We start from the raw sequence: 57671 nt of genomic DNA, 5'->3' as shown, positions 1-57671 counted from the left end.
CTCGGGAGGCGGCCCCGGACCCGGCCCTGGCCCCTGTCGCCGTCGTCGGCGGACGCGGCGTGGTCGCCGCCTCCGCGCCCGCGCGCGCCGCCGGCGTCGCCACCGGGATGCGCCTGCGGGTCGCCCGCGCCCTGTGCCCCGGCCTCGTCGCGGTCCCCTCCCGCCCCGGCCACGAGGCCCGCGGCTTCGAGGCCGTCATGGAGGCCCTGGGCTCCCTGCTGGCCGACCCGCTCGTCGCCCGGCCCGGCCTGGCCCTGTCCGGCGCCCGCGGCCCCGCCTCCTGGGCCGGGGGCGAGGAGGCGCTCGCCGCGGCCCTCGTCGAGGCCGTGGCCGAGGCGCCGGGGGCGGAGTGCCAGGTCGGAATCGCCGACTCGCTGCTCGGGGCGGTGCTCGCGGCGCACGAGGGGATCATCGTCCCCGCCGGGCGGGCGCCCGCCTTCCTGTCCCCCTGGCCTCTGGAGGCCGTCCTGGCGGCCCTGCCCACGCACCGGCTGCGCCACGAGGCGCGCGGGCTGCTGGAGATCCTCGCGCGTCTGGGCCTGCGCAGCCTCGGGGACCTGGCGGCCCTGCCGGCTCGCGACGTCGCCGCCCGCTTCGGGGCGGCGGGGGAGCGGCTGCACGGCCTCGCATCCGGCGCCTCCTGGCGGGTGCCGGAGACGCGGCGGCCGGAGGCCGAGCTCACCGTGGAGGCTCCCCTGGACCCGCCCGTCTCGCGGGCGGATGCCGCCGCCTTCGCCGCGCGCGCGGCGGCCGAGGACCTCGCGGCCCGGCTCGCGGCGCACGGCCTGGCCCCGGGACGGCTGCTCGTGGAGGCCCGCTGCGAGGACGGCACCGGCCTCGCCCGCTCCTGGATGCTCCGGGCCGTCCCCACCCCCGCCGAGCTGACCGACCGGGTGCGCTGGCAGCTGGAGGGGTGGCTGTCGGGGCGCGCGGGGCGTCCGCCCGCCGCCCCGCTGGAGCACCTGCGCCTGAGCGCCCTCGAGCCGGCCCCCGAGGGGGCCGGCCTGTGGACCGCGCCCGGGGAGCAGGGGGAGAGGCGCGCCCACCGGGCGGCCGAGCGCGTCGAGTCGCTCCTGGGCGCCGGCGCGCTCCAGGTGCCCGGTCTCGCGGCCGGACGCGACCCGCGCTCGCGCTCGCGGCCGGCCCCCTGGGGGGAGCGGGCGCCGTCGGCCGCGGGCGCCACCGGGACCGGTGCGCCCTGGGCGGGGTCGCTGCCTGCGCCGTCCCCGTCGGTCGTGCCGGAGCGTCCCGCCCCCGCCGTGCTGGTGGACGCCGAGGGCCGGGACGTCCTCGTCGACCGGCAGGGGCAGCTCGAGGGCGTGCCCGCGCGCCTGGAGGTGGACCGGCCCCAGGACGGCGGCTGGGGCGGCGGCCGGTGGGAGGGGCGCCGGCGGGTCGTGTCATGGGCCGGACCCTGGCCCGTTGACGAGGGCTGGTGGCGCCCCGAGGGGGCGTCGCGCCGGGCCTACCTCCAGGTGGTCGCGGATCCCGGCCCGCCGCTGCTGCTCGTGCGCGCGGGGCGCTGGTGGCTCGACGCGGTCTACGACTGAGGTGAGGCAGAGGCCCGGCGGCGCGGGCCCCGGCGAGGCCCCGGTGCGGAGGAGGCCGAGGGTATCCCGGGTGCGCCAGGCGGCGGGAACGGGCAGGTGCGCGGGGCAGCCGGACGGCGGCGGCAGGTGCGTCGGCCATAGCAGCCTCCGCCTTCTACCCGCTGGAATACAAGTATATGACTTGTTAAAGGGGCGGTGTTGATCAAATTTAATACTTGTATTTGCTGGGTTATGAGGAATATTCTTGAGTATGCTCATCCGTTATGCCGTCATCGCCGACATCGTGGGCTCGCGTGCTCTGCCCGACCGCGTTCAGGCCCAGCGGACCTTCACCGACGTCCTCGTCCGCGCCGGTGAAGGGCTCAACCTGCCTCGGAGCCCGTACGCGACTGTCGGCGATGAGTTCCAGGCGGTCGCGGACAGCCTCGGCGCGGCCCTCACCCTCACCCTGCGCACCCAGCTGCTCCTCCCCGGGGTCCTGTCGCTGCGCTTCGGCGTGGGCGCGGGCGAGGCCCGGGACGTGGGCGCTAACGACGGCGCCCCCGTTCAGGACGGCCCCGCCTGGTGGCTGGCGCGGGAGGCCATCGACTGCGCGCACGCCGCCCAGGACGCGGGGCTCGGCTTCGTGCGCACCCGGGTGCGCCTGGGCGCTGGGGCCCCCGAGGACCCGGCAGGGCCCGCGGCCTGCGAGAACGTCCGGGAGCACGAGCGGGTCACCAATGCGATGCTCACGCTCAGGGACCAGGCCGTTCAGCGCATGCGCGAGCGGCCGCGCCGACTGATGGGGCGCCTTCTCATGGGGGCCACGCAGGTGGAGGCGGCCGGTGCCGAGGGCGTCACCCAGTCGGCCGTCTCGGCGCTGGTGCGGGGCACGGGCGCGGGGCTGCTCGAGGCGCAGGCCCTGCTCGCCGCGGTGACGGACGACAGGCGCGGAAGGAGGGTCCTACGGTGACTGCTGCTCTGGTTCTTCTGCTCGGCGTCACGGCTGCTCTCTTCCCCGCGGGCGGCCGTCCCGCCGCCTGGCGCGGCGCCGGCGGTCGGCTGGGGGTCGCGCAGGTCGTCGTCCTGGTCCTCGGGGCGCTGCTCGGCGCTCCCGTCCTCGGCCTGCCGTGGTGGCAGGCCGCCGCCGCGGCGGGGCTGGCCGGCCTGTGGACCGCCGCGACCCGGCTGGCCCCCGCTCCTCGCGCGACTCTCTGGCGCTGGGGCGCGGCAATCGCGGTGATCGCCCTGTGCGCGGTGCTTCAGGGTGAGCCGCAGGCCGCGGCGGGCCGCGCCGCCCGGCTGTGCCAGGGCGCAGGCTGCCTCCTCCTGCTGACGACGCCGGCCAACCGCGCCGTCACCGACCTGCTGGCCATCGCCCGCGGGCGGGTGCGGCCCGACGGCGAGACGCGGCCCGGCCGGGACGGCGAGACGCGGCCCGACTGGGCGCCCCTGCGCGGCGGGCGGTGGATCGGGCCGCTGGAGCGGCTCCTCCTGCTCCTGCTCGCCTCCATGGGCGTACACGCCGCCGTTGCCGCAGTCATCGCCGCTAAGGGCGTCATCCGCTTCCCTGAGATCAGCAGGGACGAGCGCGGCGACAAGGCCGAGGAGTTCCTCATCGGGTCCCTCGCCTCGTGGGCCCTCGCCGTGCTGGCCGCCATGCTCCTGACCCGCCCCTGAGCACGCTGAGATGATCGAAGTCTGGGGTCTGTGGCCTCTTCCCTCGTGGAGATCGGTTCGAGGCGGGCCGGCGCCGACGTCGGGCGGGGCCTCGACATCGACTGCGAGGGTATGTTCACGTTCCGACGCGCCCCGCCCGGAACCAGCCATCTGAGGCTCCCGGCGGCTCTCGGCGTCGCCGGTCCTCTCCCCGGAGCCTCTCAGCCCCGTCCGAGGTCCGCCGTCGCCGGATCCACCTTCGGGGCCCGCGTGGCCAGCTTGTGGCCCCACCACAGGGCGAAGAACACCGGCACGCCCACGTAGGACATGAGGATGCCGCCCAGCGGCTCCCCGGAGGTCGCCGGCTCGTAGGCCTGACCCACGATGATCGCCGCACAGGCGACCAGGGCGACGACGGCGCCAGCGGGGAAGAGGCTCGCCCGGTACGGCAGCTCATCCAGGCTCCTCCCCTGGGCGCGCATGGCCATGCGGAACTTCCAGTGGCACCAGGAGATCCCCGCCCAGGTGATGAAGCCCGCCAGGGCCGAGACCGTCAGCAGCAGCTCGTATGCCCGCCCGTCGCCCACCAGGGACGTCAGGAAGCCGGCCAGGCCCACGAGGGTGGTGGCCAGCAGGGCGTTGAGCGGCACCTGGTGGCGGCTCAGCCGGGTGAGGAAGCGCGGGGCGTGGCCGCGCTCGGCCAGGGCGAAGAGCATGCGGGTCGAGGAGTACAGGCCCGAGGTCCCCGCCGAGAGCACCGAGGTGAGGATGACGGCGTTCATGAGGCTGGCCGCCCCCAGCACGCCGGCGCGTTCGAAGATCAGCGTGAAGGGGCTGATCGAGACGTTCTCCTCCGAGGTGTTGAGCAGGTTCGGGTCGGTGTAGGGGATGAGGAAGCCGATGACGGCGATCGCCCCGATGTAGAACAGCAGGATGCGCCAGAAGATCGTGCGGATCGCCCGGGGGATCGTGACCTCCGGGTGCTCGGCCTCGCCGGCGGCGGTGCCGATGAGCTCGGTGCCCTGGAAGGAGTAGCCGGCCACCAGGAGCACCAGCAGGACCCCCTTGCCGCCGCCCACGAAGGGCGCCTCGCCCCCCGTCCAGTTGCTGGTGCCCGGAGACGTCCCCAGGATCCCGACGATCATGATCACGCCCAGCACGAGGAAGACGATCACCGTCATGACCTTGATGGCTGCGAACCAGAACTCGCTCTCGCCGTAGGCGCGCGTGGACAGCGCGTTGATGCCGAACAGGATGAGCAGGAACAGGCCCGACCACACGATCGAGGGCACCTCCGGCAGCCAGTACTTCATCACCAGCGCCGCCGCCACCAGCTCGGCTGCCACCGTGATCGCCCAGTTGAACCAGTAGTTCCAGCCGATGGCGAATCCGAAGGACGGCGAGACGAAGCGGGTCCCGTACTCGCCGAAGGAGCCGGCCACCGGCAGGTAGGCCGCCATCTCGCCCAGCGACTGCATAATGAGCCACACCATGACACCGATGGCCGCGTAGGCCACCAGCGCGCCGCCGGGGCCGGCCGTGGAGATCGTGGCGCCCGAGGCCACGAACAGGCCGGTGCCGATCGCCCCGCCGATGGAGATCATCGTCAGGTGGCGGCTGCGCAACGAGCGGCGCAGGCCCTCGTCGGAGGCGGGGCTCGGGGGCGCGGGACGGTCCTTCTGAGCAGTTGATGTGGTCATGATGCGTTCCGGGATCGGGGGCAAGGGCTGGTCGCATGGATGCGACTCGCGCACGCGGCGGCCTCACCCTAGCCGTGATCGGCGGCGGGGCGGTACGGCGGTCCGAGCGCCGAGCAGAGAAATGCCGTAGTATGTACATATGTTCGATAATGTGGGGCGCGCAGCCGCGGGCCGCACCTACCGCTACGCCGAGCTCCATGCCCACTCCGCCTACTCCTTCCTCGACGGCGCCAACGAGCCGGAGGACCTCATCGGCGCCGCCGCCGAGCTGGGCCTGGAGGCACTCGCCCTGACCGACCACGACGGCCTGCCCGGCATCGTCAAGCACGCCGAGGCCGGGCGCGCCCACGGCCTGCCCACCGTCCACGGCGCCGAGCTCACCCTGGACGACGGCGCCCGCCTGCCCGTCCTGGCCCGCGACCCGCGCGGCTACCGCCGCCTGAGTGCCGCCATCTCCCGCCACAACCTCGACGCCGGCCGCCGCGCAGAGCCCGCCCACCGGCTCCCCGAGCTCGCCGCCGCCCTGCGCGGCACCGGCGCTGGCTGCTCCTGCCTGGTCCTGACCGGCACGGTCAACGGGCCCCTGCGCCGCTCCCTGGGCGACCCGCGCCGCCCGGCCGCCTGGGACCGCCGCGCCGCCGACGCCGCCCTGGGCGGGCTCGTGGACGCCCTCGGCCCCGACTCCCTCGCCGTCGAGCTCGTCCTCGACGGCGGTCCCACCGACGCCGCCGTCACCGACGCCCTCGGCGCCCTGGCCGCCGCCCACCGGCTCCCGCTGCTGGCCACCGGTGCGGTCCGCTGCGCGCGCCCCGCCGACTCCCGCCTGGCCGACGTGCTGACCGCCACCCGGCTGCGCACCGACCTGGAGGGCGCCCGCGGGCACCTGCCCGCGCTCGGGCGCTGGCTGCGCGGGCCGACGGACATGGCCCGCCTCCACCGGCGCGCGCCCCGCGCCGTCGACGCCGCGGCCGAGATCGCCCAGGACCTCGCCTTCGACCTGTCGCTGGTCGCCCCCGACCTGCCCGCCGTCGATGTGCCGCCCGGACACACCTCCGCCACCTGGCTGCGCGAGCTCACCCGCCGCGGGGCGCTGGAGCGCTACGGCCCGCCCGAGGAGGACCCCGAGGCCTGGAGGGCTCTCGCCCACGAGCTCGACGTCATCGAGTCCCTGGGATTTCCCGGCTACTTCCTCATCGTGCGCTCCATCGTCGACTTCTGCCAGGCCTCGGGGATCCTGTGCCAGGGGCGGGGGAGCGCCGCCAACTCCGCCGTCTGCTACGCGCTGGGCATCACCGCCGTCGACGCCGTGCGCCGCAGGATGCTCTTCGAGCGCTTCCTGTCGCCCGGACGGGCCGGCTACCCCGACATCGACCTCGACATCGAGGCCTGCCGCCGCGAGGAGGTCATCCAGCACGTCTACGCCCGCTACGGGCGCGAGCGCGCCGCCCAGGTCGCCAACGTCATCTCCTACCGGCCCCGCTCCGCCGTGCGCGACGCCGCCCGGGCCCTCGGCCATCCCCCCGGCCTGCAGGACGCCTGGGCCGCCCAGATGGACCGGTGGGGGAGTGTGCGCACCGACGGTGCCGGCTCCGTGTCGGCCGACCGCTGCCCGCACCCGCCGGCCGAGCCTCCGGAGCAGGTCCTCGGCATCGCCGAGCGCCTGCTGAGGCTCCCGCGCCATCTCGGCATCCACCCCGGCGGCATGGTCCTGGCGGACCGCCCCGTCACCGAGGTCTGCCCGGTGCGGTGGGCCGCCACGGAGGGGCGCACGGTCCTGCAGTGGGACAAGGACGACTGCGCGAGCGCGGGCCTGGTCAAGTTCGACCTGCTGGGCCTGGGCGTGCTCACGGCGCTGCGCCTGGCCTTCACCGGTCTGGCCGAGCGCGGCGAGCGAGTGCCCGGGCCGGGCGCCGGAGAGGCCGGCGCCCTGCGCCGCGCCCAGGCCGGCAGGGCCTGGGGGCTGCACACCCTCCCTGAGGAGGACCCCGCGGTCTACCGGCTGCTGAGCGCCGCGGACACGGTCGGCGTCTTCCAGGTCGAGTCCCGCGCCCAGATGGCCACCCTGCCGCGCCTGCGCCCGCAGACCTTCTACGACATCGTCGTCGAGGTCGCCCTGGTGCGCCCCGGCCCCATCCAGGGAGACGCCGTCACCCCCTACATCCGCCGCAGGCTCGGCCGGGAGGAGGTCGACTACCTCCACGACTCCCTCAGGCCGGCCCTGGCCAAGACCCTCGGGGTCCCCCTCTTCCAGGAGCAGCTCATGCAGATCGCCGTCGACGCCGCCGGCTTCAGCCCCGCCGAGGCCGACGCCCTGCGCCAGGCCATGGGCTCCAAGCGCTCGGCGGAGCGCATGGAGGCCCTGCACCTGCGCCTGGTGGAGGGGATGACCGCCCGGGGGATCGACGCCGGCACCGCCGAGACCGTCTTCGACAAGCTGCGGGCCTTCGCCGGCTTCGGCTTCCCCGAGTCCCACGCCCTCTCCTTCGCCCACCTGGTCTACGCCTCGGCCTGGCTCAAGGCCCGGCGTCCCGAGGACTTCTACGCGGGGCTGCTGGCGTCCCAGCCCATGGGCTTCTGGTCCCCCCAGACCCTGGTCGCCGACGCCCGGCGCCACGGCGTGCGTGTCCTGCCCGCCGACGTCAACGCCTCGCGAGAGGAGGCCCGCGTGCGCACGCGCGGGCAGGAGGCCGGGAAGAGGCCTTGCGAGGAAGGGGACGGGGGCGCCGGCTGGGGGCCGCTGCGCCCGTCGCCGAGCGCCCTGAGCCCCCTGGAGACCCACCCCGACCTCGCGGTCCGCCTCGGCCTGGCCCGGCTCAAGGGGCTGGGAGGGCGGGGCGCCTCCGCCATCGTCTCCGAGCGCCTCGCCCACGGCCCCTATGCTGACGTCGCCGACCTCGCCAGGCGCGTGCGCCTGAGCCGCCGCCGCCTGGAGACCCTCGCCGCCGCCGGGGCCCTGGCCTCCCTGGGGGTCGGAAGGCGGCAGGCCCTGTGGGCCGCCGGGGCGCTCTCCGAGGAGCACGGCCGACCAGGGCCCCGCCGCCCGGCCGGCCAGGCAGGCGGCCGGTGGTACCAGCCGCCACTGCCCGGGACCGCCGTCGGCGCGCGCGCCCCGCGCCTGCCCCCCATGACCGACCGCGAGCGGCAGGCGGCCGACCTGCGGCTGACGGGCACGTCCACCCGCGGCTTCCCGACCGTCTTCGTGCGCCCGGACCTGGCGCGTTCCGGGGTCCTGCCCATCGCCGAGGCCGCCCGTCGCGGCGCCGGTGAGCGCGTGCGCGTCGCCGGAGTCGTCACCCACCGCCAGCGGCCCGGCACGGCATCCGGCACCGTCTTCCTCAACCTTGAGGACGAGACCGGTCTGCTCAACGTCGTGTGCTCGGTGGGCCTGTGGAGGCGCTACCGCCGCGTCGGCCGGCGTGCGAGCGCACTGGTCGTGCGCGGCCGGGTCGAGTCGTCCGACGGCGCCACCTCCCTGATCTCCGAGCGCCTCGAGGCCCTGGAGGGCGTTGAGGCGCTCGGCAGCCGCGACTGGTGCTGACCGCCTCGAGCCGCTCAGTCGCCCTTCCCGTTGGAGTAGGAGGGCAGGTCGCCCACCACCGGGGCGTCCTTGACGTGCAGCTCGGAGTAGACCGACCACAGCACGCTGACCAGCGGGACGGCGACGATCGCGCCCAGCAGCCCCGCGGAGTAGGTGCCCACGGCCACGGCGATAATGACGACGACCGGGTGCATGGAGACCTGGCGCCCCATAATGAGCGGCTGCAGGATGTGCCCCTCGATCTGGCCGATCCCCGCCACACCCAGCCCCACCACGATCATGGTGATGAAGCCCTTGGAGGCCAGTGCCACCACCATGGCGATGCCCATGGCGATCGGCGCGCCGATCATGGGGATGAAGGCGCCGATGAACACCAGCACGGCCAGCGGCGCGGCGAGCGGGACGCCCACGACCTGGAGGAAGACGCCCGCCATCATGGCGTCGGTCAGCGCCACAATGACCGTGCCGCGCGCGTAGCCGGCGAAGGTGTACCAGCCCGCGCCGGCCGCCCGGTGCACCGACTCGCGCATGGTGGCCGGCAGCTCGTTGAGGAACCAGCGCCACATGCGCCCGCCCGAGGCGAGGAAGAAGATCGTGGAGAAAAGAGCCAGTGCCAGTACCGCGAAGACGTCGGCGACGGTGCCCGCGTTCGACAGCACCTCGGTGGCCAGGGTCGGGGCGTTGGACTGCACGTAGGCCTGGCCCTGCTCGACCAGGAGCTGGACCTGCCCCATGACCTCGGCCTCGGTCAGGTGCATGGGCAGGGGCCCGTGCTCCACGAAGTCCAGGATCGTGTCCACGCCGTTGGAGAACTGCGTGCCCAGGGTGGCCCACTGGCTGGTGACCGAGGTGACCACGTAGAAGACGAGCCCGGCCACGACGCCCACCGTGGTCAGCAGCGCCAGGAAGGTCGCGGGGTAGCGCGGCATGATCCGGGCGAACAGGTTGACCAGGGGCTGGAGGAGCGAGGTGAAGACCAGGGCTATGAACAGCCCGATGAACACCGGGACGATCTGGGAGGTGATGTAGAAGACCAGGGCGATGACGATGAGGATCCCCAGCAGCAGCCAGGCGCCGACGCCTCCGTGCACCATCCAGGAGGGCAGTGCCTCGAAGACCGTGGCGCGCGTGGTCACGGTGGAGGGGACCACGGGGACCACCGTCGTCGAGGCCGGTGCGTCGCCGGCCTCCGTCGCGCCCGCGGTCTCGGTACGCGTCGTGGTGCTGTCCTCGTAGCGCAGCTGCTCGGCTCGCGCGGTCCGCCTGGCCTCTTCGGCCCGGTCGATGGCGCGCGACAGGGCGTCGCGCCCGTCGTGCAGTCGGGCCCCGAGCCCCCGCCAGTGGGGCTGGTGGGGGCTCGCCGCCCCGTCGGCCGTCCTCGTCGGCGTCTCCTCGTGCGCGCTCGCGGGCCGCTCGCGGGCCTCGGCGGAGGCGGCCTGCGGGCGGTCCTCCCGCTCCTGCTCCTCCTGCGCCATGCCTCAGACCTCCGCTCCCAGCAGCGAGGCCAGCTCGGGGACGTCGGCGGCCAGCCACTGCGCCCCCGCCAGCTCGTCCGCATCGCCGTAGCCCCACAGCGCGCCGATGCACTCCACGCCCGCCTGCCGGGCGCCCTCGACGTCGTAGCTGCGGTCGCCGACGTGCACTACTCGGCTCGTGTCCGCTCCGGCCGCGGACAGCAGCACCAGCGCACGGGCGATGACCACGGCCTTCTCCCCGCCCCGGTCGTCGTCGGCGGCTCCCGTCACGGCGTCGAAGCACGGGCCCAGGCCGGTGTGCTCGATGATCAGCCGGGCCAGGGACTCCCGCTTGGATGTCGCCAGGGCCAGCGGCACCCCGCTCTCGTGCAGGGAGCGCACGAGAGCGGGCACCCCCTTATAGACCGGGGCCCGGTACATGAGCTCACGGTAGTGCGATCTGTAGGCCGCCACGGCGCGGGCATTGGCCCGGCCGGTGAGCCCCGCGTAGCGCGCGAAGGTCTCCGCCAGCGGCGGCCCGACGAAGCTCATGAGCCTCGCCCGGTCGGGAACCGCGATGCCCAGGTCGTCGAAGGCCGCGCAGAAGGACGCCAGGATGACGGGGGCCGAGTCCGTGACGGTGCCGTCCAGGTCCAGCAGGACGGCCGAGAACTCGCCCGCTGAGCCTCGTGCGGGACGGAATGATGATCTCGTACTCAAGGATGCTCGCTCTCGGCCGGAAAACTCGGACAGGACCCGGCCAGCCTACTAGCGTGGCCCCATGAGCGCCGACGCCACCCGCCCCCGTCTTCCGCACACCGCAGCCCTGAGCGCCGGCCGGGGGGGCCAGCCCCGCCTGCTGATCGACGCGCCCGCCGGCAGCGCCGAGATCTACCTCTTCGGGGCGCACCTGACGGCCTGGACGCCACGCGGCGGCAGGCCGGTCCTGTTCCTGTCCCGACAGGCCCGATTCGACGGCGAGACCGCCATCCGCGGCGGGGTCCCCCTGTGCCTGCCGTGGTTCAGCGTGGGGCCTCAGGGCACATCCCGGCCCAAGCACGGCTGGGCGCGGATCATGAGATGGGAGCTGCGCTCGGTCGAGCCCACGCCCGAGGGCGGGGTGCGCGCCCTGCTGACCCTGGAGCACGACGCCGTCTCGGCGCTCTACGAGGTGACGGTGGGGGAGACGCTGACCATGGGCCTGTCGCTGCGCAACACGGGGGCCGAGCCGCGCCTGGTCGAGGCCGCCCTGCACGCCTACCTGGCGGTGCACGACGTCACGGCCAGCGTCCTGACCGGCCTGGAGGGCGCCGAGTACACCGAGGACGGCCTCTCCGGGCAGGTGCAGGCCGGGCCGCTCAGGCTCACCGGACCCATCGACCGCATCTACCGCTCCGAGGCGCCGGTGCGCGTGAGCGACCCGGGCAACGGCCGCGCGATCGTGGTGCGGGGGACGGGGTCGCCGACGACCATCGTGTGGAACCCCTGGTCCCGGGGCGCCTCGCAGATCGACGATCTCGCCGACGACGAGTTCGCCTCCTTCGTGTGCGTCGAGACCGCCGCGGCGCGCCAGGACGCGCCCGTGATCGACCCCGGGGCGTCATGGTCGATGAGCTCCGTCATCGCCACCGAGCCCGCCGCACCCCTGTGACCGAGCGCACCGGGGCGGAGTTGCCCCGCCTTGCGGGAGGCGTGCTAAGTTTCTCTCCGTCGCTGCGGGAGGTGCGCCTCCCGACGGCGGAGACGCGGTGACGACAGCGTCCGAGTGGCGGAATAGGTAGACGCGCTAGCTTGAGGTGCTAGTGCCTTATTAAACGGGCGTGGGGGTTCAAGTCCCCCCTCGGACACCAGGAGCGCGGGCCCCGGTCGAAGGACCGGGGCCCGCGACGTGCCCGGTGCGCCGGAGCCCGCGAGAGCCCGACACCGCCTTTTATTGTCCCTTCGGTCGTTTGGTCTCGTATGCTCGTGCCCACCGCCAGCACCGCCTCTGCTCACGACTCGTCACGACTCGTCACGACTCGCAAGGACACACCTCTGTGACCAGCCCGGACACCGGCCCCGCCGCCCCTCCCACGAGACACCCGGCTCCCGTCATCAAGGCCCGCATCGCCGTCTACCTCACCTTCCTGGCCAACGGCCTGGGCTTCTCCAACCTGGTGCCCCGCTACCCCGAGGTGCTCGCCCACCTGGGCATCACCAAGGCCGCCTTCGGCCAGGCCGTCATGTTCTCCTCGGTCGGCGCGCTCGCAGCCGGGCTGGCGGCCTCCTGGTGCATTACCCGCTTCACCTCGGCGCGGGTGGCCTCGGCGGGGATGATCGTGCTCGGGCTCGGGCTGCTCGGCGCCGGAGCGGCCGGCTCCTGGCTCGTCTTCGCGCTGTGCATGGCCTGGGTCGGCGGCACCGACGCCGTTATCGACGTGGCCCAGAACGCGCACGCCCTGCGCGTGGAGCGCCGCTGGGGGTCCAGCATCATCACCAGCTTCCACGCCGCCTGGAGCCTGGGCGCGGTGCTCGGGGCCGTCGCGGGGCAGGCCATGGCCGGCGCGGGCGTTCCCATCGGGCTGCACATGGCGGGCGTTCTCGTGGTGCTGACCGTGGTCTCCGCGGCGGCGGCGCCGTGGACGATCAAGGGGCCCGACTCCGACGACCGGCCCGAGACGGCGCCCGAGGGCGGCCCGGCCGGCTCCCAGGGCCCCGCCGGCGCGCGCCCGGGGCGGCCGGGGGGCCGAGCCCGCCTGCTGACAGTCGGCGCCGTCGTCGTGCTGGGCCTCATGTGCGCCGCCGCCATGTTCCCCGAGGACGTCACCGCCAGCTGGTCCTCGCTCCTGCTCGCCGAGCAGGGCGCCGCTCCCGGCACGGTGGGCATGGGGCTGGTCTGCCTGCAGACGACCATGATCGCGGGGCGGCTGGTGGGCGACGCCGTCATCGACCGCTTCGGGGCGCGCGCGGTGATCGCCGGGGGCGGCGCGCTCGTGGCCGCGGGCATGGGGACGGCCCTCGCGGCCGGCTCGGTGCCCGGCACCCTGGCCGGCATGGTGGTCGCCGGAGCCGGCTGCGCCGTCGCCGTGCCCGTGGCCTACGCCGCCGCCGACGACGTGCCCGGCATGAGGCCGGGAGCCGGCCTGACGATCGTGTCCTGGCTCGCCCGGGTCATCATGCTCGTCTCGCCGCCGGTCGTCGGCTGGTTCGCCGACGCCCACGGAACCTGGGTGGCCCTGGTCTACGGCCTGCTGGGCGGCGCGATCCTCACGGCGAGCTGGCCGGTGCTGCGCACGGGCGCACGCGCGGGCCGGTGAGCGCTCAGGGCACTCCGGCGGCGGCCCGCCGCGCGGCGTCCCGGCGACGCACCCGGGCCGCGCACCACCACGCGCCCACCGCTCCCGTCAGCGCGAAGGCCGCCAGCGGGACCGCCGTGGCCGCCGGCCCGATCCCCGGCCCGCCGGCGACCCGCGACTCGCCGTTCAGGACGACGGCGACCAGGACCTGGCAGGCCAGCACAGCCCCCGCGAGGCCGCCGTGCAGAAGAGCCAGGGCGTTCCACCGGTCCTCCCGGCGGCGGGCCCGGCACCACGAGGGCAGGGCGGCCACGTCGACGCGGTCCAGGTCGATCCTGACGGGCTCGCGGTCCCCGGGCGCCGTGCGCGGACGGCTCAGGACCACCGGGTCGGAGCGCCTGAGGCGCACGCAGACGAATGCGCCCAGGATCCCGTAGGCGAGCAGCGGCGCGGGCGCGGGGGAGAACAGCCCCATGGACACCGGGATGACGAGGGCGAGCCCGGCGAGGGCGAGCCCGGCGACCAGGACGACGGCGAGGCCCGCCGTACCCCGCCTGGCGCGGCGCGCGGCCCGCGCCACCTCGACACGGTCCGGCCAGGCCGGGCCCGGCAGCCCGCTGCGGGTCAGGCCGCGCACGACCCGCTCCCCGCCTGGGTGGGTGACGAGGTCGCGCCGCCACCCCATCTCGATGTCGAGCGGCCGGGAGGACCCCGGCTCCTGGCCGGCGAGCCGCGCGAGCCTCCCGCGCAGGAGCTGCCACTGGTCCTCGGCCAGCCACGGGGGCGTGCGCACCAGCCAGGCGCGCCGCCCCATGACGGCCGCCAGCGCGGCCAGGCCCGCTACGACCAGCAGCATCGCGGTGATCGCGGTCGATGCGAGCGCGTCGCCCGCCCCGGGGGAGCCCGGCGGGTCCCGCCACTCCTGCCATGCCCTGACGGTGAACGCGCACGCGATGATGACGAAGCCGGCCAGCATGACCGCTTGCAGGAGGCGGACGAAGAATCCCAGCGGGGGCAGGGCGGCGGTCCGCGAGGCGCCTCGGGGCGGCCGGAAGGCCGCCAGCGCCTCGTGGACGGCCCGGGTCACGGCGCCTGCGGACCCGACCGCGGTCAGCGGGACGGTCAGGCGCTCGCGAACGAGCGGCAGACTGCTCGGGGCGCCGGTCAGCCCGGACTCGTAGCGCCGAATGGCGCGTGTGCGCTTGAGCCCGCCCGCGCGCCCGTCGAGGTCCTGCCTCTCGACCCCGGCCCGGGCGACGCGGGCGGGGACGCGCTGCTCGACGCACACCACCCCCGAGCGCCGACGCACCCGGACGCCGGGGTGCAGCCACCTCGGCATGGGGGGCTGCGCGGGCCGCCCTCCTGCGGCACCGGGGCTCCGGAATCCAGCGGCAGAGGACTCGGGGTGCTCAGGACGGGGCATGAATCGGGTCCTCTCTGTCAGGTCTGTCAGGCGAGCGGATCAGTCGGCGCCCCGCCATAGTAGGAGGCGCGGCAGGCCGGTTGCACAGCGGTTCGCTGCGCCGCGCCCGGCCGGCGTCCGGACGGGGCGGCTATGATCGCCCGGCGTGAGGCCCTTCGAGATCCGCGTCCCCGCCGTCGAGCGAGGCGGCGCCCGCCTGCCCGCGCTCCTGCTGTCCGCGCCCACCGGGGCCGACATCGACAGGATCGCCGAGATCTGCCGGGACGCCGACATCCAGGAGTGGACCACCGTCCCGCGCGGCTACACCCGCGCCGACGCCGAGAGCTTCGTGACCGGGACGGTCGCCTCCGGCTGGGAGAGCGGGAAGGACCTCAGCTGGGCCGTGCGCGAGGACCGGGGGGAGGGCGCCCCCGTCCTCGTGGGCATGATGGGCCTGGCCGGCGGGGCGGGCGGCGTCTGGGAGATCGGCTACTGGCTGGACCCTGCGGCCCGCGGGCGGGGCACCGTCTCCCGGGCCGCCCGCGCCCTCATCGGGGCGGCCTTCGAGGCGGACGGGCCGCTGCGCGCCCGCGCCCTGCGGTGGCGCTGCGACATCCACGACGGCGTCCCCAACTGGGCGTCCTGGCGCGTGGCCTGGGGGCTGGGCTTCCGCCGGGAGGGGCGGGTGCGCTCCCTCCTGGCCAACGACGGCGCCCTCCACGACGGCTGGATCGCCACTCTCCTGCCCGACGACCCGCGCGAGCCGCGCGCCCCCTGGGACGGGCCCGTCGTCGAGGGGCGGGCGGCCGGCTCTTCCCACAGCCATGGTGCCGTTACCCCGCTCGTGCCCGCCGACGGCGTCGGCGAGCGGGAGGGCGACGACCCCGAGGCCCTCGTGCGCCGCTTCCACCGCCTCTACGGCCTGCCGATCCGCACCGACGGGCCGTCCCTGGAGCGCGAGAGCCTCCACATGCGCATGAGCCTGATCGCCGAGGAGTTCGCCGAGCTGACCGGGGCCGTCTACGGGTCGGCCGCCCGCGCCGAGGCGGAGGCCGCCTACGCCCGGGCCGTGGCCGCCGACGACGGTCGGCGCAGCACCGTCGAGGCCGCCGACGCCTTGGCGGACCTCGTCTACGTCGTCTACGGCATGGCCCTGGAGACGGGCATCGACCTGGCCGCCGTGCTGGCCGAGGTGCAGCGCTCCAACATGTCCAAGCTGGGCCCGGACGGGCGGCCCGTCTACCGCGAGGACGGCAAGGTCCTCAAGGGCCCCGGCTACGTCCCCCCGGACGTGGCCGGGGCGCTGGGGATCGGCCGCGGGCCGCGCCCCGGGGGCGGCTAACAGTCCCGCCTCCGCTGACCGTTCCGTCGGCCGGGGGCGCCCGCATCATCGCCGCCGCGCTGACGAGGGGTCGTGACGCGCCTTATACCCGCAACTGTACTTGACGTACAGTAAAATTGCGGGCATGATGAGCGACCTCGGCACCACCGTGCGTCCACCGCATGCGGCGTCCGCGCCCCGTGCCCGGGACTGGGCCGCCCTGGCGGTTCTCACCCTGGCGGTCGTCCTGCTCGCCATCGACTCCACGGTCCTGTCCCTGGCCGTCCCCTCGCTGAGCGCCGATCTTGCGCCCAGCGCCAGCGAGCTGCTGTGGATCGGCGACGTCTACTCCTTCACCCTGGCGGGGCTGCTGGTGACCATGGGCAATGTCGCCGACCGCATCGGGCGGCGCCGCCTCCTGCTCATCGGCAGCGCGGGCTTCGGCGTCTCCAGCGTCCTGGCGGCCTGCGCGCCCAGCGCCGCCGCCCTCATCGCCGTCCGCGCGCTCCTGGGCATCGGCGGGGCGGCCATCATGCCCTCGACCCTCTCCCTGGTGCGCAATATCTTCCCCGACGCCCGTCACCGCACCACGGCCATCGCCATATGGTCCGCGGGCACCGCCGGCGGCACTGCCCTGGGGCCCCTGGTGGGCGGGGCGTTGCTGGAGCACTTCTGGTGGGGCAGCGTCTTCCTCATCAACGTCCCCGTCATGGTGCTCGTGGTCGCCACCGGGGCGTGGCTGCTGCCCGAGTCCCGCAACGAGCACGGCGGGCCCGTCGATCTGCTGTCGGCCGCCCTGTCCGTGGGCTCCATCGTCCCGATCGTCTACGCCGTCAAGTCTTTCGCCCACGACGGGCTCACCATTACGGGGCTGGTGAGCCTGGTCGTCGGGCTCGCCCTCGGCTGGGTCTTCATGCGCCGCCAGCGCTTCCTGACCACCCCGCTCATCGACGTCGGGCTCTTCACCCGCCCCGCCTTCACCTGGGCGGTCCTGATCTCCGTCATAGCGATCTTCTCCCTGTCCGGGCTGGTCTACTTCTTCAGCCAGTACCTCCAGCTCGTGCGCGAGTACTCCGCCCTCCAGGCGGGCCTGGCGGAGCTGCCCGGCTCCATCGCCGCGATCGCCGTCATCACCGTCGTCGGGCGGCTCGTGACCGGCTTCGGCCAGGGGAGGGCCGGTGCCGGCGGCCTGACGGTCACTGCCGCGGGGCTCCTGGCCCTGGCCACCGCCGAGTCCGTCTCCGGGTACCTCGCCCTGGCCGGGGCGCTGGTACTGATCGGCGCGGGCATCGGCGTCGCCGCCTCCGTGGCCACCGGCGCCGTGCTGGGATCGGTGCCCGCGGACCGCGCGGGGGCGGCCTCCGCCATCTCCGAGACCGGCCTGGAGCTCGGGGCCGCCCTGGGCATCGCCGTGCTCGGCACTGTCCAGGACGTCGGCTACCGCCTGCTCCTGGAGCCGCTCGCCGGCGACGCCGGCTCCGCCCTGCCCGAGTCCGTCGTCGGGGCCTCGCGCCAGTCCCTGGCCACCCTGGCCGGCGCCATTGACCGCGCCGACGCCGCCCAGGCGGAGTTCTTCCTTCAGGCTCAGCACGCCTTCACTCACGCCATGCAGGCAACGGCGGTCGTCGCCGCGGCGATCCTCCTGTTCGCGGCCGTCATGGCCTGGCGGCACGTGCCCGCCGGGGAGGCGGCCGAGCGGGCGGCGGAGCGCTGAGCGCCGTGCGGCAGTCCAACCGCGCCCGCATCATCGCCGCCGCGCTGACGATCATCGGGCGCAAGGGCGTCGACGGGCTCACCTTCGACGCCCTCGCCGAGCAGGTCGGGCTCACCCGGAGCGGGATCGTCTACCACTTCCGCACGCGCGAGGCCCTCATCGCGGGCATCGCCGCCGACCTGCTGGCGCGCTGGAAGGCAGAGGCGCTGGAGGCCCTGGGCAAGCCCTTTGAGACGGCCACGCGCGCCGAGCGCGTCACCGCCCTGGCGGTCTCCGTCCTCGAGGGCGCCCTCCTGCCGGGCGAGCTCGCCTTCCTCATCTCGGGCCGCCCCGAGGCCGCCGGCCTGAACCGCGCCTGGGGCTCGTTCCAGCGCCAGTGGATCGGCGACCCCCTCACCCTCACCCCCGCTCAGCGCGTCGGCCTGCTCGCCGTCGACGGCTGGTGGACCGAGCTTGCCTCCGGGACGGACTGCACCGGGGCGATGGACGCCGCGACGCGCGCGCTCATCGTCTCCCTCGTCTCCGACGAGCGCGGGACGTGAGAGAGCCGCTGATCCGGTCGGCGGCGGCCCGCTGCGGGCGGGAGGCCCGCGGGTTCATGGCACGATGGGCTCATGACTGAGCCCCCTGGCACCGCGACGGACGCGCTGCCCGCCACCAGCACCTTCGCCCGCCCCTGGGCGCTCGACCTCGGCCTGCCGGACTTCGCCGCCGTGCGTCACGAGGACATCGAGCCGGCCATGCGCGCGGGCATGGCCGCCCAGCGCGCCGAGTGGGAGGCCGTGGCAGCCGACGAGGCCGAGCCCGCGATCGCCAACACCATCGAGCCCCTCGAGCGCTCCGGGGAGCTGCTCGACCGAGTCAGCACCGTGCTGGTGACGCTCACCTCGGCCACGCACTGCCCCGACCTCGATGCGCTGGAGGAGGCCCTCGCCCCCGAGCTGTCGGCGCACAACGACGCCTACGACCTCGACCCCCGCCTGTACCGGCGCTTCAGGGCCCTCGACGACATCGTCCGCGCCGCGCACCGGGCCGGCGCCGAGCCGGTCGACGCCGACGGCGCGCCCATCGACCAGGAGACCGCGCGCCTCATCCGCCTGACCGTCGAGGCCTTCGAGCGCGACGGCGTCGCCCTGGCCGGCGCCGACGCCGACCGGCTGCGCGAGATCAACTCCCGGCTGACGACCCTGACGACCCGCTTCGCAACCCTGGCGGCCAACGCCATGCACGCCGCGGGCGTCGCCGGCTTCACCGCCACCCCCGAGCTGGCGACCACCGAGCCGCACGCCGCGCGCGTCGCGCTGCTGGCCAGGGCCATGGGCCGCGGGCTGGGCGGCGAGTACGACACCCGCGCCCTGGTCGTCGAGATCGCCCGCCTGCGCGCCGAGCGTGCCGCCCTGCTCGGCTACCCCCACCACGCCGCCATCGTCGCCGCCGAGTCCGCGGCCGGCACCACCGAGGCGGTGACCGGGATGCTGCACCGGCTGACTCCCGTCGCCATGGCGAACGCCCGCCGCGACGCCGAGACCTACGCGGCCCGCATGGCCGCCGACCCGGCGACCCGCCCCGGCGAGACCTTCGGGCCGGCCGACTGGCCCCGCTACGAGGAGGCCGAGCGCAAGGAGCGCTTCGGAGTGGACGACGCCACCCTCGCCCCCTACCTGGAGCTGTGGAGCGTTGTCGAGCGGGGCGTCTTCTACGCCGCCGCCCGCCTGTACGGCCTCACCTTCTGCGAGCGACCCGACCTCGCCGCCCGCATGTACGACCCGGACGTGCGCGTGTGGGAGGTGCACGACGGCGCTGGCCCCGACGCCCCGCTGCTGGGCCTGTTCGTGGGCGACTACTACGCCCGGGAGGGCAAGCAGGGCGGCGCCTGGATGGACAGCCTGGTCGACCAGTCCCGCCTGACGGGCCGGCGGCCCGTCGTCATCAACTGCGCCAACATCGACAAGCCCGACCGCGGGCCGACGCTGCTGACCTGGGAGGAGGTCATCACCTGCTTCCACGAGTTCGGCCACGCCCTGCACGGCCTGCTGTCCGACACCCGGTGGCCCAGCGCCTCGGGCACCTCCGTGCCCCGCGACGTCGTCGAGTTCCCCAGCCAGGTCAACGAGAAGTGGGCGCTCCACCCCGAGGTCCTGGCCTCCTACGCTCGTCATGCGGACACCGGCGAGGCGCTGCCCGCCGAGCTCGTCGAGCAGCTGCGGGGCCAGGGGCCCTTCGGCGAGGGCTACGCCACCACCGAGTACCTCGGAGCGGCCCTGCTCGACCAGGCCTGGCACACGCTGGGCCCCGGGCAGGGTCCCGTCGAGGCCGAGCAGGTCGCGGCCTTCGAGCACGCCGCCCTGGCCGAGCAGGGCATTGACGACGCCCTCGTCCCCCCGCGCTACCGCAGCACCTACTTCAGCCACATCTTCGCCGGCGGCTACGCTGCGGGCTACTACTCCTACATCTGGAGCGAGGTCATGGACGCCGACACCACCGAGTGGCTCCGCACGGACGGCGAGGGGGCGCTCGACGGCGACCTGGGACTGAACCGCCGGGCCGGGGAGCGGCTGCGCCGCGAGTTCCTCTCCCGCGGGGACTCGCGCGACCCGCTGGTGTCCTACCGGGCGTACCGCGGTCGCGACCCGCGCATCGAGCCGCTCCTGAAGCGCCGCGGCCTGGCCCGGGACCAGCCCGCGGGCGGTTTCGACGCATCGGCCCAGCAGGCCGACACTCCCACCTGTTAACACTGCGAACCGGAAGGACGAATATGACGCGCGTCACCATTGTCGGGGGCGGGTACGGCGGCATTGCCATCGCCAAGGCCCTCGACGACGTCGCCGAGGTCACCCTCGTCGAGCAGAAGGACACCTTCGTCAACCACGCCGCCGCGCTGCGCGCCGCCGTCGACCGGAGGTGGGCCGAGAGGATCTTCCTGCCCTACGACCGTCTCCTGGCCCGCGGGCGGGTCGCCCACGGCACCGTCCTGGCGGTCAGGGGCACCACCGTGTCGGTGGCGGGCGCGGGGGACATCGAGGCCGACCACCTGGTCCTGGCCACCGGCACCGCCTACCCCTTCCCCGCCAAGCACCTGGAGTCCTCCTCGGTCATCGCCAAGGCCCGCATCGAGCGCGCCCACACCAACCTGGAGCAGGCCGGGCGGGTCCTCGTCGCCGGCGCCGGGGAGGTCGGCATCGAGCTGACCGGGGAGATCACCTCCGCCTTCCCCGCGATGGAGGTCGTCCTCCTCGAGGCCGGGCCCGACATCCTGCACTCCCGCGACTACAAGCCGGAGCTGCGCGAGGCGATCCGCCTCCAGCTCAAGCAGCGCGACGTCGAGATCATCGCCGGGGACCGGCTCGTCGCCCTGCCGCCGGTCGATCCGGGGGTGCTCTCCCCGTTCCGCGTGACGACCAGGGCCGGTCGGCGCCTGGAGGCTGACATGTGGTTCCGCGCCTACGGCTCGGCGGCCGCCACCGGCTTCCTCGGCGAGGACTACGACGAGATCCGCCACTACGACGGCACCATCCGCGTCGACAGCCACCTGCGCGTCGTAGACCACCCAGGCGTGTGGGCCATCGGCGACATCACCGACGTGCGCGAGACCAAGCGCGCCGACGCCGCCCGGGCCCACGCGGGGGTCGTCGCCGCCAACATCCGCTCGCTCATCGCCGGCGGGGCCGCCGAGGCCGTCTACACCCCCAAGCCGGAGCACGTGGTCCTGCCGCTGGGCCCCGACGGCGGCGCCTCCCAGGTGCTGCGCGACGGCGTGCGCGTCGTCGTCGGCCCGGAGGAGACCGCCCGTATGAAGGGCGAGGACCTCTTCCTCGGCTACATCGCCAAGGCCCTCGGGGTGAAGGGCTGGGAAGGGCCGATCGGTGCGCGTTCGGTTGGCGAGCCGGTAGCATGAGTTCATGACGAACGACCCGCGGTCCGCGCTCAACCGACTCATCGCCGCTTTCGAGGCGCATCTGGATGCGGCCGTCACCGGCGACGAGGAGTCGCCGGCCGTAGTCGCCGCCGAAAACGCCCTCCAGGACGTCTTCTTCACCTACGACGACGCGCTGTTCACCGCCTACGGCATCGAGCTCCCCTTCGACATCGTCGACTCCGAGGGAGACGAGGACGACTACGACGAGGATGACGACGAGTACGACGACTACGACGAGGACTGAGCCCCGCCGTCGCACGGGCAGGACGCGGTGATGGCCGACGGGGCGGCGCGCCGCCCGACGCTGAAGGACATCGCCGGCGTCACGGGGCTGTCGATGAGCACCGTGTCGCGGGCGCTCAACGGCAGTCCCCGCATCGGCAGGCGGACCCGCGAGCGGATTGAGCGCGAGGCCGCCCGGCTCGGCTACCAGGCCGATCTCGCCGGGTCGCTCCTGCGGGCCGCCCGGCCCAGGAACATCGGGCTCATCTGCCGGCTCGACCAGGAGCTGCACTTCACCTACCACAACAAGATTCTTGCGGAGGCGGACGAGCGCGAGCTGCGCGTGATCGTTCAGAGCATCGGGGAGAGCCTGTCCGCGAGGCGGGCCGTCCGCGCCCTGAACCAGCTGCGCTGCCGCGCCGCCATCGTCGTGGACCCCGGCTCGATCGACGGCGTCGCCGGAGCCGACATCGGCATGCACCTGGTGTTCATCGGCCAGGAGGCCCCGGTCGCCGGGGCCGATCTCGTCACGAGCGACAACCGCCGTGGGATGCGCGAGATCGCGGAGCACCTGGCCGCTCTCGGGCACCGGCGCGTCATCTACCTCGACGGACCCGAGGGGCGGTCGGCGGCCGAGCGCCGGTCCGCCTTCCGCGAGGCGGTGGGCGGGGCCTCCCTGGAGTACGAGATCGTCGCGGCGGGCGCACGGGCCGACGACGGCTACGGGGCCGCCTCCAGGCTGCTCGATCCGGGGGGATCGGCCCACGACGGGTCCGTCTCCGCCATGATCTGCTACAACGACCAGTGCGCCCAGGGGGCGATGGTGGCGATCCTGCGCTCGGGCAGGACGCCCGGCCGGGACATCTCCCTGACCGGGTGCGACAACTCCCGTATCGCCTCCTCGCGCGCCTTCAACATGACCTCCATCGACAGAGGGCCCGCCGAGGTCGCCCGCATCGCCGTCGAGCTCGCCTCCCGGCGCCTGGACGACGCCTCCGGCGCGGAGCCCGAGCGCCGCTCGGTCGCCACCAGGATGGTCGTCAGAGGATCCACCGGAGCGGTCGGGGGCGGGCGCTGACGGCCGCGCGGGTGGGGGCCGGCGCGCCCCGGCCCCCACCCGCGCCTCGGACCGAGTCCTCAGGCGGGGTCGATCATGAGGCGCTGGAGCAGCTCGCCGTGGGTGCGCGGCGGCGCCACCAGGACGGAGCCCTTGTGGCGCACGTCCAGCGGGGTCCCGTCCAGGCGGGTGAAGCGTACGCCGGCCTCGGAGCACACGAGGGCCGCCGCCGCGACGTCCCAGGGGGAGACCCACATGTGGACGAAGGCGCCCGCGCGCCCGGCGGCGACCTCGACGCACTCCAGGGCTGCCGAGCCGTACCGGCGATGACCCCGGGACTCCCGGAGGCACTGGGCCAGACGGGGCAGCGCCTGCATCTCCTTCAGGTCGGTGATGATGACGCAGTCGTGGCGCGAGGGGCCCTCCCCGACGGGTGCGAGCGGCACGCCGTCGCAGGCCGCACCGCCACCCGCCACGGCGGTGTAGACGCGCCGCGCCTCGACGTCGGCGACGACGCCGAGGACGGGGGCGCCGTCCTCGCACAGTGCCAGTGAGACGGCGTAGTCGCGGTGGGTCTCGACGTAGTTCATGGTGCCGTCGATGGGGTCGAGCACCCACACGAGCCCGGAGAAGGACTCGACCGCGTGCCCCTCCTCGCCGAGCAGGGGGTAGCCCGTGGCCTCCCGCAGCGCGTGGGCGACATGGGCCTCGACGGACTTGTCGACGGCGGTCACCAGGTCGTTGCGGCTCGACTTGGCCTGCACGTCCAGGTCGGTCGCGGAGCGGCGGGCGATGTCGGCGGCCTGCCTCACGACCTCCAGGGCGGTCTTCAGCAGGGTGTCGAGCTCGTGGTCCGTCAGGCGCGGGGTGCTCATGCGGGAGTCTCCTCGGCGTTGTCGATGCTGTCTGCGTTGTCTGCGTTGCCGGCCATCTGCTCGTTGAATGCGCGGTCGCCGCGCAGCATCCGCTCCTCCAGGACCGCCACGGCGATCAGGCAGGCGAGGCCGACGCAGGCGGAGGCGATGAGCACCGTGAAGGTCGAGCCCCAGCCGTGAAGAGTGTAGCCGCCGATGACCAGGCCGTCCTTGGTGGGATCGGCGATGCGGCCGAGCAGGACCTTGGCCATGGAGTCGCCGAAGACGTAGCCGAAGGCCCGCGGCACGGCGTTGACGACGACGGTGGCCGTCTTCGGGGCGAAGCCGATGACGCAGATGCCGATGAGCGTGACCGGGCCGAAGATGAGGAAGCCGATGCAGAACAGGGCGCCGTAGACCACGACCTCGCTCGTGGCGTGGGCGTAGATCATGATCGGGATGATGACCAGGGCGATGCCGATCGCGGCGGTGACGGCGCGGCGGCCGCCGAGCTTGTCGGAGAAGAAGCCCCAGCACAGCGAGCCGGCCAGGCCGCCCATCTCCAGGGCGATGGTGGTGTTGACAGCGGTGTAGTCGGAGAAGCCGAGGACGTCATGGGTGTACAGGACGTTCCAGTTGTCGATGCCGATGCGCACGCAGTAGGCGGCGACGTTGGCGACGCACAGGAACCAGACGGCCGGGTTCTTCACGACGTACTGCATGAGGACCCGCCCCTTGGAGATGTCCTCGGTGACGACGTCGGCCTTGGCGACGGGCTCGTCGAAGATGGTCTCGGGGCGCTCCCAGCCCAGCTCGCTCGGATCGTCCTTGCCGAAGTAGTAGCCCCAGACGCCGAGTGGGATGGCGACGGCAGCGGGCACGATGAACATGCCGATGACGTTGCCGTGGAAGAGGGTGTTCGCGCCCCACAGGGCCAGCGCCCCGGCGGCCATGGCGCCGAGGTTGTGGGAGCTGTTCCACCAGCCGATGAAGCGGCCGCGCAGGTGGCGCGGCGTCCAGCGGTTCATGGTCGAGTTGCAGCAGGGGCCGCCGGGCGCCTGGAAGAGTCCGTTGAGGGACCACAGGAGGATGAGGACGCCGTACGGGTTGTGCATGGCGGCCAGGGCGGCGCCGATGCCGATCGAGGCGATTCCCGAGGCGACGAGCAGGGCCGAGATGACGCGCTTGGTGTTCCTCCCGTCGATGAAGAAGCCGAGGATGAGGCCGCCGAAGCCGTAGGTCAGGGAGAAGGCGAACCCGATGGTGCCCAGCTGGGTGGTGGTCAGGCCGATCTGATCGACGAGGAAGGGCTGGGCGGACTTGAAGTTGGTGCGCAGCAGGTAGAAACCGCCGTAGACGATGATGAGGACCGAGTAGACCTTGAGGAACTCCATCAGCCAGCGCTTGCGCTGCGTGGGAAGGGGGATGGTGCCGGTTGGCCGGGCATCGATTCTGAACAATCTGTCCGTCATGGACATGGGCCACCTCGTCGTGGGTTGGGATGGGGCGGAATGGTCCGCACGGGGCGTCGCGACGCAGAGACTATACAAACGTTTGCGCACCGGCGTCCAGTCCTGGGTCCGGTGCGCGTCGCCGCCGGCCGGAGCCGTCGGGGTGTGCTCTTTCTCTCGGGGGCGCATTGGTCGAGAAGCGCCTTGACCGTCAGGACTCGGCCTATCCCGACTCGCTCTCCCGGTACAAGAGCGACAAGTACGCCGACGTGGGAAACGTGAAGGAGCCGGATGACAAGGCGATGGTTTCGGGGTCAGCCCGCGGATGGCCGAGGAGATCAAGACCGAGCTGCCCGTATGACCCCCGGCCTGACACGGGCCGCTTCGGCGACCTCCTGCGCGGCGGGTCTCAGGGGCAGTCCCTGCGCCTTGTCATGGTCTCGCGCCTGCTCGACCCCAACGCCTACCTGGTGCTCCAGGACCACCAGCAAGGTAACGGGGCCGGTCCTGACCGACAACGATCTCGTCCTGCCCGCCGGGGGGCTCATCGGCCTCGTGGGGGCCAAAGGCGCCGGCCGCTGCCCGCACAACCGCGGGCGCCCCGCCGAGCGCGACGACGCCGTCGTCACGCCGGCCCTGGGCTGGATGGACCTGGACGGCCGGCGCGTGTCCGTGGTGCGGGGCTGAGGCCCGGGGCCGGCCCCGGGCGGGCTCAGAACTGCTCGGGGTAGCCCATGCTGATAGCGGTGATCTCGTCCAGGGCGTGGCGGATCTGCGTTGGCAGCACGAGGTCCTCGCTCGCCAGGGCCCCGCGCAGCTGTGAGGGCGTGCGCGCGCCCACGATCGCGCCCGCGATTCCGGGCGCGTCCCGGGCCCACGCCAGGGCCACCTCCACCGGCTTGCGATCCAGCCCTGTGGCGGCCGTCGCCACCGCCTCGACCACGCCGACGCAGGACTCGCCGAGATAGGGCGCCACATAGGACCTCAGGTGCGGCGACGCGCCGCGCGAGTCCGGGGGGGTGGCGGCCCGGTACCGGCCCGTGAGGACCCCGCGGCCCAGCGGGGCGTAGCCGAGCACGCCGAAGCCGAGCGCGCGGGAGGCCGGGAGGAGCTCGCGCTCGATGCCGCGGCACAGCAGGGAGTGCTCGACCTCGACCGCGGCCATGCCCGGGCCGGCGGCCGCCGCGCCCGAGGCCAGCAGGTCGGCGGCGTGCACCGACGCCCAGGCCGGGTGGTTCGACACCCCGACGTAGCGGGTGCGACCGGAGGCCACGGCGGTGCGCAGCGCGTCGACCGTCTCCTCCAGCGGCGTCGTGGTGTCGGGGAGCTGGACGAGCCACAGGTCGAGGTGGTCGGTACCCAGACGGATCAGGGAGTCGTCGAGGGTGTCCAGCAGCGTGCCGCGCGAGGCGTCCGCGACCGTGCCGCGCGCCCCTGTCCGCCAGTTGCGCACGCCGGCCTTGGAGACGATGACCAGGTCGCGCCGGTCGACGTGCTCGGCCAGCAGCCCGCCGATCACCTCCTCGGAGACCCCCTCGCAGAAGGAGGCGGCGGTGTCCAGGAGCGTGCCGCCGGCGTCGAGGAAGACGTCGAGCTGCTCCTTGGCCTCGAGCTCGTCGGTGTCCCGGCCCCAGGTCATCGTGCCGAGCCCCACCGATGACACTCGCAACCCGGTGCTGCCGAGCCTCCTGTGTTCCATAGGGACAACCGTAAGCGCTCGCGCGGCCGGTCGCGTTATTTCCGCACGGTGGTGGGCCAGGTGGCGTCGTCTCAGCCCGTCGGCCGCCGACGGGCGGTGAGCAGCCGGGCCAGGCCCTCCTCGGGAACCGGCGGAGTGGTCCCGCCGAAGAGCGGGCACTGCGCCTGGAAGGCGCACCAGTCGCACAGCCGGGAGCGCCTCGGGGCGAACTCGCCGGCGGTGGCGCAGTCCTCGACCTCGTCCCAGATGCGGGCGATCCTGGTCTCGACCGTCTCCAGCTCGGCCAGGTGGGGGTCGTGGGTCAGGGTGCGGCCGTCCTTGAGGAAGAGCATCTGCAGGCGCCGCGGAGCCCGACCGCGCAGGCGCCACAGCACCAGGGCGTAGAAGCGCATCTGGAACAGCGCCTCGGCCTGGAAGCGCGGCCCGGGGGAGCGGCCCGTCTTGTAGTCCACCACGCGCATGGCCCCGTCGGGGGCGACGTCGAGACGGTCCACGAAGCCGCGCAGCAGCAGGCCGTCCCGGGTCTCGGTCTGGACGAAGAGCTCGCGCTCGGCCGGCTCCAGGCGCACGGGGTTCTCCATGCGGAAGTAGGCGCCGATGAGGTCCTCGGCCTCGCCCAGCCACGGGGCGATCTGGGCGGGGTCGGCGAACAGGTCCATGACGGCGGGGCTCTTCTCCCGGTGCGCCTCCCACTGGGAGGGCAGCATGGCGAGGGCCGCCTCGCGGGTGCGCTCGCGCGCGGGCAGGTCGTACAGGCGCTCCAGGACGCCGTGGACGAGGGTCCCCTTGTGCGTGGCCAGCGAGCCCGGGTCGGGAAGCCGGTCCACCGTGCGCAGGCGGAACATGAGCGGGCACTGCATGAAGTCCTTGGCGCGCGACGGCGACAGCGCCGCCCGCCCGCCCCGACGGGGGCGGCTCGCGCCGGGCCCGGTCGCGCGGGCCTGCGCCAGCGGTTCGGAGGACTCGGAGCCCGCGGGCGCCGAGGAAGGCATCATGGTTAATGACACGGCGTGCTCGCTCACGAGAGGAACCTACCGCGTCGCGCCGACATGTACACACGGCCGTTCACGGGCGATCGCGGATAGGCTCGCCCACATGTCATCTGCTTCCACGCCCCAGGGCTGGGTGCTCGGACGGATCGGCGCCGCGCCCGTCGTCGTCTCCCCGACCTCGCTCCTGCTGGGCCTGCTCATCGCCGGCTCCTGGTACCCGCTGGTGGCCTCCACGCTGCCCGGCTCCGGCCTCGTCACGGTACTTGCGACCGTGGTGGGCACGGTCGCGGGTGTGGGCGCGAGCATCCTCATCCACGAGCTCTCCCACGGCCTGGCGGGCACCCTGCTGGGACGACGGCCCGTGCACTACGAGCTCTACCTGTGGGGCGGCCGCACGAGTTTCGGTCCCGCCCGCGCCTGGGCGCCCTGGAAGGACGTCATCACCTCTCTGGCGGGCCCGGCCGCGAACCTCGCGCTGTGGGCGGCGGGAGGCGCGCTGCTCCGCGGCGGCGCCGTCACCTCGATCCCGGTCGGCGTGGTCGTGCTGGCGCTGACCTGGGTGAATCTGGCCCTGGCGATCTTCAACGCCCTGCCCGGCCTGCCGCTGGACGGGGGGCACGCCCTGGCCTCTCTGGTCACCCAGGTCACCGGACGGAGGCAGGCGGGCGAGCAGGTCGCCGCCGCCGGCGGGCTGGTGGTCGTCGCCGCCATCGCCTGGCGCTGGGTCCTGGAGCCGCTGGCGCTGCGCGGCTCGCGCCCGGACTCCTTCTCCCTGATCCTGGCCGTCATGGTCGCCTGGCCGATCGTCTCGACATCGTGGCGGGTCCTCGGACTCGGCCGCGGGGAGCGGGCTGCCGCACGGGTCGACCTGCACCCCCTCATGCGCCCGGTGGCGACGCTCCCGGCGAGCGCCACCATCGCCCAGGTCCGCTTCGCGCTCAGCGAGGGGGCCGCCGTCGTCCTGGTGGCGGACGGCCCCGCACCGCTGGGCGTGATCGACGACGCCGCCCTGGACGAGCTGGCCTTGCCCGAGCAGCCCGCCGTCACCGCGGGCGAGATCTGCACCGTGCTGCCCACAGCCGCCGTGAGCAGCGAGCTGACCGGGCGGGCCGCGGCCGACGCCCTCAAACGGGCGCGCACCCTGTCGCGCTGGCTCATCGTCGTCGAGGGCGGGCGCATGGCCGGCGCCGTGCCCACAGGGGCCCGCTGATGGACGCGCCGCCGCCACGCCGGCCCGCCGCGGCCGTATCGGTCGGACTCATAGCCGCCCTGGCGGTCCAGAACGCGGTGCCGCCCTTCGCCACCGACATGTACAGCCCCGCCTTCCCGTTCGTGGCCGCCGACCTGGCCACGAGCGCGACCGCGGTGGGCCTGACGCTGACCGCCTTCTTCATCGGCATGGGGGCCGGGCAGGTCGTGGGCGGCACGGTCTCGGACCGGTGCGGACGGCGGGTGCCCGTGGTCGTCGGCGGCCTGCTGTGCACCCTGGGCGCCGTCGTGTGCGCGCTGGCCCCCGGCATCGGCGTGCTCGTGGCCGGGCGCCTCCTGCAGGGCCTGGGCGGCGGCGTCGCGGCCGTGGTGGGGCGCGCGGTCCTGGTCGATCTCGCCCACGGCGACCGGCTGGCCTCCATGATGTCGGTCCTCATGGCCGTCAGCGCCCTGGCGCCCATGATCGCCCCGGTGGCCGGCGGTGCGGTGCTCTCGGTATCCACCTGGCGGGCGGTGTTCTGGTGCCTGGTCGGATTCGGCCTGTTCATGACGGCCATGGCGGCTGCGCTGGTGCCCGAGTCCCTGCCGCCCGAGCGCCGGCTGAGCGGCGGCTGGGGGCGATTCGCATCGGGGAGCCGCGACATCCTCGCCCACCGCCGCTACCTGGGGTACATGCTGACCGCCGCCTTCTCCGGCTTCACCATGTTCGCCTACATCTCCTCCTCGTCCTTTGTGCTCCAGGAGATCAAAGGGCTGAGCCCCATGGCCTTCTCCGTCTTCTTCGCCTGCACGGCCGGGGCCCAGATGCTGCTGAGCATCCTCAACGCCCGCCTGGTGCGCCGCGCCGGCCCCCGGCGCCTCATCGCCCTGGGCCTGTCCGTCTCCGCGGTCGGCGTGACGTCGGTGGCGGTCAGCGTCCTCCTCCTCGATGTCGCCCTGGTCCCGCTGTGCGCCGGCTTCGTGCTCGTCATGGCCGCTCAGGCCTTCGTCTTCGGCAACTCCAGCGCGCTCGCCCTGGGAGAGGTGCGGCACGTCGCCGGGACCGCGAGCGCGCTGCTGGGCGTCGCCCAGGCGCTGGCCAACGCGACCTCGGCCCCGCTGGCGAGCTCGGGCGGCGGACGCAGCGCCGCGCCCATGGTCGTCGTCATGCTCGCAGGGATCGCGGGGGCGTGGTGCGCCTACCTCCTGGTGGGGCGCGTGCCGGGCGCGCGGCACCTGCCCGACGACTGATTTCGAGGGAAGGACGGCTCCGCCGGGACCTTGCGGCCGCGCTGGTCTACGCTTGCGCGGTGCCCGAACGTACGCCTGCTCCCGGCTGGCCGGATCGCCCTGGTCGACGAGGCGTCCTGCGCGCCGGGCTCGCGGGCGCCGCGGCCCTCGCCGTCGGCGGCGGGGCCGGTGCGGGCGCCGTGCGCTATGCCGGCACGCACCTGCCGCCCACGGCGCGCGTGGCGCCGCGGCCCGCGGAGCCGGGCCGGTACGCGACTCGCGTGCTCTTCCAGGGATCGTCCGACCGCGGCGAGGTCTGCGTCACCTTCGACGACGGGCCGGATCCGCGCTGGACGCCGCTCGTCCTCGACATCCTCGCCGAGCTGGGCGCTCCCGCGACCTTCTTCGTGCTGGGCGAGGCGGTTGCGGCCCACCCCGAGCTCGTCGCCCGCGAGGCGGAGGCCGGGCACGAGGTCGCCATCCACAACTGGGTCCACACTGACGTCTACGGGGTGGGGGTCGACGAGCTGCGGGACTCGGTGGATCGCACGATCACGGCGATCCAGGACGCCGGTGCGCCGAGGCCCGCGCTGTGGCGCCCGCCCTATGGCCGCATCGACGCGCCCGCCCTCATGGTGGCCGCGGAGCGGGGGCTGGACATCCTGCTGTGGAGCGAGCACACGCCGACGGCGCAGCTGGCGGCGGACGTGGCCGGCACGGCTCACGCAGGCTCGGTGATCCTGTGCCACGACGGCCGCACCCAGCCCAGCGAGGAGCTGCTGCACGCCATGGGGGAGTCGATCGCCGCGCTGCAGACCCGGGGCCTGACCCTCGTGACCGCCGGCCGCCTGCTGGCCGGCGACCGGGAGGACGGCAAGGACGGCAAGGACGGCAAGGCCGACTCGGGCGGCGGCGCCTGACAGCGGCCTTCGAGCCCGCGCGGACGACCGGCCCGGGGGCCGCGGGCGCCCGGATGGGCTTCCTCCATGAGACCGCAGACGGACCACGCCGGTCACTTCGCGGACGACCGCGCCAACTGGGACGACCGGGCCGCTCTTCACGAGGCCAGTGGCTACGGCGAGGCGGGCCCGCGCCCTGGCCGCGCGCGCCGCCTCCGCCGTCGAGCTGGTCGGGGCCAATGTCTACGACGCCCGCAGCGCGGTTGCCGAGGTCGTCGGGACCCGCATCTCCGCCTGGTGCCGGTGGCCGGACCTCATGGAGCCCTGCGAGGAGGGCTACCGCTTCACCGACCCGGTGATGGGCAACAGGCTCCCGCTCCAGCTGCTCGTCGTCGCGCACCGGCCCGCACGCTCCTGAGGGCCGGTTCCAGGGCCCGGCCGGGACGATCGCGAGGGCCGTGACGCGGTCGTCGTCCGCCGCCGCGTACCGCCCTGCGGACCACTGGGTGGCGGGCGCACGGCACTCACTAGACTCGTCCTCGATGAGCGAGCAGAACTCCGGGGACCCCGAGCCGAGCGGGGACGCCGTCGTCTCCCGCGCCGGCCGGCACGGCGACGCGGGCGAGGCCGGCGGCCCCGACGGCGCGCGCGAGCCCCGCCGGGCCGCGCAGCCGGTGCCCGCGCCCCCCGCGCGGTCCGTCACCCAGAAGGCTCTCGGCCAGGCCGGACGCCGCGGCCCCTTCCGCTACGGCGAGCGCGTTCAGGTCACCGACACCAAGGGCGCCAGGAACACCTTCCGGCTCGACCCCCGCGGCTGCTTCCAGTCCCGACGCGGCAGCTTCCGCCACCGCGACGTCGTCGGCCTGGAGGAGGGCACCGTGCTGACCACCGAGACCGGCCACGAGCTCCTCCTGCTGCGCCCCCTGCTCGCCGACTACGTCCTGTCCATGCCCCGCGGCGCCCAGGTCGTCTACCCCAAGGACTCCGGCCAGGTCGTCGCCATGGGCGACATCTTCCCCGGCGCGCGCGTCCTGGAGGCCGGCGTCGGCTCGGGGGCGCTGACCATGAGCCTGCTGTCCGCCATCGGCGAGGACGGGCGTCTGGTCTCCATCGAGCGGCGCCCCGACTTCGCCCGGATCGCCGCCTCCAACGTCGACTCCTGGTTCGGCGGCCACCACCCGGCCTGGGAGCTGCGCACCGGCGACTTCGCCGAGGTGGTCGACACCCGCATAGAGGCGGCCTCCATCGACCGCATCGTCCTGGACATGCTGGCCCCCTGGGAGAACGTCGCCGCCTGCGCCCGCGCGCTCGCCCCCGGCGGCCTCCTCCTGGCCTACGTCGCCACCGTCACCCAGCTCTCCCGAACCGTCGAGGCCCTGCGCCACTGCGGCCTGTTCACCGAGCCCGAGTCCTGGGAGTCCATGGTGCGCACCTGGAACGTCGACGGCCTGTCCGTGCGCCCCGACCACCGCATGGTCGCCCACACCGGCTTCCTCATCACCGCCCGGCGCCTGGCCGCTGGCTCGCACCCCCTGAGCCGCAAGCGCCCGCCCGCCCGCGGCGCCTACGACGACGGCGGCTACTGGGCGCCGCAGGACGTGGGGGAGCGCGTGAGCAGCGACCGCAAGGTCCGCCGCGTCCTGCGCGACTGCCTCGCCAAGCAGCCCGAGGACGCCACCCCCGTCCTGTCCGGCGGCCCGGCGGCCGTCGGCGAGGAGGCCGAGGAGGTACAGCACCGTGCCTGACGCCCAGCCCCTGGGCATGCCCTCGCCCGGCTTCGCCAGCCACCAGCTGCGCGAGGCCCGCACCGAGGCCGTCAGCCTGGCCGCGAAGAACGAGCGCCTCGTCGCGGCGCTCACCGCCGCCCGCGAGCGCATCACCGAGCTGGGCGCCCAGCTCGACGCCGTCACCCGGCCGCCGGTCACCCTCGCGCTGCTCACCGGTGTCCCCGCCCGGCCTCCCGCCCCGGATGCCGGGCGGCAGGAGACCGCCGCGCACCCCGAGCCGCCGGGGGAGGTCGACGTCGTGCTCGGCGGGAGGCCCATGCGCCTGGGCGTGCATGCGCGTCTTGACGCCGACGACCTGGTTGTCGGCCGGCTCGTCGCCGTCAACGACCAGATGCTCGTCGTCGACGCCCTGCCGGCCCCCGACACCGGCGAGGCCGTCACCCTGGAGGAGATCCTGGCCCCCTCCGCCTCCGGCGCGTCCCGCGCCCTGGTTGCCACCGGGTCGGGCGCCACCCGCGTCGTCCACCTGGCGGGCCACCTGCGCCCCGACACCCTCAAACCCGGCGACACCCTGGCCGCGGACCCGCGCGCCGGCGTCGCCACCGCCCTGATCGAGCGCACCAGCGTCGAGAATCTCGTGGTCACCGAGACCCCCGACGTCTCCTGGGACGACATCGGGGGCCTCGGCCCCCAGATCAGCCAGATCCGCGACGCCCTCGAGCTGCCCTTCACCCACCCCGACCTGTACCGCGCCTACGGCCTGCGCGCTCCCAAGGGGCTGCTCCTGTACGGCCCGCCCGGCTGCGGCAAGACGCTCATCGCCAAGGCCGTGGCCACGTCCCTGGCGGGCTCGGCGACCCCGGCCGGAGGCCCGGAGGCGAGCAGGCCTCCCGCCGCGTTCCTCAACATCAAGGGCCCCGAGCTGCTGAGCAAGTTCGTCGGCGAGACCGAGCGGCAGATCCGCGCCATCTTCGTCCAGGCCCGCAAGGTCGCCGCCGAGGACCGGCCCGTCGTCATCTTCTTCGACGAGATGGAGGCCCTGTTCCGCACCCGCGGCACCGGGGTGTCCTCCGACGTCGAGACCATGATCGTCCCGCAGGTCCTGGCGGAGATCGACGGCGTGGAGTCCCTGCGCAACGTCGTCATTATCGGGGCCTCCAACCGGGAGGACATGATCGACCCCGCCATCCTGCGCTCGGGACGCCTCGACGTGAAGATCCGCGTCGGACGGCCCGACGCCGACGGCGCCCTGGAGATCCTGTCGAAGTACCTCACTGCCGACCTGCCGCTCGACCCGGCGGAGCTCGCCGCCGCCGGCGGCGACCGGGAGGCGGCCGCCGTCTCCATGCGCCGGGCCGCCGTCCGCGCCCTGTACGCCCGCTCCCCCGACACCGAGGCGCTCGAGATCACCTACGCCTCCGGCGCGCGGGAGACCCTCTACCTCGCCGACCTCGCCAGCGGCGCCATGCTCGCCGCCATCGTCGCGCGCGCCAAGACCGCCGCCATCAAGGACGAGCTGGACGGCGGAAGCGGCGGGCTGTCCACCGCCCGCGTCCTGGAGGCCGTCGCGGCCGAGTCCCGCCAGAACGAGGAGATCACCGGCGCCGCCGGCCCGGAGGACTGGGCCCGCCTCGTCGGCCGCCGCGGCGAGCCCATCCGCCTAGTGCGGCGCCTGACCGCCGCACCGGCCGAGACGTCGAGGGAGGGCGCATGAGCCAGCCCGCACCAGCCTTCGGCCCGGTGACGCGGCCCGTCGGCATTGAGACCGAGTTCGGGGTCCTTCAGCCGGGCAACCCCTACGCTGGCGCCGTCGTCATGGCCAGCCGGGTCGTGGAGGCCTACGGCATGGTCTCGCGTCCGGGCGTGAGCGGCCCGGATGGCGCCCCGGCGCGGGCCGTGCGCTGGGACTACGAGGGCGAGGACCCTCTCGCCGACCTGCGCGGCGGGCACCTCGACCGGGCCGCCGCCCACCCCAGTCTGCTCACCGACGACCCCGCCCGCCCCGCGCCCTCCGGCGATGCCCCCGGCCGCGGGCCCGGCGCGCATCCCGGTCGTGCCCCGGCGGACGGCGCCCCGGTGGGGCGGCCGGCGTCCCGGTCGCCGCTTCGCGACGGCCCGGGAGAGCCCACGGAGGCGGACCCGCCGCCCGCCCCGTGGGGGACCAGGCCGCGCCCCAACGCGGTTGAGGCCGCGCTTCCGCGCGCCTCCACCGTGGTGCTGACCAACGGCGCCCGCCTGTACGTCGACCACGCCCACCCCGAGTACTCCTCCCCGGAGGTCCTCACGCCCCACGACGCCGTCGTGTGGGACCGCGCCGGCGAGCTGGTCGCCCGGCGGGCCATGATCGCGCTGGCCGAGGGCGCCGGGGGAGTGGTGCCCGGCGAGGTCGTCCTGTACAAGAACAACGTCGACGGCAAGGGCGCGACCTACGGCTCCCACGAGAACTACCTGGTGCGCCGCGACCTCGCCTTCAGCGACCTCGTCCCGGCCCTCATCCCCTTCCTCGTCACCCGCCCCGTCATCGCGGGGGCCGGGCGCGTGGGCATCGGCCAGCGCTCCCAGCGCCCCGGCTTCCAGATGAGCCAGCGCGCCGACTACGTCGAGAGCGACGTCGGCCTGCAGACCACCTTCAACCGTCCGATCGTCAACACCCGCGACGAGCCGCACGCGGACGCCGCGCGCTTCCGCCGCCTGCACATTATCAACGGCGACGCCAACCGCTTCGACGCCCCCATCTACCTCAAGGTCGCCACCACCGACCTGCTCCTGTGGTACCTCGAGCGGGCGGCGGCCCGCCGGGACCGGCTGGGCTCCCTGGCGCCCCTGCGCCTGGTCCACGACCCGGTGGAGGAGCACTGGGCGACCTCCCACGACACCGCCCTGACCCGCCCCCTGGTCACGGTCTCCGGCCCGATGACGGCCCTGGAGATCCAGCGGGCGCACCTGGAGGCGGTCGCGGACGCCCTGAAGGAGGACTACGGCGGCACCGGTCGCGAGCACGTCGGCGAGGAGACGGCCTTCGCCGTCGCCCTGTGGGAGGAGACCCTCACCGCGCTGGAGTGCTACGCGGCGGCGCAGGGTGCTTCCGGAGAGCCCGGGGCCACCACACGCGCCGCCGCGCTCGTGGAGTGGGTCGCCAAGAAGCAGCTGTGCGACGCCATGCGCGCCAGGACCGGCGCGGGCTGGGACGACCCGCGCCTGGCGGCCCTCGACATCCAGTGGGCCGACCTGCGCACCGGCCACGGCGTGGCGGAGCGGCTCATTGCGGCGGGCCGCACCCGCCGCCTGACCACCGACGCCGAGGTCGAGGCTGCCGCTGGCTCCCCGCCGTCCGGAACGCGCGCCGCCATCCGCGGGCCGGCCGTGGCCCGTCACGCCGAGGTCGTCGCGGCCTCCTGGACGAGCCTGGTGCTGGACCTGCCCGACCACGAGCGCCTGCTGCGGCTCGCCCTGCCGGACGACGTGCGGGCCGATGCGCAGCGGGTCGCCGACGTGCTGGGCCAGGTCCAGGTCACAATTGGGCCACACCGGGGCCTGGGGGCAGACTGAACCCACAGGAGCGCCGGGCGGCGCCCCGAGTCAGGCAGGAGGCACCATGAGCACCCACGAGCAGATCCAGCCCACCGGGGGCCACGGCGGCGACGAGGCCTCCGAGGCGGTCGGCCAGGCCCAGGTGGCCGGCGTCGACGACATCCTCGACGAGATCGACTCCGTCCTGGAGACCAACGCCGCGGCCTTCGTGCAGGGATTCGTTCAGAAGGGCGGCGAATAGGAGTGCCGCGCCCGCACAGACCGGCGCGGCGGATCATCGGCGTGGAGACCGAGTACGGCATCACCTGCGCCTCGGCGACGGGAGGCCCTCCGCCCCTGGACGCCGACCACGCCGCACGCGAGCTCTTCGAGCCCGTCGTGCGCCTGGGCCGCTCCTCCAACGTCTTCACCCGCGGCGGGGCCCGCCTCTACCTCGATGTCGGCTCCCACCCCGAGTTCGCCACTGCGGAGTGCGACCGCCTGGAGGACCTGCTCGCCCAGGACCGGGCCGGGGAGATCACCATGGCCGACCTGGCCGAGCAGGCCAGCGCCAGCCTGGCCCGGCGGGGCGTACCCGGCCGCATCCACCTGCTCAAGAACAACCTCGACGCCGAGGGCGCCGGCTTCGGCTGCCACGAGAACTACCTCGTGCGCCGCCGCGGCAGCTTCTGGAACGACGCCCGCACCCTCGTGCCCCACCTGGTCACCCGCCAGATCCTCGTCGGCGCCGGGCACATCCTGCCCGGCGGCGGCCGGGCCCCCGCACGCTACGTCTTCTCCCAGCGGGCCGACCAGATGGAGGACGCCGTCTCCTCGGCGACCACTCGCGCCCGCCCCCTGATCAACACCCGCGACGAGCCCCACGCCGACGCCGAGCTCTACCGGCGCATGCACGTGATCGTCGGCGACTCCAACATCGCCCAGGGCTCCACCCTCCTCAAGGTCGGGGCCATGGACCTGCTGCTGGACTACCTCGAGGAGGGCGGGAGCCTGGCGGACCTCCAGCTCGCCATCCCCATGAGGGCCATCCGCGACACCTGCCACGACCTGACAGGCTCGGTCGCCCTGGAGCTCGCCGACGGACGCACCATGACGCCGGTGGACCTGCAGACCGAGCACCTGGCCAGGGTGAGCGAGCACGCCCGGAACCTGGACCTGACCGGTCTGCAGCGCCACGTCCTCGACCTGTGGGAGCGGGGGCTTGAGGCCGTGGGCTCGGGCAGGCCCCAGGACGTGGCCGAGGACCTGGACTGGGCGGCCAAGCACCAGCTCCTGACCCGCTACGCCGAGCGCACCGGCGTCGGGCTCGACGACCCGCGCCTGGCGCGGCTCGCCCTGGCCTACCACGACGTGAGCCCGAGCGACGGACTGCGCCTGAAGCTGGAGCGGGCCGGGCTGCTGCGGCGCTTCGTCGGCGAGGAGGCGTGCCGCGCCGCCGTCGACACCCCGCCGGCCACCACGCGCGCGCACCTGCGGGGCACGGCGATCGGGCGGGCGCAGGACCTGCGCCGGGACCTGTCGGCCGACTGGGTGAACCTGCGCCTCGACGACGGCCGCACCCGGCCCGTCGCCCTGCGCGACCCCTTCAGCGCCGTCGATGAGCGGGTCGACGCACTCATGAGGGCCATGGACGCGCCTGACGGGACCCCCGCCGCCGATTCACCCGCCGGCGTCTGAGACGCGGCACGACAACATCTGGCAGACTGGAAAGTCCGATGGCTACCTTCTCACCCTCCCCCCGCGAAACGACACGACTGCCCCAGGTGGGGCAGGACGGCCAGCCGTTGACGCGTCGCCAAAAGCGTGAGCTGGAGCGTGCCCGTCAGGTCGCAGACCCCCACCGCGCCGCGCCGCCCGCCCCGGGGGCGCCCTGGACGCAGTACGGCCCGGCGGGGCGCGCCGAGCAGCCGGCGGCCGGGGCGTCCCGTCGCGCCGCCTCCGCCCCGATGGCCGCGTCGCCCGGGACCGGGCCTGCAGAGGCGCCGCCGTCGGCCCCCTCACCGGCCGAGCCCCCCACCTCCACGGGCGCCCAGCGCGCGATCGGCGCCGCGCTGGGACGCCCCCGGCCGCGAGGACGCGTCGCCGTCATCCTGGCGGTCGTGGCGACGGTGGCCATTGTTGCCGCGCCCCTGGTCGTGGCGCGCGTGTGGGGGGGGCTGGCGGGTTCCCTCGGGTCCTCGGGCACGAATCCCGGTGGAAGCGTCAGTGCGGACGGCCCGCTCGATACGGTGCTGGAGGTCGCCGGACGCGTGGGAGCCCTTCCCGTCCTGTCGCTCAAGGGCCATCTCACCCCCGCCACGGTCATGAGCACCGATCAGGTCGTCATGGGCGAGGGCCGTGTCCTGGGCGCCGGCGACGCCGTCCTGCTGTCCGTGGCGGTCTTCGACGGCAACGACGGCACGAACGTCACCGGTACCGCGACGGGGACGCGTCTGTATCCCGGCACGCTCGACGCCGACAAGATCGGAACCGATCTCGCCAATGCGGTCACGGGGGTCACCGAGGGCTCACGCATTGTCGTGCGCGCTCCGCAGACAAGGGACGACCAGACCAAGACCACTGAGATCACGGTGATCGACATCCTGCCCACCACCGCGACTGGAACGGCTCAAGAGCCTGCGGAGGGCATGCCGACGGTGACGATGAACGCCGATGGCACGGCGGGGCTGTCCGTGCAGGGGCTTCCGGCGCCCACGCGCTCGACCGCCGCCGTCCTCGTGCAGGGCGACGGACCCCAGGTCCAGGCCGACTGCACCGTCCTGGCCAGGTACTCCACCGTGAGCTGGGCCGACGGCGTGCAGCACGCCACCACCTACGGCACGACCACCCCGCCGGGCACGATCAACATGAACAACGCCCTGGCGGGAGTCAAGGAGCACCTGGTTGACATCCAGGTGGGCAGTCGGGTCGTCATCGCCATCCCCGCGGACCAGGCAGCCGGCGAGGGGGCGGTCGCCGTTGTCATCGACGTCCTGGCCATCGACGACGACGGGGGAGCCGACACCGCCGCATTACCCAGTGAGAGCCCCGATCCCGGCCCCGGAACCGTGCACGTGACTCCGGGGGCCAGTCCGGGCGCCACCAACCAGTAGGCGGCGCCCGCGCGCCGCCCTGATACGATCCGCACCCCTCATCCGTTCAGGAGCTGCTATGAGCGTCGCCGTCCGCGTCATCCCGTGCCTTGACGTCAAGGACGGGCGCGTGGTCAAGGGAGTGAACTTCACGGGCCTGCGGGACGCGGGCGACCCGGTGGAGCTCGCCAAGCGCTACGACGCCCAGGGCGCCGACGAGATCACCTTCCTGGACGTGTCCGCCTCCGCAGAGGGCCGGTCCACCATGCTGGAGGTCGTCTCGGCCGCCGCGGAGCAGGTCTTCGTGCCACTGACCGTGGGTGGAGGGGTTCGCAGCGTCGAGGACGTCGACCGCCTCCTGCGTGCCGGGGCGGACAAGGTCGGCATCAACACCGCCGCCATCAACCGGCCCAGGCTGCTGTCCGAGGTCGCCGAGCGCTTCGGCAGCCAGGTGCTGGTGCTGTCGGTGGACGCGCGGCGCTGCCCGGAGGGCGTAAGCACCCCGTCGGGGTACGAGGTCACCACCCATGGCGGGCGCCGCTCCACCGGCATCGACGCCGTCCGCTGGGCGGTGCGGGCTGTCGACCTGGGGGCCGGCGAGATCCTGCTGAACTCCATGGACGCCGACGGCGTGACCGGCGGCTTCGACCTGCAGATGCTCGACGACGTCCGGGGCGAGGTGAGTGTCCCGCTGATCGCCTCCGGCGGTGCGGGCCGGGCCGAGGACTTCACCGCGGCCGCGGACCACGGCGCGGACGCGGTGCTGGCGGCGAGCGTCTTCCACTACGGCACGCTGACCATCGGGGCGGCCAAGAGGGCCCTGCGCGATGCGGGCCACCCGGTGAGGTGATCTGCCCGCGCTCGTGAGGGGTGGGCGCAGATCAGTCAGAACATGTAGTCTCGTCCCCGGTATGCTCGACGAGTTCCCTTCTGAGGTATGCTCCACGAGTTTCCGCAATGTTGTTCCCAAGCGAAGAGTGCATCCATGACGAACTACGACCCGAATCAGAACCCTTACGGCGGCTCGAACGACCCGAGTGCCTATCCGAGTGGCCAGCCTGGTTATCAGCAGTACCCGGGCCAGGCGCAGCCCGGGGGGGGTATGCCCCGGGAATGACCCCCTTTGGGGCATCGACGGAGAAGAACAACCTGGGCGGCTGGGCGCTGGGACTGGGTATCGCCAGCCTGGTCTGCTGCGGGCTCTTCACCGGTATTCCCGCAATCATCCTGGGCTACCTCGGGATGCAGGCCGCCAAGGAGGGGCGCGCCTCCAATAAGGGCATGGCCATCGCCGGCCTCATTATGGGGTCGCTGTCGATCGTGTGGACCATTGTCGCCCTGAGCACCGGCATCCTGGGCCAGATCGTCGGCAACGTTTCATGATGACCGGAGCCTGCGGCTCCCCCTTCGACGGGCATGGTCGCGGTCATCATCGCTCCCGCGTGGGCGTCATGGTGGCCGCGGCCTGTCTTCCCGGCGCACTGGTTGTTATCGGCGGCCTGCGCCCCTCCGCGGCCGGCCCGGACCTGTGCTTCTTGCACCGCACGACCGGCATGTGGTGCCCCCTGTGCGGCGGCACGCGGGCGACTCGGGCGCTCCTCCACGGCAACCTGACCGAGGCGATCGGCTATAACCCCTTCGCCCTGGGGTTTGAGGTGCTCGCCGTCCTCCTCGTGGTGCGCTGGCTGGTTAGTCGCCGCGCCGGCGGCACCCGCCCCTTCGTGTCCGCGCACGAGGCAGTGGCGCTCTTCGCCGTCGCCGCGGTGTTCGCCGTCGTGCGCAACCTGCCGGGCATGTGGGTCTACCTGGGCCCGCTCCTGGGCCCGGCGGGCTGAGCGCGGCTGCCGGACGACACGGCGGAGTCGACTCCTGCCCGTGGGATCGGGCCGAACGCAGTGCCTGGAGCCGGCGCGAGCGCCCGGCCGGCGGCTCGTGGGCGCCCGGCGTGGAAGAATCGCCGTCGTGATTCTTCCTCGCTCAATCGCATCCCGGCTCAAGCGCGACGCGGCGGGGCTCGTCGCCGCCGTCGTCCAGCAGTACGACACCCGCGAGGTCCTCATGGTCGGGTGGATGGACGACGAGGCGCTGGCCCGCACCCTGAGTGAGGGCCGAGTCACCTTCTGGTCCCGCTCCCGTCAGGAGTACTGGCGCAAGGGCGACACCTCGGGTCACCACCAGTACGTCAAGGCCGTCCGCATCGACTGCGACGGCGATGCCCTGCTGGTCGAGGTCGATCAGGTCGGGGCCGCCTGCCACACCGGTGAGCGCACCTGCTTCGGGGCCGGTGGAGATCTCGCGGCGGTGGTGGGGGAGCGTCCCACCGGTTGAGCGGATTTGCCTCGGCGGCGCCCGCCGGGGACGATGGCCCCGGCGGGCGCCGCCGGCACATCTGCTGGGCGCGCCCGCGCGGTTCCTGTATCACGCGTGTAGGAGGTGGCGCCCCGTGATGGCCTTCGCCGACCTGGTCGCAGCCGCACGGTCCGCCGCCGCATCCCGGCAGAGATCCACCCCGCTGAAGGAGCTGCGCGAGAGGACCCGATCGGGCCCCACCGCGCGCGATGTCGCCTCGGCGCTGCGAGCCCCCGGGCGGGTCGTGTCCGTGATCGCCGAGGTCAAGCGCGCCACCGCGACCTTCGCCGACCTGTCCGGGGTCGGCGACGTGGCCGTCCTCGCCCGCTTCTACGAGGCCGGCGGGGCCGCCTGCGTGTCCGTGGTCACCGAGCCGATCCGCTCCCGCGGGCGCCTGGCGGACCTGGACGCGGTGCGCGGGGCCGTGGACGTGCCCGTGCTCGCCAACGACGTCATCGTCACCCCCTACCAGGTTCACGAGGCGCGTGCCCACGGGGCCGACATGCTCGTCCTGGACGCCCGCCTCGCCCCGCTCGTCCTGGAGTCGCTCATTGAGCGCACGCACTCCCTGGGCATGGCGGCGGTCGTTGAGGCCCACTCCCGGCGCGAGGCGCTGACGGCGGTGTCGGCGGGCGCGCGCTACGTGTCGGTCGATGCGCGCGATCCGGACACCCGGGCTATCGACCGCTCCCGCTTCGAGCAGGTTGCCGAGGTGCTGCCCGCGTCGGTGACCCGCATGGCCACCGGCGGCGTCTCCGGGCCGCACGATGTCATGAGCTACGCGCGTGCGGGGGCCGATATCGTCGTCGTGGGGGAGGCCGTCATCCGCTCGGCCGACCCCCAGCAGTTCGTCGCCGAGCTGGTCGCCGCAGGCAGCCACCCGGCGCTTCTCCCCTCAGCCCATAGAGAGGTTCTCTGAGTGCTCACCGCTTCCATTCCGAGCCCCGCCCAGGGCGTGTGGCATATCGGGCCGCTCCCGCTGCGCGCCTACGCCCTGTGCATCCTCGCCGGCGTCTTCGTGGCGGTGTGGTGGACCGACCGCCGCTACCGGGCGCTGGGCGGGCCGCGCGACACGGCCCTGGACGTCGCCCTGGTCGCGGTGCCGGTCGGCATTGTCGGCGCGCGGCTCTACCATGTGGTCACCTCGCCGGACGCCTACCTCGGTCCGGGCGGGGACCCGGCCCTCATCCCGCAGATCTGGCACGGTGGGCTGGGCATCTGGGGAGGCGTGGCCTTCGGGGTGGCCGCCGGCGTCTGGATGCTCCGCCGGCGCGGGCTGCGGCTGGGGCCCTTCTTCGACGCCGCCGTCCCGACGATCCTGATCGCCCAGGCGCTGGGGCGTTTCGGCAACTACTTCAACCAGGAGCTGTTCGGCGGGCCCACCACCCTGCCCTGGGGCCTGGAGATCGACAGGGCCCACCTGCCGGTCGGGTACGCCCCGGGCACCCTGTTCCACCCGACATTCCTGTACGAGGCGCTGTGGAACGCGGCGGGCGCCGCCCTCCTCGTCTGGCTCGGGCGCTACCTGGCGCGCCGCGACGGGGCGGTGGGCGGCCGGCTCATGTGGGCCTACCTCATGGTCTACACCTCGGGGCGCGTGTGGATCGAGGTCCTGCGCGTCGATGAGGCCCACCGCGTGCTCGGGATGCGCCTGAACGTGTGGACCTCGATACTCGTCTTCCTGCTCGGCCTGGTCGGCTACATCATGGTCTCGCGCCGCCACCTCGACGACGCGGTCACCGAGGGTGCCGGGGAGGGCGGTGCTTCTGAGGCCGAGGCGGCCGAAGCCGGGCCCGAGACGGCGGACGGGCCGGGCGAGGCGGATGAGGCGGGGGATCCTGATCCCGAGAAGCCGGACGAGAAGCCTGCTGCGGACTCGCCCGATGGGGCAGACGATGCATGTGCCGAGGCAGGTGCGCCCGGTCAGGCGGATGCGCCGTCCGGGGCTGCGGGCGCGGAGGCTGACGCAAATGCCGAGGAGCCGGGTGAGAGGCCCGTGGCGGCGGACACGCACGACGACGACCGCGGGGCCGAGTAGCGGGACGCTGCGCTCGCAGCAGCGGGAGGAGCGGTTCAGCATCCAGGCTTCGGATCGCACGGCAGGGCCGCGGTTCCCCGGCGCCCAGCACCTCTGCCCGGGTGGTTGGGTGACTGGGTCACTGCAGACTAGGCCCTTGGGCCCATATCATGGACGAAGTCCTTACTGCTCCAGGAGGTGCATGATGACGACGACGTCTTCTGCAACACCTGCTGAGCATCCTCCCACGACGCCGGCGCTCCGCCCCTCGACGGAGAAACAGGAACAGGGCTGGGCGGCTCAGGTACAACGTGTGAAGGAGGCTCGCAGCCCAGGCGCCGAGCTGTGCAGTGGCAAGATCAAGAGCTTCCGCCCCGTGGTCGGCAGGATCTGATGTCCGCCCGCACGCCGAGCACACGGGTCGTTATGTCCGCCAGGAGCTGACTGCGCAATATCAAGAACTCAGTGGGGCAAATCTGATCGTGGTCATTGACCAGATCACCGCTACCGGCATGACGATCCTCGAGGCGCTCCTGGTCGACTGTGGTTCCGCTAAGGACCTGCACCTCTTGCTGTGCTCTCCGGGCGGTGATGGCGAGACGGCGCTCCGCACGGTTCGCTCCATGCAGGCACGATGCCGTGAACTCACGATCCTGGTTCCGGACATGGCCAAGAGTGCCGCAACGATTGTGTGCCTCGGGGCTCATCACGTCGTCATGGGACCTGGTGGAGATCTGGTGGAGATCTGGTGGAGATCTCGGCCCTATCGATCCGCAATGATCTTCACCGATGACTCCGGCGGCCCTTCGATGGCCAGTGCCAAGAACGTCGTCGCAGCCGTTGAGGAGGCAGAGCGGCGGATGACGGCGAATCCTGGATCTTACGCCTTGTTCGCCTCACTTCTTGCGGACGTGAACATGCTCATGCTCGCGCGGGCCCGCTCAGCTAGGCCTTGTTGCAAGAGTCGTCTTGCCCGACTCCTGACGGTTAGTACGCCAGTGGCAGGGGGGCTTGTGGCTGTTGATGCTGACGATGACCTCTTGGAGGGGTTTGAGTGTGTGGATGAACTTATTGATCGATGACTCGGTGAGCTGGCCAGCCGGCCTCCGGTGTTTAGGCGTCCCCATGGAAGTGGGTGCGGCTGGCCGGGCCGTAAGGAGCCGGGCGTTTTCGACCCGACGACGGACGGCGGGACGGCGGGCCAGCCTCACCCAGTCGGTCGGTGGCCCAGCGGATCGCACGGATGTAGGAGGATGTCCAGGCCCGACTGGGCCTCGGCACGCTCGTTGTCGTGGGTGAAGACGGTGCGGTCCAGGACATCGCCGTCCTCTGTCATCTGGAAGGTGTCCGCCAGGACGATCCCCTCGAAGGGCAGGAAGAGGACACGCTCTTCCACCCCTCCCTCCGGAGCCATCTGTTGCTCCGCCTCGAGGATCCCGGCCTCCACAGCCAGGTCGCGGTATGCCACTTCGATGTTGGCGCAGGCGATGTAGTAGGCGAGCAGGAGGATCTCGCTGGCGTGCAGCTCGTTCAACTTATTACCATCAGCGCGGCCACGTCCACGCCCTCACTCAGGCAGCGCGCATTGGTGGGGGTGCGGCAGGAGTCCCCCTCCATCGGCGCGCGCTTGAGCCGCCGCAGCGCCTCGTTGCGCTCCATGGCGTTCACGGTGCCGTCCACATGACGGGCCCAAGGGACAGGGCATTGCCGGGGGCCTCGCTGGCCTGACGGGTCCGCTCCAGGTTCATATCCACCACTCCGTCGACCGCCCCGGCGAAGCGCTCGCAGGTCCTGATATCGCTGGCGAAGGCGACCGCTGTGCGCATGACGCCCGGATCCGCCTCGTAGTCGGCGGGGTCCTGGGTCTGCTTGGCCAAGGCGTTCCAACAGCCGACGATCCTGGCGGCATCATCCAGTGCGAGGTCGCCGTTGGCGGCGAAGGAGCTCTGAAGGGTGCGGCTCACCTGGGCCTCGGAGACCGTGAGCACCAGGGCCTTGTAGCTGGTGAGCAGCCCGTGCTCCACGGCCCTGCCGAACTCGAGCCTGCAGAGGTCGGAGCCGTAGACGGATTCATCATCCATCGAGGCCAGGACGAGATCCTTGCGCTGGGCGTTGTCCTTGACGTCAGGGGCGTAGACGCGCGGGGTCGCCGTCAGGTGGGGCCGCTTGGAAGCTCGGATGTACTCGGCGTCATGGACCCTGACGAAGGCGGACTCATCCTGACCGGCCACGGTGGCACCTGTCCCCGTCGACGCCGGAGCGCAGGGACCGGCCCTTGTCCACCTTCCGGTCCGCCCGGGACCGGCGGCACGCTCGGGCGGCGCCGGTACGGGAACCGGTGCTGGGCGCCTCGGTGCGGGGCGCGGCCCGCCCCGCACCCGTCAAGATTCGGCCGAATTCGGCCGGAGCCGCGGCACGCGGGGCGTGTAGGCTAGGCCTCATGCGCAGAGCAAAGATCGTATGCACCCTGGGACCAGCCACCGATTCTCCCGAGCACGTGCAGGCGCTTGTAGACGCCGGCATGAACGTCGCACGCATCAACCGCTCCCACGGACGCGCCGAGGACCAGGAGGACGTCATCGCCCGCGTGCGGGACGCCGCCGAGACCTCCGGGCGCCCCGTAGCCATCCTCGTCGATCTTCAGGGCCCCAAGATCCGCCTGGGCACCTTCGTCAACGACCAGAAGGTCATGCTCAACAAGGGCGACGAGTTCACAATCACCACCGACGACATCCTGGGCACCGTCAAGCGCGTCTCGACGACCTTCAAGGGCCTGCCGGGGGACTGCCGCCCCGGCGACCGCCTCCTCATCGACGACGGCAATGTCGCCGTGCGCGTCATCACGGTCACCGACACCGACGTCGTCACCAAGGTCGAGGTGCCCGGCTACGTCTCCAACCACAAGGGCCTCAACCTTCCCGGCGTCGCCGTCTCGGTGCCGGCCCTGAGCGAGAAGGACCGCGATGACCTGCGCTGGGCCATCAAGATCGGCGCCGACCTCATCGCCCTGTCCTTCGTCCGCAGCGCCGACGACATCAAGGACGTCCACGACATTATGGACGAAGCCGGGGTGCGTATCCCCGTCATCGCCAAGATCGAGAAGCCCCAGGCGGTGGACAACCTCTTCGACATCGTCTCCGCCTTCGACGGCATTATGGTCGCCCGCGGCGACCTGGGTGTCGAGATGCCGCTGGAGGCCGTGCCGCTGGTCCAGAAGCGGGCCATCGAGCTGGCCCGGCGCCAGGCCAAGCCGGTCATCGTCGCCACCCAGGTGCTGGAGTCCATGATCCAGAACCCGCGCCCCACCCGGGCCGAGGCCTCCGACTGCGCCAACGCCATCCTCGACGGCGCCGACGCCGTCATGCTCTCCGGCGAGACCTCGGTGGGCGCCTACCCGATCGAGGCCGTGCGCACGATGGCCAGCATCATTGAGAACGTGGAGGAGAACGGCGGGGACCGCATCCCCGGTCTGGGCTCCTACCCCCAGACTCGCGGCGGCGCCCTGACGCGCGCGGCCGCCGAGATGGGCGAGCAGCTCGACGTCACCCACCTGGTGACCTTCACCCAGTCCGGTGACACGGCCCGGCGCCTGTCGCGGCTGCGCTCGCCCCTCCCGCTGCTGGCCTTCACCCCGCTGCACTCCACGCGCAACCAGCTGGCGGTGTCCTGGGGCGTGCAGTGCTACGAGGTGCCGGAGGTCGAGCACACCGATGAGATGGTGGCCCAGGTCGATGACCTGCTCCAGCGCAGGCACTTCGCGCAGGCCGGCGACACCGTCATCATTGTGGCGGGCATGCCCCCGGGCACGCCCGGGTCGACGAACTCGATCCGCGTCCACACGGTCGGCGAGTTCGACTGACCCGTCGGCCCGCAGGCAGCGGGCCGAGGGACGCCGAGAGGCATGGTGAGGCCCCGCACCTTCTGGGTGCGGGGCCCGCCGCGCATCGGTACCTCCAGTGGGACTCGAACCCACAACACTCCGATTTTGAGTCGGATGCCTCTGCCAGTTGGGCTATGGAGGCGCAGCATAAGTGGTCGCGCTCACAGGGACGCGCCTTGCTCGCGCGGCATCGTGGTCCACCATACTAGGATCACCCCCGTGAGCAACGAGTCAAGCACCTCCCGAACCCGCAGGGTTCTTGTCGCAGAGGATGAGACCCTGATCCGCCTGGACATCGTCGAGACCCTCACCGAGGCCGGATACGAGGTCGTCGCCGAGGCCGCCGACGGCGAGGAGGCCGTGCGCCTGGCCTACGAGCACGAGCCCGACCTGTGCGTCATGGACGTCAAGATGCCGGTCCTGGACGGCATCACCGCGGCCGAGCGCATTCTGGACAAGCACAGCTGCGCCGTGGTCATGCTCACCGCCTTCTCGCAGACCGAGCTCGTCGATCGGGCCTCCGCGGCCGGCGCCATGGCATACGTCGTCAAGCCCTTCACCCCGGCCGACCTGATCCCCGCCCTGGAGATCGCCCTGTCGCGCCACGAGGAGATCCAGTCCCTGGAGAGCGAGATCTCCGATCTGCAGGAGCGCTTCGAGACCCGCAAGCGCGTCGACCGCGCCAAGGGGCTGCTCATGGAGAAGATGGGCCTGAGCGAGCCCGAGGCCTTCCGCTGGCTGCAGAAGACCTCCATGAACCGCCGCCTGACCATGCGCGAGGTCGCCGACGCCGTTATCGAGCAGGTCGGCGCCAAGAACGGGAACTGAGCGCACGCCGAGTCGGTGAGCGGTCGGTGAGCGGTCGGTGAGCGACTGACCGCGCCTCAGCCCTCCTGGACGGCGGTGGCGGTGAAGAGGCTGCGCAGCGTCCCCCGGGCGATTGCACGGCCGTCCTCGTCGCTGACCCTCACCTCGTAGACGGCGGTGCGCCGGCCCCGGTGAACGGGGGTTGCCACCGCCGTCACCCAGCCGCGCTGGGCGGGGCGCAGGTGGCTGACCTGGAGCTCGGTGCCCAGCGGCGCCATGTCGTCCGGGGCGGCCTCGTGCGCCGCCACCGAGGCGGCCGTCTCGACAAGGGCCGCGCTCGCGCCCCCGTGCAGGATACCGAGGACCTGGCGGGCGCCGTCGACGGGCATGCGCACGACCGTGCGCTCCGCGGAGCGCTCCAGCACCTCCATGCGCAGCGTCGCCATGAGAGTCCCCCGCTCGGAGTCCGACAGGCCCGACGCGCCGACGGCGCTGACCGCGCTGACCGCGGAACCGGCGGGGCGCGGGTCGGGGAAGGGCCGTACCGCCTTGGCGGGGAAGGCCACGGGCACGTCGGCGGAGCGGGAGGTCGGGAACTGGTCGCTGCTCATGCCCGTAGGCTGGCACGGTGAGCACCACCACGACCAGTCCCGCCGCCGAGCCCGCCGGACGTCTTCTCCTCATCGACGGCCACTCCATGGCCTTCCGGGCCTTCTACGCCCTGCCTGTGGACAGTTTCACAACCTCCACCGGGCAGAGTACGAACGCCGTGCACGGCTTCGTCTCCATGTTCCTGTCCCTGCTCGAGCGCGAGGAGCCGACTCACGTCGCCGTCGCCTTCGACCTGCCCGGCGGGACCTTCCGCACCGAGGAGTACGCCGAGTACAAGGGCACCCGCGACGAGACCCCGGAGCCCTTCGTCGGGCAGGTCGAGCTCATCGAGGAGGTGCTGGAGGCGATGAACGTGCGAGCCCTGACCGCCTCCGGCTACGAGGCGGACGACATCCTCGCCACCCTGGCCGCCTCGGCCCAGGCCGAGGGGATGGAGGTCCTCGTCTGCTCCGGCGACCGCGACTCCTTCCAGACCGTGACCGACCGCTGCACCGTGCTCTACCCCGTCAAGGGCGTGTCCACCCTGCGGCGCATGACTCCGGCGGAGGTCGAGAAGCGCTATGGGGTCCCGCCGCAGCGCTACCCCCAGCTGGCCGCCCTGGTGGGCGAGTCCAGCGACAACCTGCCGGGCGTGCCCGGGGTCGGCCCCAAGACTGCGGCGAAGTGGATCACCCTGTACGACGGACTCGATGGCGTGATCTCCAGCGCCGACCAGATCAAGGGCAAGGCGGGCCAGTCCCTGCGCGACCACATGGCCGACGTTGTGCGCAACCGCCGCCTCAACCGCCTGGTGACCGACCTCGACCTGGGCGTGGCGCCCGCCGCCGACCTGACCCTGCGCCCGGCCGACCGCGGCGCGCTGGCCCGCGTCATGGAGGTCCTGGAGTTCCGCACCCTCCACCAGCGGGCCCAGCGGATCCTGACCTTCTCCGATGCCGCTGGTGGCATCGACGGCGCGGTCACGGCCGACGGCGAGAACTCGCCGTCGGCCCGCCTCGACGCCCTCGAGGTCGCCGTGCTCGGCCGCGACCTCGCCCCCGGCGCGCTGGGGGAGTGGCTCTCGGCTCACCTGACGGACGACGACGGAGGGCCCCGTCTCCTCGGTCTCGACGTCGCCGGCACGCTGCGCCCCGGCCAGGCCGACGCCACCGCGATCGCACTGTCCGACTCCCGCGCCGCCGTCGTCGTCGACCCGGCGCTGGCCGCGCCCGAGGACGAGTCGGCGCTGGCCGGGCTGCTCGGCGGCACCGAGACGCCCCTGGTGGTCACCGACGCCAAGGGCGCCTGGCACGCTCTGCACGCCCGCGGCCTGCCCCTGGACGGCGTCGTCTTCGACCCGGCGCTGGCCGGCTACCTGTGCCGTCCTGAGCAGCGCGGCTACGACGTCGGCTCCCTGGCGCAGCGCTGGCTGGGCATCGACCTGGAGGCGCTCGGGGACAACGAGGACGGCCAGGCGCAGACCTCCTTCGACCTGAAGGCCCTGACCGCATCGGAGGACTCGGACGCCGTCCCGGCCCAGGTGCTGGCCGCCGCCCGGCGCGCCGCCGTCCAGGGGGACCTCGCCGCCGCCCTGGGGCGCGAGCTGCGCCGGCGGGAGGCCGAGGTGCTCTTCACCGAGCTGGAGATGCCCGTGGCCGCGACCCTGGCTGAGATGGAGGATGCGGGCATCGCCGTGGACGACGCCGTGCTCCTCGCTCGCGAGACCGAGCTCGACGCCCGCGTCAACCACGCCGCCGAGGCCGCCTACACCGCCGCGGGCCACGAGCTCAACCTCTCCAGCCCCAAGCAGCTCCAGGCGGTCCTGTTCGATGAGCTCGACATGCCCAAGACCCGCAGGACCAAGACCGGCTACACCACCGACGCCGGTGCCCTCGCCGCGCTGTACGCCAAGACCGGCCATCCCTTCCTGGCGGGCCTGCTGGAGCACCGCGACGCCATCAAGCTGCGTCAGACCGTCGAGGGCCTGCGTAAGGCCGTCCAGGCCGATGGGCGCATCCGCACCACCTTCCAGCAGACGATCACCGCCACCGGGCGGCTGTCCTCGACGGACCCGAACCTGCAGAACATTCCCGCGCGCACCGAGGAGGGCATGCGCATCCGGGAGGCGTTCACCGTCGGCAAGGGGTACGAGTGCCTGATGACCGCCGACTACTCCCAGATCGAGATGCGCATCATGGCCCACCTGTCGGGGGACGAGGCGCTCATCGAGGCCTTCCGCAGCGGGGAGGACCTGCACCGCTACGTGGCCGCCCTGGTCCACGACATCGACGTGGCCGATGTCACCGCTGAGCAGCGCAGTCACGTCAAGGCCATGAGCTACGGGCTCGCCTACGGGCTGTCCACCTACGGGCTGGCCAAGCAGCTGGGGATCGACAACGCCGAGGCGGCGACCCTCCGGGACGCCTACTTCGCCCGCTTCGGCCGGGTCCACGACTACCTCGAGGGCGTCGTCGAGCAGGCCCGGCGCGACGGCTACACCCAGACCATGTTCGGGCGGCGCCGCTACCTGCCGGACCTGACCAGCGACACCCGGCAGCGCCGGGAGATGGCGGAGCGCGCCGCGCTCAACGCCCCCATTCAGGGCAGCGCGGCCGACATCGTCAAGAAGGCGATGATCGACGTGGCCCAGTCCCTTCAGGCCGCGGAGCTGGGCTCGCGGCTGCTCCTGCAGATCCACGACGAGCTGCTCGCCGAGGTCGCGCCGGGCGAGGCGGACGCCGTCGAGGACGTTCTGCGCCGGTGCATGGGGGGCGCCGCCGAGCTGTCGGTGCCCCTGGACGTATCGATCGGTCGGGGCGGGACCTGGCGGGACGCCGCTCACTGAGGCGCGCGCCGCGGGTCATGCGGGAGTGAGGGATCGCACGGCACCTATGGGCTTCTTTGGTGATCTCGAACAGGTTACGCGCTGGGCATGTCCTGATAGAGTCCGAGTTGTGCGCCCCTGGGTGTCGTCAAGACGCGCCGCCGTACCGCGAGGTCAGTCCGGGCTGGCTCGGGGGACGGGGGGTGCATGGTTCCTATCAGCCCGATCTATCTGTCCGTATTCGGAGCAACCACTCAATGACCACCACCACGCCCAGCCCTGCCCCGGTCGCCGTCAACGACATCGGCTCGACCGAGGAGATCCTCGCCGCCGTCGACGAGACCATCAAGTACTTCGATGACGGCGACATCGTCGAGGGCACCGTCGTCAAGGTCGACCGAGACGAGGTCCTGTTGGACATCGGCTACAAGACCGAGGGCGTCATTCTCGCTCGCGAATTGTCCATCAAGCACGACGTCGACCCCGATGAGATCGTCTCGGTCGGCGACGAGATCGAGGCCCTGGTCCTCCAGAAGGAGGACAAGGAGGGTCGTCTGCTCCTGAGCAAGAAGCGCGCCCAGTACGAGCGCGCCTGGGGCACCATCGAGCGGGTCAAGGAGGAGGACGGCGTCGTCACCGGCTCCGTCATCGAGGTCGTCAAGGGCGGCCTCATCCTCGATATCGGCTTGCGCGGTTTCCTGCCCGCCTCTCTGGTCGAGATGCGTCGTGTCCGCGATCTCCAGCCCTATGTGGGCCGTGAGCTCGAGGCCAAGATCATCGAGCTGGACAAGAACCGCAACAATGTGGTCCTGTCCCGCCGCGCCTATCTCGAGCAGACCCAGTCCGAGGTCCGCACCAACTTCCTCCAGACCCTGCAGAAGGGCCAGGTCCGCACCGGTGTGGTCTCCTCCATCGTCAACTTCGGCGCCTTCGTGGACCTGGGCGGTGTGGACGGCCTCGTCCACGTCTCCGAGCTGTCCTGGAAGCACATCGACCACCCCTCGGAGGTCGTGGAGGTCGGCAACGAGGTCACCGTCGAGGTCCTCGAGGTCGACTTCGACCGCGAGCGCGTCTCCCTGTCGCTCAAGAAGACCCAGGAGGACCCCTGGCAGGCGTTCGCCCGCACGCACGCCATCGGCCAGGTCGTGCCCGGCAAGGTCACCAAGCTGGTCCCATTCGGTGCCTTCGTCCGCGTCGAGGACGGCATCGAGGGCCTCGTCCACATCTCCGAGCTGGCTCAGCGCCACGTCGAGGTGCCCGAGCAGGTCGCCAAGGTCGGTGATGAGGTCTTCGTCAAGGTCATCGACATCGACCTGGAGCGCCGCCGCATCTCCCTGTCGCTCAAGCAGGCCAACGAGGGCGTGGACCCCAGCTCGGAGGACTTCGACCCCTCGCTGTACGGCATGGCCGCCGAGTACGACGAGAACGGCAACTACAAGTACCCGGAGGGCTTCGACCCGGAGACCAACGAGTGGCTGGAGGGCTTCGACGCTCAGCGCGAGGCCTGGGAGGCCGAGTACGCGGCCGCCCACGCGCGTTGGGAGGCTCACAAGGCGCAGGTCGCCAGGGCCATGGAGGAGGACACGGACACCAGCGGCGCGGCGGCTCCGGCCGGCGCCACGTCCTACTCCTCGGCGGCGTCGGAGTCGACCGGCACCCTGGCCTCCGACGAGGCGCTGGCCGCTCTGCGCGAGAAGCTGACCGGGAACTGACCGCTCGGGATTTGCAGCAGTCCTTGCACGCGCCGAGGGCCCGCCCACCAGCGAGTGGGCGGGCCCTCGGGCGCGACGGGCCCGGCTCCCCATCGCGCGATCATTCGCGGTGTGTGAGGCTGACACCGGAACCCGTCCGCGCCGCGGCGCGGGCACGACCCACGAGCAGGGGAAGATGATGACAACCTGGGACGACCTCACGGATCTGCTTGACGATCCAGGAGACGTCCGCTCACCCGCCGTGCAGGCGGGCCTCTACGACGCGCTTCTGCACGCCGCCCCGGAGCAGCCCCCGCAGGGGGAGGGCGCCCGGCGCCTGGCCACCGCCCTGGCGGAGGTCGACAGGACCTGGCTCGCCGCGCTGGGGGAGGACCCGACCCGGTCCCGGGCGGACATCGACAGGGCCGTCGAGCGGTGCGGCGACCTGCGTCGGGCGGGGGGCCGCTCCGCGTTGCCCCTGCGGTACGCGCGTGTGGAGCTGTGCACGTTCTTCGGCGAGAGAGCCGACGCGCTCGAGCAACTGCGTGTGGCGCGCCTGTTCTCCTTCGACGACGCCGACGCCGGAGCGACGCTAGCGGCCGCCCGCATGCACGACGACTTCTCCGGTGTCATCCGGACCACGTCCGGGGCGTCCAAGCGACCGGACGCCGATCCGGCCGGGACCGCCCGCAGCCTGGCCGCGTCGCTGCTGCCCTACCTCGCGCAGCGGCGCAAGGTCGAGGCCGAGGACGCCCTGATGGCTCTGGGGCAGGTCGAGGCGCCCGTCTCGCTGCGCATCCCGCTCCTCGGCGACCAGCTGGAGTACCTCGGCCTGTCGGGGCAGTGGGAGCGGGGTCTGGCCCTGCTGCGGCACACGAACCTCAGCGACACCCGCGACACCACCGCCTGGGGGCTGCTCAACGCGGCGGTCGGAGCCAGCCTCGTCCTGCGCGAGGCCAATCGCGCCGGCTACGGCTCGAACGCGCTGGGCTCGTCGATCAGTTGGACTATGTCCTGGGGGCCCTCCCTGAAGGTCACCGGCTGGGACACCGTGGTGCACGCCTATGACGCCCTGACGGCCTTCGCCCGCACGGTCGCCGTGCGCTTCGATGAGCGCAACGGCAACAACGGCGTGTCCTACCGGGTGGAGTCGCGCATGGCCGGGGAGGCCTCCGGGCTGGCGGCCCGGTCCTACGGCACGGTGACCGGCACCGCCGTCGATGAGCACCGTCTGCAGCACCGGGGCGCGCTGCTGAAGGATGTCAACGAGCTGCTGGTCCTCGCCCGGGGGTACGGCCTGGGCTCGGTGCACGAGCGCGCCATGAAGACGGCGGAGACGGTCAGCAGGTCCCTGGAGCTCGTCACCGACGACAGCCAGCTCGAGACCGTCGTCGCCCTGCGGATCGCCTTCGCCAGGCTGCTGCTGGCCCTGGGCGCGAGTGAGCGGGCCGAGCGGGAGTCCCTCGACACCGGCGAGCTGTGCCTGTCTCAGGGATGGATCGAGCTGGCGTGCGCGAGCCTGGCCATCGCCGCCTGGGCGGCGGGCGCCCGCAACGACACGCGGGCCGCGCGGACTCACTGGCGGCGCGTGCACGAGCAGATGGGGGACTGGGGCACCTCGCGCATGAAGGAGCGGCTCACCGTCCTGACCGACGCCATCGGCAGCCCGGAGACGAGCAGCATCGCCCTGGTGCTGCTGGCCGAGGTCACCGCCGCCGGCGTCGAGGCGGAGCCCGCCCGCGCCTCGGGCGTGAGAGACGTGTGCCGGCGTGCGCGTGCCGAGCTCGAGCGGTGCAAGACCGTCCCCAGCGGTGTGGCCGAGCGGATCGCTGCGGTTGAGCGGGCCGTCGCCCCCTACGGGCGGGGCCGATCCGGCCGGCACCGCGGCGGCGAGGGGACGACGGCGACGCCCGGCCGGGCGAGCCGGGTGCGGGAGGGCGCCGGCGGATGAGCGGGTGTTGTGCGAGGCGCTCGTTCCGCTCGCGCTCCCGCCGACGATCGGACCATGCTCACTCGCCATCCAGGTGACTCACAGGCGCCCATACCGTTAATCTCACCGCATGACGCAGACGCAGGACGCCCCCGGCCCTCAGAGCTGCGCCACGGTGGTCCCAGACGTGGCCAGTAGACCGGTGACGGTCCATATCACCGGATTCGAGCCCTTCGGCGGAGCCGGCTCCAACGCCTCGTGGGAGGCCGTGCGGCTCCTGCCGGAGACCATCGAGCTGGCAGGAGGCAGCGCCGCCCTGACCCGGGACATCCTCCCGGTCGCCTTCACCGCGGCGATGGCCGCCGCTCGCAGCGTCATCGGGCGTCTGCGCCCCGACGTCGTCGTGCACGTCGGGGAGCAGGCGGGAGCCCGGACGGTGGTGCTGGAGACCACCGCCTACAACGAGGCGACGGCGCGCATCCCCGACAACACCGGGCTCCGGCCCACCGGCGAGGAGCTCGTCCCCGGCGGCGCACCGCTGCGGCGCGCGACATGGCCGGCGGCAGCGCTGGTGGGGCGGCTGAGCGCGGCCGGCCTGCCAGCGGCCCGTTCGGATGACGCCGGACGGTACGTCTGCAACGCCACGCTCTACGCGGCGCTCGACGCCGCCTCCCACCTGCCCGAGGCGGAGCGGCCCGTCATCGGCTTCGTCCACGTGCCGCCCTCGAAGGTCATGGCCCCCCGGGCGGTCGCAGAGGTGCTCCGTCTGCTCATCGTCGAGCTCGCCGACCTGATCCGCCGTCGTCGCACCGCGATGGCGGGCGTCGGCAGGCTCAGGGTGCCGCGCGGCGGCCGGACGCTGCGCGTGGGGCTCACCGGCGGCATCGGCTCGGGCAAGTCGACGGTGGCGCGCCTGCTCGCCGCGCGCGGCGCCCGCGTCGTGGACGCCGACGCCATCGCCCGGGAGGTGGTGGAGCCGGGCTCCCCGGCGCTCGCCGCGGTCGTGTCGGCATTCGGGACGACGGTCCTGACCGCCGACGGCGCCCTGGACCGGGCGGCGCTGGCCGGGCGCGTCTTCACCGACCCCGGCGCCCGCGGCGTGCTCGAGGCGATCACGCTGCCGTGCATCGCCCAGACGGCGGCCCAGCGCATGGAGAACGCAGGGCCCGGCGGCGTGGCCGTGTACGACGTCCCCCTCCTGGTGGAGCGGGGGATGGACGACCTCTTCGACTGCGTCGTGGTCGTTGAGGCGCCCCTCGCACTGAGGATCGCGCGCCTGGAGGAACGGGGCCTGTCGCGAGAGGAGGCCATGAGCCGCATGGCCAGCCAGGCCGACGACGAGGAGCGCCGTCGTATAGCTGATGTCCTGCTGCTCAACAACGGCACCCGGGAGGACCTCGCTGACGGCGTCGACTGGCTGTGGGAGCACCGGCTGGCTGCCGCTGCGGGGTGAGGTCGACAATGCCCGCCCAGCAGTAGACCATTGGCCCGACTGGCCCGCCCGCTGCCGGCCATCAACGAGAACTGCCCCCTTGGTGCTGTCCTGCCCACGGTCGTGGGTCATGGGCGTGGACTGGTCCTTGTACGATGTCGCCGTCAATGGCTCGCCGTCCCTGACGGGTAGAGGCTGCGTCGGCGCTGAAACGGCGATCGTGGTCCCGCTCAGGAGCAGGACCAAAACAGACGGCGTCACCCGCTGGCCGGCCTACCTCGCCCTGGACTGCCGGGCGTGTCTCGGACAGCTCTGAAAGCGGTCTTTCAGGCTGCTTGTCTTACTGCTCGGTGCTCCTGGTGGACCTCGCCCTGCGTCCTGTGCCCCAGGGCGGAGTGGAGCTGTCTCTGATTGTGTGTATCGGGCTTGACCTCAGGGGGTCGGCGTTGTTATGGGGTGGGTTGTTGTGTGAGTTGTTGGAGGGTTTGGTGGGGGTGGGTTGCCCAGTAGCGGCAGGTGGAGGCGATGCTGCTTTTTCGGCGTTGTCGGCTGGGGTGGTCGGGGCTGGTGAGGCGGATGAGGCTGATGGCGGTGTTCCTGAGTGTGGCCATGGCTCGGGCGGTGGTGGTTGTGGGCAGTTGGTGGCGGTCCTCGTCGAAGGTGACGTCGCGGACCCAGTGGAGGCGGTTCTCTATTCCCCAGTGGCCTTGGATCCAGGCTG

50 protein-coding genes, 2 tRNA genes and 1 pseudogene (1 of these 53 running past the window's edge) are annotated in these 57671 nt (G+C 73.1%); 39 read left to right on the top strand and 14 right to left on the bottom strand.

Annotated elements, in window-relative coordinates; translation table 11 throughout:
- From O145_RS00250 to O145_RS00240, 3 genes are all read left to right on the top strand, one after another.
- Positions 1-1550: the 3' portion of a Y-family DNA polymerase gene (locus O145_RS00250; protein ID WP_043558065.1), read on the top strand. 106 nt of this gene lie to the left of the window's left edge; only the last 1550 of its 1656 coding nucleotides appear in the window; its start codon lies beyond the left edge, outside the window; its stop codon occupies positions 1548-1550.
- A 250-nt stretch (positions 1551-1800) separates the two neighbouring features.
- A complete protein-coding gene (locus O145_RS00245; RefSeq protein ID WP_043558062.1) occupies positions 1801-2502 on the top strand; it encodes a SatD family protein in 702 nt (233 codons plus the stop codon).
- On the top strand, positions 2499-3209 hold the full coding sequence (locus O145_RS00240; protein WP_043558058.1) for a hypothetical protein: 711 nt from the start codon (positions 2499-2501) through the stop codon (positions 3207-3209). The genes O145_RS00245 and O145_RS00240 overlap by 4 nt, the downstream gene beginning before the upstream one ends.
- A 200-nt stretch (positions 3210-3409) precedes the next feature.
- On the opposite strand, the gene O145_RS00235 is transcribed toward O145_RS00240, so the two are convergent.
- Entirely contained in the window at positions 3410-4888 is a 1479-nt protein-coding gene (locus O145_RS00235) for an amino acid permease (RefSeq protein ID WP_043558055.1), read from the bottom strand.
- Between the two features lie 139 nt (positions 4889-5027).
- Between O145_RS00235 and O145_RS00230 the strand changes: the two genes are divergently transcribed.
- Positions 5028-8426 (top strand): error-prone DNA polymerase, encoded by a 3399-nt coding sequence (locus O145_RS00230; protein ID WP_043558052.1) that lies wholly within the window; start codon positions 5028-5030, stop codon positions 8424-8426.
- A 14-nt stretch (positions 8427-8440) separates the two neighbouring features.
- Here the strand turns inward: O145_RS00230 and O145_RS00225 are convergent, their stop codons facing one another.
- Both O145_RS00225 and O145_RS00220 read right to left on the bottom strand, forming a co-directional pair.
- Positions 8441-9901 (bottom strand): AI-2E family transporter, encoded by a 1461-nt coding sequence (locus O145_RS00225; protein ID WP_043558050.1) that lies wholly within the window; start codon positions 9899-9901, stop codon positions 8441-8443.
- A gap of 3 nt (positions 9902-9904) precedes the next feature.
- A complete protein-coding gene (locus tag O145_RS00220; protein WP_229118258.1) occupies positions 9905-10600 on the bottom strand; it encodes an HAD hydrolase-like protein in 696 nt (231 codons plus the stop codon).
- Positions 10601-10661: 61 nt separating this feature from the next.
- Between O145_RS00220 and O145_RS00215 the strand changes: the two genes are divergently transcribed.
- The 3 genes from O145_RS00215 to O145_RS00205 all read left to right on the top strand — a co-directional run bounded on the left by O145_RS00215 (position 10662) and on the right by O145_RS00205 (position 13176).
- Positions 10662-11531 (top strand): D-hexose-6-phosphate mutarotase, encoded by an 870-nt coding sequence (locus O145_RS00215; protein WP_043558048.1) that lies wholly within the window; start codon positions 10662-10664, stop codon positions 11529-11531.
- Between the two features lie 108 nt (positions 11532-11639).
- Positions 11640-11730, top strand: a tRNA-Leu gene (locus tag O145_RS00210).
- Between the two features lie 186 nt (positions 11731-11916).
- The gene (locus tag O145_RS00205) at positions 11917-13176 is read left to right on the top strand and encodes an MFS transporter (protein WP_043558045.1); all 1260 of its coding nucleotides are present in this window, start codon (positions 11917-11919) and stop codon (positions 13174-13176) included.
- A 4-nt stretch (positions 13177-13180) separates the two neighbouring features.
- Here O145_RS00205 and O145_RS00200 read toward each other — a convergent pair whose 3' ends face one another.
- Positions 13181-14578 carry a hypothetical protein gene (locus tag O145_RS00200; RefSeq protein ID WP_156966553.1) on the bottom strand — a complete coding sequence of 466 codons (1398 nt, stop codon included), beginning with the start codon at positions 14576-14578 and terminating at the stop codon, positions 13181-13183.
- A gap of 145 nt (positions 14579-14723) precedes the next feature.
- On the opposite strand from O145_RS00200, the gene O145_RS00195 reads away from it, so the two are divergent.
- From O145_RS00195 to O145_RS00165, 7 genes are all read left to right on the top strand, one after another.
- The gene (locus tag O145_RS00195; RefSeq protein ID WP_043558043.1) at positions 14724-15899 is read left to right on the top strand and encodes a bifunctional GNAT family N-acetyltransferase/nucleoside triphosphate pyrophosphohydrolase family protein; all 1176 of its coding nucleotides are present in this window, start codon (positions 14724-14726) and stop codon (positions 15897-15899) included.
- A 124-nt stretch (positions 15900-16023) separates the two neighbouring features.
- The gene (locus O145_RS00190) at positions 16024-17592 is read left to right on the top strand and encodes an MFS transporter (protein WP_043558040.1); all 1569 of its coding nucleotides are present in this window, start codon (positions 16024-16026) and stop codon (positions 17590-17592) included.
- A 5-nt stretch (positions 17593-17597) separates the two neighbouring features.
- Positions 17598-18134, top strand: coding sequence for a TetR/AcrR family transcriptional regulator (locus O145_RS00185; RefSeq protein ID WP_043558038.1), 537 nt, complete (start codon positions 17598-17600; stop codon positions 18132-18134).
- 72 nt (positions 18135-18206) lie between these two features.
- Positions 18207-20324, top strand: a complete 2118-nt coding sequence (locus O145_RS00180; RefSeq protein WP_084682263.1) for a M3 family metallopeptidase — start codon at positions 18207-18209, stop codon at positions 20322-20324.
- A gap of 23 nt (positions 20325-20347) precedes the next feature.
- Positions 20348-21487, top strand: coding sequence for an FAD-dependent oxidoreductase (locus tag O145_RS00175; RefSeq protein ID WP_052374425.1), 1140 nt, complete (start codon positions 20348-20350; stop codon positions 21485-21487).
- A 4-nt stretch (positions 21488-21491) separates the two neighbouring features.
- On the top strand, positions 21492-21752 hold the full coding sequence (locus tag O145_RS00170; protein WP_043558036.1) for a hypothetical protein: 261 nt from the start codon (positions 21492-21494) through the stop codon (positions 21750-21752).
- Positions 21753-21782: 30 nt separating this feature from the next.
- Positions 21783-22808 (top strand): LacI family DNA-binding transcriptional regulator, encoded by a 1026-nt coding sequence (locus O145_RS00165; RefSeq protein ID WP_052374422.1) that lies wholly within the window; start codon positions 21783-21785, stop codon positions 22806-22808.
- Positions 22809-22867: 59 nt separating this feature from the next.
- On the opposite strand, the gene O145_RS00160 is transcribed toward O145_RS00165, so the two are convergent.
- Together O145_RS00160 and uhpT are read right to left on the bottom strand one after the other, a co-directional pair.
- Positions 22868-23662 (bottom strand): inositol monophosphatase family protein, encoded by a 795-nt coding sequence (locus O145_RS00160; protein ID WP_043558033.1) that lies wholly within the window; start codon positions 23660-23662, stop codon positions 22868-22870.
- On the bottom strand, positions 23659-25113 hold the full coding sequence (uhpT, locus tag O145_RS00155; RefSeq protein ID WP_156966552.1) for a hexose-6-phosphate:phosphate antiporter: 1455 nt from the start codon (positions 25111-25113) through the stop codon (positions 23659-23661). Before uhpT ends, O145_RS00160 begins: the two co-directional genes overlap by 4 nt.
- A 408-nt stretch (positions 25114-25521) precedes the next feature.
- Between uhpT and O145_RS17855 the strand changes: the two genes are divergently transcribed.
- Entirely contained in the window at positions 25522-25779 is a 258-nt protein-coding gene (locus O145_RS17855; RefSeq protein WP_156966551.1) for a hypothetical protein, read from the top strand.
- A 25-nt stretch (positions 25780-25804) separates the two neighbouring features.
- Here the strand turns inward: O145_RS17855 and O145_RS00145 are convergent, their stop codons facing one another.
- Both O145_RS00145 and O145_RS00140 read right to left on the bottom strand, forming a co-directional pair.
- A complete protein-coding gene (locus O145_RS00145) occupies positions 25805-26791 on the bottom strand; it encodes an aldo/keto reductase (protein ID WP_043558029.1) in 987 nt (328 codons plus the stop codon).
- Between the two features lie 71 nt (positions 26792-26862).
- A complete protein-coding gene (locus O145_RS00140) occupies positions 26863-27678 on the bottom strand; it encodes a RecB family exonuclease (RefSeq protein ID WP_043558462.1) in 816 nt (271 codons plus the stop codon).
- A gap of 208 nt (positions 27679-27886) precedes the next feature.
- Between O145_RS00140 and O145_RS00135 the strand changes: the two genes are divergently transcribed.
- The 18 genes from O145_RS00135 to O145_RS17845 all read left to right on the top strand — a co-directional run bounded on the left by O145_RS00135 (position 27887) and on the right by O145_RS17845 (position 44877).
- The gene (locus O145_RS00135; protein ID WP_043558026.1) at positions 27887-28993 is read left to right on the top strand and encodes a site-2 protease family protein; all 1107 of its coding nucleotides are present in this window, start codon (positions 27887-27889) and stop codon (positions 28991-28993) included.
- Positions 28993-30222, top strand: coding sequence for a multidrug effflux MFS transporter (locus O145_RS00130; RefSeq protein WP_043558023.1), 1230 nt, complete (start codon positions 28993-28995; stop codon positions 30220-30222). Before O145_RS00135 ends, O145_RS00130 begins: the two co-directional genes overlap by 1 nt.
- A gap of 59 nt (positions 30223-30281) precedes the next feature.
- Positions 30282-31121 (top strand): polysaccharide deacetylase family protein, encoded by an 840-nt coding sequence (locus O145_RS00125; RefSeq protein WP_229118257.1) that lies wholly within the window; start codon positions 30282-30284, stop codon positions 31119-31121.
- A gap of 148 nt (positions 31122-31269) precedes the next feature.
- Entirely contained in the window at positions 31270-31518 is a 249-nt protein-coding gene (locus O145_RS00120; protein ID WP_043558021.1) for a hypothetical protein, read from the top strand.
- 124 nt (positions 31519-31642) lie between these two features.
- Entirely contained in the window at positions 31643-32845 is a 1203-nt protein-coding gene (locus O145_RS00115; RefSeq protein ID WP_052374415.1) for a tRNA (adenine-N1)-methyltransferase, read from the top strand.
- A complete protein-coding gene (gene arc / locus O145_RS00110) occupies positions 32838-34541 on the top strand; it encodes a proteasome ATPase (protein ID WP_043558019.1) in 1704 nt (567 codons plus the stop codon). The genes O145_RS00115 and arc overlap by 8 nt, the downstream gene beginning before the upstream one ends.
- A complete protein-coding gene (locus O145_RS00105; protein ID WP_043558016.1) occupies positions 34538-36376 on the top strand; it encodes a proteasome accessory factor PafA2 family protein in 1839 nt (612 codons plus the stop codon). The genes arc and O145_RS00105 overlap by 4 nt, the downstream gene beginning before the upstream one ends.
- Positions 36377-36422: 46 nt before the next feature.
- On the top strand, positions 36423-36599 hold the full coding sequence (locus tag O145_RS00100; protein WP_043558013.1) for a ubiquitin-like protein Pup: 177 nt from the start codon (positions 36423-36425) through the stop codon (positions 36597-36599).
- On the top strand, positions 36596-38035 hold the full coding sequence (pafA, locus tag O145_RS00095) for a Pup--protein ligase (protein WP_043558010.1): 1440 nt from the start codon (positions 36596-36598) through the stop codon (positions 38033-38035). The genes O145_RS00100 and pafA overlap by 4 nt, the downstream gene beginning before the upstream one ends.
- 38 nt (positions 38036-38073) lie before the next feature.
- Positions 38074-39450: an FKBP-type peptidyl-prolyl cis-trans isomerase gene (locus tag O145_RS00090; RefSeq protein ID WP_156966550.1), complete on the top strand. Its 1377-nt coding sequence runs from the start codon at positions 38074-38076 to the stop codon at positions 39448-39450.
- 58 nt (positions 39451-39508) lie between these two features.
- A complete protein-coding gene (gene hisF / locus O145_RS00085) occupies positions 39509-40279 on the top strand; it encodes an imidazole glycerol phosphate synthase subunit HisF (RefSeq protein ID WP_043558009.1) in 771 nt (256 codons plus the stop codon).
- Positions 40280-40542: 263 nt separating this feature from the next.
- Positions 40543-40812: a DUF4190 domain-containing protein gene (locus O145_RS00080; RefSeq protein ID WP_043558006.1), complete on the top strand. Its 270-nt coding sequence runs from the start codon at positions 40543-40545 to the stop codon at positions 40810-40812.
- A gap of 71 nt (positions 40813-40883) precedes the next feature.
- A complete protein-coding gene (locus tag O145_RS00075) occupies positions 40884-41264 on the top strand; it encodes a DUF2752 domain-containing protein (protein ID WP_404976008.1) in 381 nt (126 codons plus the stop codon).
- Positions 41265-41391: 127 nt separating this feature from the next.
- Positions 41392-41757, top strand: coding sequence for a phosphoribosyl-AMP cyclohydrolase (gene hisI, locus O145_RS00070; protein ID WP_043558003.1), 366 nt, complete (start codon positions 41392-41394; stop codon positions 41755-41757).
- Between the two features lie 115 nt (positions 41758-41872).
- Positions 41873-42697: an indole-3-glycerol phosphate synthase TrpC gene (locus O145_RS00065; protein WP_084682262.1), complete on the top strand. Its 825-nt coding sequence runs from the start codon at positions 41873-41875 to the stop codon at positions 42695-42697.
- Positions 42698-43816, top strand: a complete 1119-nt coding sequence (gene lgt, locus O145_RS00060) for a prolipoprotein diacylglyceryl transferase (RefSeq protein ID WP_084682261.1) — start codon at positions 42698-42700, stop codon at positions 43814-43816.
- Positions 43817-43997: 181 nt separating this feature from the next.
- Positions 43998-44189: a hypothetical protein gene (locus O145_RS17850; protein ID WP_156966549.1), complete on the top strand. Its 192-nt coding sequence runs from the start codon at positions 43998-44000 to the stop codon at positions 44187-44189.
- Positions 44190-44277: 88 nt separating this feature from the next.
- Entirely contained in the window at positions 44278-44877 is a 600-nt protein-coding gene (locus O145_RS17845; RefSeq protein WP_156966548.1) for a Clp protease/crotonase-like domain-containing protein, read from the top strand.
- A 125-nt stretch (positions 44878-45002) separates the two neighbouring features.
- Here the strand turns inward: O145_RS17845 and O145_RS00055 are convergent, their stop codons facing one another.
- Genes O145_RS00055 through O145_RS00050 form a run of 3 tightly spaced genes read right to left on the bottom strand, consistent with a single transcriptional unit; the run spans position 45003 to position 46026 of the window.
- Positions 45003-45329, bottom strand: coding sequence for a hypothetical protein (locus O145_RS00055; RefSeq protein ID WP_043557998.1), 327 nt, complete (start codon positions 45327-45329; stop codon positions 45003-45005).
- A complete protein-coding gene (locus tag O145_RS17840; protein WP_156966547.1) occupies positions 45326-45463 on the bottom strand; it encodes a hypothetical protein in 138 nt (45 codons plus the stop codon). The genes O145_RS00055 and O145_RS17840 overlap by 4 nt, the downstream gene beginning before the upstream one ends.
- Entirely contained in the window at positions 45460-46026 is a 567-nt protein-coding gene (locus O145_RS00050; protein WP_043557996.1) for a hypothetical protein, read from the bottom strand. Before O145_RS00050 ends, O145_RS17840 begins: the two co-directional genes overlap by 4 nt.
- A gap of 209 nt (positions 46027-46235) precedes the next feature.
- Here O145_RS00050 and pyk point away from each other — a divergent pair, with 209 nt between their 5' ends.
- Positions 46236-47654 carry a pyruvate kinase gene (gene pyk / locus O145_RS00045; RefSeq protein WP_043557994.1) on the top strand — a complete coding sequence of 473 codons (1419 nt, stop codon included), beginning with the start codon at positions 46236-46238 and terminating at the stop codon, positions 47652-47654.
- Positions 47655-47743: 89 nt separating this feature from the next.
- Here pyk and O145_RS00040 read toward each other — a convergent pair.
- Positions 47744-47817, bottom strand: a tRNA-Leu gene (locus tag O145_RS00040).
- 77 nt (positions 47818-47894) lie between these two features.
- Here O145_RS00040 and O145_RS00035 point away from each other — a divergent pair.
- Positions 47895-48503 carry an ANTAR domain-containing response regulator gene (locus O145_RS00035; RefSeq protein WP_043557990.1) on the top strand — a complete coding sequence of 203 codons (609 nt, stop codon included), beginning with the start codon at positions 47895-47897 and terminating at the stop codon, positions 48501-48503.
- A 56-nt stretch (positions 48504-48559) separates the two neighbouring features.
- Here O145_RS00035 and O145_RS00030 read toward each other — a convergent pair whose 3' ends face one another.
- Entirely contained in the window at positions 48560-49093 is a 534-nt protein-coding gene (locus O145_RS00030) for a PaaI family thioesterase (RefSeq protein WP_043557987.1), read from the bottom strand.
- 17 nt (positions 49094-49110) lie between these two features.
- Here O145_RS00030 and polA point away from each other — a divergent pair, with 17 nt between their 5' ends.
- The 4 genes from polA (at position 49111) to coaE (ending at position 56971) form a co-directional block, all read left to right on the top strand.
- Positions 49111-51918 carry a DNA polymerase I gene (gene polA, locus O145_RS00025; RefSeq protein WP_043557986.1) on the top strand — a complete coding sequence of 936 codons (2808 nt, stop codon included), beginning with the start codon at positions 49111-49113 and terminating at the stop codon, positions 51916-51918.
- A gap of 236 nt (positions 51919-52154) precedes the next feature.
- Positions 52155-53609, top strand: a complete 1455-nt coding sequence (gene rpsA / locus O145_RS00020; protein ID WP_043557983.1) for a 30S ribosomal protein S1 — start codon at positions 52155-52157, stop codon at positions 53607-53609.
- A gap of 178 nt (positions 53610-53787) precedes the next feature.
- Positions 53788-55539 carry a hypothetical protein gene (locus O145_RS00015; protein WP_052374460.1) on the top strand — a complete coding sequence of 584 codons (1752 nt, stop codon included), beginning with the start codon at positions 53788-53790 and terminating at the stop codon, positions 55537-55539.
- Positions 55540-55648: 109 nt separating this feature from the next.
- Positions 55649-56971 carry a dephospho-CoA kinase gene (gene coaE, locus O145_RS19710; RefSeq protein ID WP_084682260.1) on the top strand — a complete coding sequence of 441 codons (1323 nt, stop codon included), beginning with the start codon at positions 55649-55651 and terminating at the stop codon, positions 56969-56971.
- 428 nt (positions 56972-57399) lie between these two features.
- Here the strand turns inward: coaE and O145_RS18555 are convergent.
- Positions 57400-57671 (bottom strand): annotated as a pseudogene (locus O145_RS18555) (hypothetical protein); the annotation flags it as partial.

Source organism: Actinomyces israelii DSM 43320, from assembly GCF_000711965.1.
Lineage (GTDB): Bacteria > Actinomycetota > Actinomycetes > Actinomycetales > Actinomycetaceae > Actinomyces > Actinomyces israelii.
This window is presented reverse-complemented; position numbering and strand designations above follow the sequence as displayed.

What these genes read in the sequence shown, in the direction of transcription:
- O145_RS00245 (WP_043558062.1), top strand. Translation starts at nt 1,801, where the DNA reads ATGCTCATCCGTTATGCCGTCATCGCCGACATCGTGGGCTCGCGTGCT.
- O145_RS00235 (WP_043558055.1), bottom strand. Translation starts at nt 4,888, where the DNA reads ATGACCACATCAACTGCTCAGAAGGACCGTCCCGCGCCCCCGAGCCCC.
- O145_RS00230 (WP_043558052.1), top strand. Translation starts at nt 5,028, where the DNA reads ATGTTCGATAATGTGGGGCGCGCAGCCGCGGGCCGCACCTACCGCTAC.
- O145_RS00225 (WP_043558050.1), bottom strand. Translation starts at nt 9,901, where the DNA reads ATGGCGCAGGAGGAGCAGGAGCGGGAGGACCGCCCGCAGGCCGCCTCC.
- O145_RS00215 (WP_043558048.1), top strand. Translation starts at nt 10,662, where the DNA reads ATGAGCGCCGACGCCACCCGCCCCCGTCTTCCGCACACCGCAGCCCTG.
- O145_RS00200 (WP_156966553.1), bottom strand. Translation starts at nt 14,578, where the DNA reads ATGCCCCGTCCTGAGCACCCCGAGTCCTCTGCCGCTGGATTCCGGAGC.
- O145_RS00190 (WP_043558040.1), top strand. Translation starts at nt 16,024, where the DNA reads ATGATGAGCGACCTCGGCACCACCGTGCGTCCACCGCATGCGGCGTCC.
- O145_RS00180 (WP_084682263.1), top strand. Translation starts at nt 18,207, where the DNA reads ATGACTGAGCCCCCTGGCACCGCGACGGACGCGCTGCCCGCCACCAGC.
- O145_RS00175 (WP_052374425.1), top strand. Translation starts at nt 20,348, where the DNA reads ATGACGCGCGTCACCATTGTCGGGGGCGGGTACGGCGGCATTGCCATC.
- O145_RS00170 (WP_043558036.1), top strand. Translation starts at nt 21,492, where the DNA reads ATGACGAACGACCCGCGGTCCGCGCTCAACCGACTCATCGCCGCTTTC.
- O145_RS00165 (WP_052374422.1), top strand. Translation starts at nt 21,783, where the DNA reads ATGGCCGACGGGGCGGCGCGCCGCCCGACGCTGAAGGACATCGCCGGC.
- O145_RS00160 (WP_043558033.1), bottom strand. Translation starts at nt 23,662, where the DNA reads ATGAGCACCCCGCGCCTGACGGACCACGAGCTCGACACCCTGCTGAAG.
- uhpT (WP_156966552.1), bottom strand. Translation starts at nt 25,113, where the DNA reads ATGACGGACAGATTGTTCAGAATCGATGCCCGGCCAACCGGCACCATC.
- O145_RS00145 (WP_043558029.1), bottom strand. Translation starts at nt 26,791, where the DNA reads ATGGAACACAGGAGGCTCGGCAGCACCGGGTTGCGAGTGTCATCGGTG.
- O145_RS00135 (WP_043558026.1), top strand. Translation starts at nt 27,887, where the DNA reads ATGTCATCTGCTTCCACGCCCCAGGGCTGGGTGCTCGGACGGATCGGC.
- O145_RS00130 (WP_043558023.1), top strand. Translation starts at nt 28,993, where the DNA reads ATGGACGCGCCGCCGCCACGCCGGCCCGCCGCGGCCGTATCGGTCGGA.
- O145_RS00115 (WP_052374415.1), top strand. Translation starts at nt 31,643, where the DNA reads ATGAGCGAGCAGAACTCCGGGGACCCCGAGCCGAGCGGGGACGCCGTC.
- O145_RS00105 (WP_043558016.1), top strand. Translation starts at nt 34,538, where the DNA reads ATGAGCCAGCCCGCACCAGCCTTCGGCCCGGTGACGCGGCCCGTCGGC.
- O145_RS00100 (WP_043558013.1), top strand. Translation starts at nt 36,423, where the DNA reads ATGAGCACCCACGAGCAGATCCAGCCCACCGGGGGCCACGGCGGCGAC.
- O145_RS00090 (WP_156966550.1), top strand. Translation starts at nt 38,074, where the DNA reads ATGGCTACCTTCTCACCCTCCCCCCGCGAAACGACACGACTGCCCCAG.
- hisF (WP_043558009.1), top strand. Translation starts at nt 39,509, where the DNA reads ATGAGCGTCGCCGTCCGCGTCATCCCGTGCCTTGACGTCAAGGACGGG.
- O145_RS00080 (WP_043558006.1), top strand. Translation starts at nt 40,543, where the DNA reads ATGACCCCCTTTGGGGCATCGACGGAGAAGAACAACCTGGGCGGCTGG.
- O145_RS17850 (WP_156966549.1), top strand. Translation starts at nt 43,998, where the DNA reads ATGATGACGACGACGTCTTCTGCAACACCTGCTGAGCATCCTCCCACG.
- pyk (WP_043557994.1), top strand. Translation starts at nt 46,236, where the DNA reads ATGCGCAGAGCAAAGATCGTATGCACCCTGGGACCAGCCACCGATTCT.
- O145_RS00030 (WP_043557987.1), bottom strand. Translation starts at nt 49,093, where the DNA reads ATGAGCAGCGACCAGTTCCCGACCTCCCGCTCCGCCGACGTGCCCGTG.
- rpsA (WP_043557983.1), top strand. Translation starts at nt 52,155, where the DNA reads ATGACCACCACCACGCCCAGCCCTGCCCCGGTCGCCGTCAACGACATC.
- O145_RS00015 (WP_052374460.1), top strand. Translation starts at nt 53,788, where the DNA reads ATGACAACCTGGGACGACCTCACGGATCTGCTTGACGATCCAGGAGAC.
- coaE (WP_084682260.1), top strand. Translation starts at nt 55,649, where the DNA reads ATGACGCAGACGCAGGACGCCCCCGGCCCTCAGAGCTGCGCCACGGTG.